We start from the raw sequence: 41,914 nt of genomic DNA, 5'->3' as shown, positions 1-41,914 counted from the left end.
CATTTTGAACTCGGTTGAAAACGAACGACGCTGTTTTGCCATTGAACACCTCTTCTTCGGCGGTGACTTTACCACCTTAAGTTGGTGTCCGGGATCATTAGGCCACTACAACCTTGACCCTGGTGCTGCAGTTTCTAAGCTGCCTGAGCGGCAGTGAACGAGGGTCGAAAGTAGTGATAAGTTGTTCAATCTTTCTAAGCTGCCTGAGCGGCAGTGAACACACGTTGATCGCTTTACTCACAGTTTCTACATTTCTAAGCTGCCTGAGCGGCAGTGAACTGTGTTGATACCCAGCCATCGCACCGTGATAATTTCTAAGCTGCCTGAGCGGCAGTGAACGCTGCAGTGATGCACATTGCAGAGCAGTGGCATTTCTAAGCTGCCTGAGCGGCAGTGAACACGATGTTGATATGTGCAACTGGAAGCATATCTTTCTAAGCTGCCTGAGCGGCAGTGAACTTTTGGATATGGCGACGGCATGGGCACCACTTTTTCTAAGCTGCCTGAGCGGCAGTGAACCTTTCCCCCCGTATTACTAAACGGGGGGGACTTTTCTAAGCTGCCTGAGCGGCAGTGAACTCTCCTTCTGAGTGTGACGACGATACTGGTCATTTCTAAGCTGCCTGAGCGGCAGTGAACTTTCAACCACGCCATAACTCTTACCAGAGCCATTTCTAAGCTGCCTGAGCGGCAGTGAACTTGCTGAGCATCGGCATCAAGTTGATCCATCTTTTCTAAGCTGCCTGAGCGGCAGTGAACTTTATCAGTCTGCAACTAAATCTCAAAAATCTTTTCTAAGCTGCCTGAGCGGCAGTGAACGAACGTCAGGAACTGATTCAACAGTTTTGCCTTTTCTAAGCTGCCTGAGCGGCAGTGAACTTTAGAATCAATTATCATGCGATAGTCGCCATTTTCTAAGCTGCCTGAGCGGCAGTGAACTGTCACCACCGCCAGTATCACCACCTCCGGTTTTTCTAAGCTGCCTGAGCGGCAGTGAACTGTCCATGTTTTTGATGAAGTCTGGCGGGTATTTTCTAAGCTGCCTGAGCGGCAGTGAACTGCATCTGGTTCGTCACGCTCAAGTTGCATACTTTCTAAGCTGCCTGAGCGGCAGTGAACAAAAAGGCAGAATTCACAGAGAAGGAAGGGCATTTCTAAGCTGCCTGAGCGGCAGTGAACATTAGTACCTAAAGGCAAGATCACCGCGTTCATTTCTAAGCTGCCTGAGCGGCAGTGAACAATAAAAATGTACCACAAAGAACAGCTACAACAAGGAGTTAAATAAAAATATCAAAAAATACCTTTATTTCGCTCCAGGTTGTAACTGCCTGTTTTAATTACATATTTTTAAAGAGCCATTTTTTAGGTTAAAAATGAGGGACTGTAGCGACCTCTTCGCCCCGGGCCACGCTAAGGCCGTAGCAGTTAAACATTCCATCATGTGCTTGCTCTGCGACTACCTTTTGAATAAACAACGGGAAGCGGGCAGAGTGCTCTGGATTGCTGGCTTTAGTTTGCTGGCTTTGCATCCAGATAAACGGTGCCTTGGACTCCCCTTTTGGTTTCGTCTTTTCCAGTTGCTGCAGGCATTCTTCAAGACTTTGGCCAGATTTCTCTGACCAGAGCTGCGCTTTGGCCTGCATATCTTTTGCGATACGGGCCTGGCCTTTTACCTGCTGGCGAACAAAGGCGACCGGGACGGTATCCTCCGGTACTGGCTGGATCGATTTAAGATGGGTGTAATCTTCAAACCGGGTCAGAAAACCAGCCAGATTTAATTTTTCCAGCTGTGTTTTCTCTTTAGCTAATACGCGCAGTTTATTGCCCAGCGGAAAGCCTTTGCTGCCATAGCCCGGAAAGCTGACCGCGATGGCACTGTGCTGGGCATCCACCTTTTGTTCAACCAGGGCGATATGCACCTGCTGGTAGATTTTCTGCCACAGGAAGCCCAGCGCAATATCAGCATCCGGTAGCAGAGTAATATCTTGGTAGTAGTTCATAGAGGACTCCTACTTGTCACTCTCGCCGAAGACGCCGCCGCGAACCAAGATAGCCATCACATAGTGCTCATCTTCTACTCGTGGCAAAGCCTCTCCCCGCGCCCACTTATCAAAGTGGGTATAAAAATCCTGTTTCTCTTTCGGTGTACGAAAGGCGGTGCCCAAATTGGTTACCGCACCATAGGGTTCAATGGCAATAGGTCCGGCAGTGGTTGCCTCATCATCAAAGGCTGGGTACCAGGTGTCGATGGAACGCAGGGCATTGCCGATTTTCTGCGAGTGCATGGCGGCATGGCCCTGTACCTGATATAGCACTTTGCTCTTTTTGCTTTTGCCTTTATCCAGTACCAGTTCTTCCGATGGATACACTTCCTGAGCCTTACCCAACTGAGCATAGGTGGTGATCTCCAACATCAAACAGCCATCAGACGTTGCCAAGGCATGGGCGATTTTTTCGCTCAGTTGGTTGATCTGGCTATCGCCGTAATCAAAGTGGCGCGTACTGTACTGGGTGGCATCAAAATTCCAGCTGGCTTGCTGGCCTTGATTCAACACCTTTACCTGCACCTCGATCTGCTCCACACCAACACGGTTGCGCCACAAAAAGCGTGCGTTAGCGATATTCACCGCATAGCGACGGGCCAGCTCTTTAAAGCCCTCATTTACGATATAGGCCTTTGCCGCCTGCTGATAACTGGCTTTAAACGCTGCGTTGTTACAGGCGGACGGGGTTTCAACACCACCCAGTATTTTCAGGGTGAAAAAGTGTTTCAGGGTATCCTGCTCGGTACCCAGTGCGCAGGCATCAACGGTTTGCAGGTTAGGTTTTTCAACTTCCGCATCCAGTTTAGCCGGATCATTTTTCACTGCTGCTTTCAGGCGGTTAGAGATGGTGCCACGTACTGACTTTTCCTGCAGCGCCAACGGCGTAGACTCTGCTTTGTTGGCCCAGGTGGTGCCATAAAAATAACCATCCGACGGTACCAGTTTTTTCTCGAAGGCCAGTACCGATGCTGTATCTTTTGCTTTAGCCATGTTGTTTCTCCGTTTCTTCCTTAATCCGGCTTAGTAGAAGCCATCGTTATCATTTTCTGTGGTTTGGTTTTGCACCTGCTGACACAGATAAAGATTTTTGTCCGGGTCGGTATGGTAGTGCCACAAGACTTCGTCCAACTGTTTAATCCGGTGTGCCATTCTGAACTCCCCCAGGGTGACAACACTCTCGGCAAAGCGGTGCGGAGTTTCCGGGTCGCGCTGGTTTTTAGCTTCTCCCAACTCGCTAATGCCCTGAAAACCGGTAGCGATAGGCACAATCCAACCAGGCCGGTTGCCGTCGGCGTTCGTTTTACGTTGGCTTTTCCAGCTGACGTTGCCATCACCATCCTGTGTGCAGGTGTGGTGCACGGTCAGGTAATCCAGCAGAGCATCCAAAGCATCCTGCCCGGCCTCCATCGCCTGTTGCATCAACTCACGCCGTTCAATCAGGGCAAAGCCCGGCATCAGTGAGCGCATCAACTTAGCCTGGCCCTGCTCATCGCTGTCGTCTAACACCGGTAATACCGGTGTTTTAAAGCCCTGCAGATCACCACCTGCAACCCTCATTCGCATCAGATGCTGGCTAACAACATCAGGAAAATCAGGCAGTAAAACCGCATCTTCTGTCGCCTCGTCTGCCTGATATTCAATCAGCAGCGATACATCCAGATGACAGCGGGCTTCTTCGATAAAGGCTGAGCGATTACCATCTTTATCCAGTGGGTTAGCCGTGCCGATAATCGAATGCACAAAATCTCCTGGCCCTTGATAGGTTTGCAGGTCACACTGGTGACTCATCACTCCGGTGCCGACAAACTTAAGCTCGGGGTAACCGTTGGCATTTAACTTACGCTGCAGAGCATGGATAAAACCCAGCCATGCGGTCATCGCGGGAAAGCCGATGGTAAACGGGCTGGAAAGCGCATTGGCGTTATGCACTTTCAGATGTGGCAGTACCAGCAAACGACGAACACTCATAACAACGCCTCCCTGTTCTGTTCAATTACCCCGGTAACACGCTGGATAAGGTCATCCCCCAACATAAAGGCTGAGCTTCCCAGAACCTTTTTGTAGCTGGCGTTAAAGTGGCGGGCAGCTTCCCGAATCAGGTCATCAAGCCAAGGTGCGTTCTCCCGGCGTTCGGCTTCATACTCCGGCAAAAGCCAAAACTTCTGATAGGCAGGCAGTGCCTCAGGACGGGTATATGTTTGTTCGGCAAAGCCCTGACGTACCTGCCACATTTTCAGGATCAAATGATCAAGATATTCCTGGGCACGGTAATCCAATCCGTTACGGATATTGGCATTATTATGGTCTGCGCTGACTAAACGATGGAACGCCTGAAAGGTGTCCTGCAGTGGTTTGGCATATAGCACATCAGTAAAGAAATTCTGTGTCGGCAAACGGGTATGCCGGGGTGCAAGCTCGGGGGGAATAGATAACAGCAGATGTGCTTTACCGGCATTTTGATTATTCAACACACTGATATTTTGTGGCTTGGTGCCGCCGTATCCTATGGTGGTCAGGTTGTAGATTTCCTGGTAGCCGGTTTCTGAATAGTGGTTGTTTTTTCTCAGCTCCCGTTTGGTTTTTGTCTCTTCTGAAAAGCGCAACCAGTCCAGCCGTTTACGCATCTCGAAGAGGTGGCCGGAATGACTGAGCAATGAAAGCAGGTGATAACCTTCTGCCTCTTCCTCAACCGGAAAATAAACCTGCTTTATTTTTGAACTGGTAATGGCTTCACCATTAGCTGCTACCATCGCCAGAAACCCCTCTTTCAACAGGGCAGGATCATCTCCAACATCTAATAGCTGTTTTGCTAACTCGCTGTCTTTTTGTAGGTGGTACAGTAGGGTATTGCCGTCCTGCATCATCAAAGTCAGAAATTTATACACATCCAGAGCGGCAGCGTTACCCAAGGCATCCGGCTCTGTTTGCACATTACCGGTACGCAAAAAACCATCAGCTCTGAAATCCGCTTTAGCGATAACAGAACTGGCATAACCGTTTTTATTTTTGCGCGCACTTGGGTGACTGAAGGTCACGGGATGTGTTGATAACGAGATCTGCCCTGCCCGCTTTGCCGCATTGGGCAGCCAGTTTTTCAGTGCGAAAATCTCCTCACACTCCAGTGTTTTATCCCTGACCTCTTCCTCTGTCATGCTGGCGTTGAGATTTTTCTTTAGCCAGGATTCTTTGCGCTCTGCAAAGAAGGCTTCTATTGCCGGATCTGTCATTATGTTCTCCTAACGTTCCTTATCCTTTAATCGACTTTGACCAATCCCAGCTGATCGTTATAGCGATAGCGGTTGCCGTCCTGATAAAAACTCAAACTCAACTCTCCAAGTCGCTGTGATGTGCGCTCTGGATCTTCATTTCTGATTTTGCTCTGCTCTGCAACCAGCCCCCCGTAATCCCGCGCCAGCCATAAACGCTTACTGTGCTGAGCGTCCAGTTGCTGTACCTGTATTCCTAATTCATCTTCAACGGGGACCCAGCATCTATTTCGGCGGTCATAAATTTTGAATACAGCGCCCTTCCGGTCATCAAGAACCCGATAAAGGCTGAGGCCGGGGGCACTGTTACGAAAGCGATTAAACTGCTGCGGCAAAGCGGTCATCCACCAATAATCATCGGTATACCCCCAAAGGTTTTTGGGGCTATTTGCCGGATAACTAGGTTCGGCCTTTCCTTTCAGATAATGACAACTTAATGTTTGGCCAATAGCAAAATGCTCTAATGCTGCCAATTGAAAGCTGGAATCTTTGGCTACACGCGGAGCAGCATCAATTCTTTGTTCTATTGATTTAACATCAACCAGATCACGCAAGTCTCTTGAAAATAGCTGCCATGTTTCATTCTTACTACCTTTACGCTGCTCATAACCCGGTCGGCTAAAAACACTATCCGCCTGCGGATTACGATAGCCTTTCAGGTTGTATTGCAGCAGTGCCATATTGGGGCTTTCATTATCCAGTGCGCCCCTATGTCGGCGCACCCTGCCCGCCAGCTGAATAATTGAGCGGTAGGAAGAGGGCTCTACCACCGCCCAGTCAAAATCATGGTCGCGCCCGACTTCTTCAACCGGGGTCGCCACCAGAATAAAGATCAGATTTTTTGTGCCGCAGGTGTCCAGATGTTGCCGGATACCAGACTGATAAAAAGCTCCGTCTTTCGGGTCATTCACCGGATATTTGCGTTTCAACACCTTGTCCAGATGCTTCTCCTGGGCATGGCGCAGCAGCAGTACCTGTTGGCTGTGGTAAGCCATCACCCGTACCTCGGTATCTTGCGGCCAATCTGCCGCCAACAGGTATTCAGTAAGATCAATACAGGGTTTGATATTGGCGCAGCGCACGACACCAAAAGAGACTTGGCAGCCGGTTTTATCATCCCGAGTAAAGTGCTGCTGATGTTTGTTCAGAACCCCCTTCTGCACAGTACTGAAAAACAGGTTATCGGCGGAGTCGGTATCGTTTTTTTCCGGCAGGGTTAAAATCTCAGCCCGCCGTTTAACCGGCTCCTGTTTCAGTTTACTAATACGCTTAGCAACAAAGTTTTCATGGCCGGCCTGATAATGTGAAACATCGTTCTCTCCCTGACTGATGGTCACCAGCTCGGTTTTAAATTCATCCGTCCAGCCTGCAGCCACCTGACTATTATGCTGTCGGCTGGCGGCAAACAGCGCCCAACCTTTTTGATAAGCGGTAAAATAGCCCAGTGCCAGATCCGGCGGGATTGTCGCTGACGAGATCATTACCTTGCGGCCCAGCATCCCTGCCAGGTGGATCAAACGGCCAATGGCGACTAAATCTTCGCCGGTAAAATCATCAACCTCATCGATTACCAGATCGGACGACATCAAGCGCAGACTGGGCAGAATATAACGGCCACCCCGAACGGTTTCGGTCGCGCCCATAATATGGTCGATGGTGCAGGCCAAGACTGGTGCGTACAGCAGCGCCCGCTCTTTGGTACCGGTCAGCACGGTGGTCAGCTCTTCTTCCGGCAACAGGTTTTGCCAGTGCTCATCCCCTTGGCACCAGTCAATCTGTTCATCTGTCTCCAAAAGAGATTCTGCAGACTCAGATCCCTGCTCTGCTGCGTCGGGCTCCTGTTCCTCTTTTTCCTGTGGCACCTGATCGCCCTGATGCAGTTCCAGAATCGCTTTCGAGCCGATCAGCACCGCCAGCTCATCCTCTTTCAGGTCGATTCGGTCACGGTATTCATCACCGGTCTGAAGGGTCAGGGTTCTAAGGCCCAGAGCCAGAACAAAGCGCAGGCTTTGCTGATCTTGTGACAGCGCCTGCATAATTTTGGCGTTGGCTAGGGTTTTACCCCGCCCGGTACTGGCCATATTGACGATGAAATAACCGCTGACTTTATCATCGGTTTCCTTTCGGTAATCCTTGAGTACTGTTACCGCTTTATCTTGCCAGCCAAACTGCTTTTTAAGCTCGGGTGCCAGGTCTTTTTTAGGGGCTAACGCGGTTACGTCCTGCGCCACCGGAGGCTGATTTTCAAAATCCGGCAGGTAACCACTGGCTCTAACTGCGGCTGCAGCCACGTTTACCAGATGCTCATCCAGCTTCTGTTTCAGTTGGCGTTGATTATCCTGATCCAGTCCCGTATTGGCATACAGAGCAACGGAGGACTCCCAGGTTTTATCGTTCTCTTTTGAGGAATAATAGTGATCGCCCAGCATAAGACAGAGACGCGCATGGTGGGCAATCGTACGCCAACTGCCATCTTTAACCGCCGCCGAAAATAATGGTAACTGCTCGCTCAGTTGACGGGCACGATGACTCAGCTCGGTGCACCACTTAGATGATTCACTGAGTAAGCCCTGCGGAAAAACAAAACAGTCCGGCAGGCGCTTCTGAAATTCATCATCTTCAAAACGGTTTTCATAGCCCCACTGTGCGCTGATCCGCGCCAGCAAACTCTGCGGCGTCTCATTCGTTCGTTCTGCACAATTGGCTTTATCCCGGTCTTGTGCTTTTGGCAGCCGGTGATGTGACAACACTAACCAGAGCACCAGACTTGCCGCATCCGGCAAGTCCGCAAAGGGCCGAGAAAGCTCTGCCTGTACAGACAAAGCACTCTGCAACTGAGTTTCATCCAAGTCTTTTTCGATCAAAGGAGCCAGCCAGCTTTGATCCTGCGTCGGGTTGTCACCGGAACGGATCAGCGACATCAGCAGTAAACTGGAGATCCATTCATGGCGCAGCGGGTCGCCTTTAAACGTATTTTTTGACTGGGGGTTCAACTTATCCTGAAACAGTTTGGTGGCTTTACCCCAGTCATGCAGCAGGGCTGCCAGCCCGGTAAAGGTTTTGATTAAGGGTAAATAACGCCAGTTATCTGCCACATCGCTACTGGGTAGATCCTGTTCCGTTCGGTTTACCGGCACAACTCCTTCACTGTTAAATTTTCGTTTATTGCCCACTACCCACAACAACTGGCTGCGGGATCGGGAGCGTATCCAGTGGCAACTGACAGCGGTGCTTTTACTGGCAGTTTGGCGCAGCATTTTCTTGACGGTAAGCAAGCCATCTTCGGTGATGAGGGTTTGCCAGGTGTTGTCACCGATGCGGTTGGCGAAGGCGTCCAGCACGCGACGGGTTCTGGGCAGTGCTTTTTTCTCACACTGGGAGACGAAGGTGACCATCATAGTTGCTGCGCCTCTATCGCCTCTGGTGTGAATTCCTGCAGGGCGATGGCCTTGACGGTATCAAACATAAAATCCAGTGACTTATGGTCGGTGAAGGCTTGTAGTACCTGCTGGCGGAACTCTTGCTCGGTGGCGTTTTCCTTCGCGCAAATAAAAGCCCAGGGCAGTACGATGGCATCTTTAATCAGATCAGCCACATCAAACACCAAAGCGCCCCGACGGGTTTTTCCGTGCATGACCGCAAACCCATGAGGTATGCCAAGCACCCATAAGCAGCTGGCGGCCAGGCCATAGGCAAGGTAATTACCGTGGTTTAAGAAGTCGTTGGCCTTGTCCTGAGATTGGTGCTGGCGGGTAAAGTTACTCAACTGGGTATTGTTGGCGGCGTATTTGTACAGCACCTTAGTGAGCTGGGCTTCGGTTAGCAGCAGCTCGGATGATGCTGTAGCGACATCTGTGCGGCTATGAAAGGTGGTCAGCGCTTTTTGGATCGGGCTATCGTTAACGTCAAAACCTTCCAGTTTGAGGTCTCGGTCTTTTTGCCAGACGCTTTGCAGGTATTGAATGCGAGCCTGTTGAAAGTGCTTGGCAGCGGTGAGTCGTTTTTCATCCTCAAACCAGAATTGCATCCAGCCGTGTAGATATTCGGTAGGACGATATTCGCTTTGTGGGGTGAGCCATTCCACTTCGCAGGCCATATAGAGCGGGGTGCCACCGCCACCACAAAAGCCGACCAGGACACCGGCCTGTGCCAACATGCGCATGGCGGCTTGGGTAATGGAAGTGCCATTACCTAATAGCAACACCGTGGTATTGGCGATGGGGATATTGAAGTAGAGGTTTTCTTTACTGGCTTCGGTGAGATAAAGCACGCGGCCATCTTTCTGCATGACGCGGCAGTATTCCAGGTAGAACAAGTTGGCTCGCTTGGAGTGCAAGATGGTTTTGAGGTCTGAAGGTGAAAAGTCGTCCATGTCCCTATCCTTTAACTCGCCTTTACACGTTGCTGATACTGAGCTTGAGCATCAGGGGTATTACGCTTTTGTATCCCTTCATCATCGTGGCCTCAACACTGTACAAAACTACCTGTCGTCTAACGCGACAGGTTCAAAACAGCCAGCGCCGCACATCGTCAAGATTGGCCAATATCAACTGCTGGGCGTCCGGGTTGCCATCCAGTATTTTGTGGTTGATATGCATCTCCTGCAGTAGATACTGAGCCAAGGCGGCACGGGTCTTAAGCCTAAGCTCTCCATCCTGCATGGAGTAGTCATGGACCAGTACCGTCCGTTTGTTCTCCGCAAGACGGGGATCTGGCTTCAGCACTAGCGTTACCTCGGTGTTCCAGGCTTCGTCATGACCTGCCCCGTTGGGCGACACGTCCAACAATGAAGCGTCCGGCCTGAATCGACTCAGCACAAAATCACGATAGGCCTGTGCCTTTTCACACCAGGCTCTGAGGTGCCAGCGCAGGCCTGTATTCACAAAGGTGTGGGGTACGATGACACGGCCATCGTGATCGGGATTGGTCAAAGAGACATAGTCCACTTCGATACGGCGCTGTTCTCGAATACTGCGCACCAGTTTGCGCATCAATTCAGCAGGGACATTACGTGACGGGTGCTGCAGGCATTGGCAGGGAATATGTACATCCACAAACGCGGAGGCATGTTTGCCACTCACCCAGCTCAGATACTCGGCTACATCGCCGCTGATCCAGTGGTATTGAAAGTCTTGTGTCGGCAGGTAGGTTTTGAGCGATGAGTTGTAATACAAGTTATCAGGACGCTGCAACCTATAACCCTTGAGGTCAGCTGTCGCCTGCTGTCGACCGATGTTACAGATGCGGGCAAGCCGAGTAGCATTCAGGCTGCCTTCCCAGTAACTGACTAACTCAATTAGCCAGTAACGCCACACCTGCTCCGGCTTATAAACGACAATCTCATCCGTAATATCAGGCATAAACGCTCGTCCTCCTTGGACTCCTGTACTGTAGAACCTACATGCTACCCCGTCTCTCATCTGCGCCATAGTCAACAAAAGCTCAAGCTGGTGGTCAGTCCGCCGATACAGTTCCAACACCCGACAAATCCCAAGTGCCGAGATTGCCATGAAAGTTCTGGTTTCCACCCCACAGATCCATTCACCCCGCCCTCAGAATGACATCAACGGATCAAACAACCGGTCCGCTGGTTCGCAAGATGCTACCCAGGTGTTGTTGGGCAAACTGGCCGACAAGATCCCGGGCATGACCGCAGATAAGTTGTCGGGGTTGGATGCCGAGAATTTCACGCCCGACAAGGTGGCGGGGCGGATCAGTGATTTTGTGGCCAAGGGGCTGGATGCGGCGCGGTCACGGGGCGCGTCCGATGAGCGTCTGAACGAGATGTACAACGCGGCGGTAAAAGGCGTTGAGAAGGGGTTTAAGGAAGCGCGCGAAGTACTGGACAGCCTCAATGTGCTCAACGGCAGCATCGCGGCACAGGTGGATGAAACTGAAAAACTGACTTTCGACGCGCTGGCCGAAATTGCGCCCGGTAGCCGCGAGGCAACGGCGCAGGCGGTCATCGGCGGAGCCGAGCGTTACCGCAACGCCGAGGACATGTCGCTGACGGTGAAAACGCAGGATGGCGATGAAGTCTCCATCCGCTTCAGCCGTAATCAGAGCTATGATGCCAGCTACGGTGCCGGAGTCGATAACCAGGGCAATTCGGCGGCCTGGATGGATGTCAGCCGCAGCGAAAGCAGCCAGTATCAGTTCAGCGTAAAGGGTGAACTGGACGAAGGCGAACTCGATGCTCTGCAGCAGATGATCCGTGATATTGCGGGTGTGGCTGACGAGTTTTTCAACGGCGACGTACAGAAGGCGTTTGAACAGAGTGCCGATATCAGCTTTGACCCCAACGAGCTGCAATCGATGCAGCTGGACATGAGTTACAGCCGCAGCTGGGCGCAGGCCAGTACCTATGAGCAGGTCGGCGGGCTGGATCAGCCGGTGGACAAGCCCGGATTGCGCCTGGGGCAGTTGATGAAGGACCTGGCCGAAAGTGCGGGTGCGCCGTCGCTGGGCTTCCTGCAATCACCGGCACAGGCAGGACGCGAGTTGCTCGGTGGCATGATCGAGCAGGACAGCCGTTTCCAGGATGCCTTCGAAGCCCTCAAGGACAGCTACCGCGACAACCTGAAGCTGTTGGTGGATACGGTGCTGCCGCTGCCTGAAGCCGATGACACTGAAGCGGCCGAAACAGACGCCTGATTCAACAGCCGTGCCGGCACTGAATCAGACGCCGAAAAACCGATAAAACCGCTGCAGTTCCAGCTGCGCTTCATGTAACGGCATGGGCTCAAAGCGGATATCCGTATGCGGTTGCCGCTGCGCCAGCATGAACGCGTCCAGCGCAAACACCGTGCCCAGTTTGGGATACCCACCGATAGTCTGACGATCTTTTAGCAAGATGATCGGCTGGCCATCCTTGGGCACCTGGATGGCCCCAAAACTGATCCCTTCCGAGATAATACCGTCAGCCAGCGGGTGCAGTTCCGGGCCAGACAGGCGTACACCCATACGGTCGCTTTGCGGGCTGATCTCATACGCCTCGCTGTAAAAACGCGCCAGCATCTCTGCCGGAAATAATGCACATTGATGCCCTTCAATCACCCTCAGCGTGAGCGGCTGAGTGTAATCGGGGATGTAACCGGTGGTGACCCTGAAATGCCGCGCTGGGTCTGCCCCGAAACACGGCAGCAGGTCTCCGACTTTCAGCTTGCCGCCACAGCCATCCAGCCCACCGATCTGTTCACGCATCACGGTAGCCACCGAACCATAGACCGGCTTGATCTGCAGCCCGCCCTGCACCGCCAGATAAGCGCGTACACCGGTTTTCGGGTAACCGAACGCCAGTTGATCACCCGGCACCAGGTTCAGGGTTTGCCACGGGCTCACCGGCTGGCCGTTGAGGGTCAGCTGCAGATCTGCCCCAGTGACCGCCACTCGCGTCGCCACCTCGGCTTCGAGTTTAAGTCCCCCGTAACAGACCTCCACCGCTGCGGCCCCCGGTACATTGCCCAGCAAACGGTTGGCCCAGAGGTAGGCATGTTCATCCGCCGCACCGCCTGTGGATAACCCCAGCTGTTGATAACCGAAACGGCCCAGATCTTGTACCAGTGCCAGAATGCCGGGGTTAAGTACGCGTAATCCGCTCGTCGGTTCCCGCATCAGAGCATACCCCCCGCTGCCAGAAACGCCGCCCGCGAGATCGGCACGAAACGCACCCGATCACCGGTCGCCACCGGGCACAAATCTGCCCGTTCTGGATCAAACATTTTGACCGGTGTCCGCCCCAATATATTCCATCCCCCTGGCGAAACCACCGGGTAAACCGCGGTCTGCTGGTCCGCCAGTGCAACAGACCCTACGGGTACCTGAGTACGCGGGGTCTCCAGACGCGGGGTTCGCAACGCCGGATCGACTTCGCCCATATAGGCAAAACCGGGGGCGAAACCGATGGCGAATACATGATAATCCCGCGCCGTGTGCAAGCGGATGACATCATCGATGCTGATGTTGTGCAGCTGCGCCACCCGCTCCAGGTCAGGGCCCACCTCGATGCCGTAGTACACCGGTATCTCGACCAGATGCCCGACCTCGGCCGAGGTCACTTCCAGGTGTGCCAGCAAACTGTTGATCCGCTGCACCAAATGGGCAAAGTCGATCTGCACCGGGTCATACACCAGCATCAACGTGGTATATGAGGGCACCAGATCACGCACTATTGGCCCCAGCGCCTGTGCCAACTGGTCTGAGACCGCCCGAATCACCGGCACTAATGCGGTATCGATCTGCTGGCCAAAACGGATCAGCAACGCATCCGGACCGGCGTTGTCGATGCTCCAGTGAATCATGCGTCGGTGCCGCTGTAGAGCTGATCCAGTGCCGCGCGGATGTGCTGCACCGCCTGCACCGACTCCGCATTGTCACCGTGGACACACAGGGTATCCGCTGCCAGCGCAACCGTGGTGCCATCCAGCGTCTCGACCACGCCCTCTCGCGCCAGCCGTAATGACTGCTCAACAATGCGTGCTTCGTCATGGTAGACCGAGCCGACCACGCTACGCGGCACCAGAAAGCCGCGTTCGTCATAGGCACGGTCGGCAAACGCCTCGAACATCAGCAGCGCACCGAACTCTTCGGCAATGCTCGAAACGACGGTGTTATCGGCGGTGGCCATCAGCATCAGCGGCAAGCTGCGGTCATAGCGGGTCACGCCTTCCAGAACCGCCCGGAGCATGTCGTGATCCTGCATCATGTCGTTATACAGAGCCCCGTGCGGCTTGATGTAACTGACCTTCACGTCATGAGCACGGGCGATGCCGTCCAGCGCACCAAGCTGGTACTGGATCATCGACACCACTTCCTGCGGGTGGCATTGCATGCTGCGCCGACCAAAGCCGACCAGATCAGGATAGCTCGGGTGGGCACCGATCCGAGTCCCCGCATGTTTGGCCAGCAGTACGGTGCGGGTCATGGTCACCGGATCAGACGCGTGGAAGCCACAGGCGATGTTCGCCATGTCCACCAGCGGCATGACCTGTTCATCCAGCCCCATGTTCCAGAGGCCGAAGCTCTCGCCCATGTCACAGTTGAGCAGCAGTTTCCTGTCCATCACATGCACCGCCCTCTCCAAGGGTTCAGTCATTAAGCTGGCAGATCAGATCCACCAGTGCTTCCATCGAGTTGATGCGGGTACGGTCCATGATCAGTTCACGGCCCAGATGCAGGGCCATGGCCTCCGCCTGGGCCCGCTGGGTCGCGTCTTCGATCGATTCCAGATCGGCCACATGCGCCAGGCCGATGGTGCGACGGATCATTTCGGTACCGGCAAAGCCAAGACTGTCATGCCAGATCTGCAGCAAACGGCGCTGCTGCCAGTGTTCGTTCTGCAGGCTGAGGTCGGTCGTCTCGTCGCGCATCAGGCGGCTGAACTCACGACTGAAGTGATGCCAGAGTTGCTCCAGCTGCACCAACAGCCAATCACGCCAGGCTTCGCGCTCACCCGCCTCACCCGCCAACTGATGCTGACCGCACCAGTTGAGCAGCAGGTTGCCGATCAGACTGCCGATATCGAACCCGATCGGGCCAAAGTAGGCAAATTCGGGATCAATCACCTGAGTGCTGGTTTCAGTGACAAAAATGGAACCGGAATGCAGGTCACCGTGCAGCAGTGCCTCGGCACGGTTAAGGAAGGCATACTTCAGTTCGGCCACTTCCACCTTGAGCAGATCATCCCGCCACAGGGCTTCAACCGCCGGGCGCAGCGGCGGGTTGATCGCATTGCGCTCGTGATCGCAGAAGGGATCGAGGAAAAACAGATCTTCGGTGATTTTGCACAGGTCCGGATTGATGAATCGCTTCACCAGATCCTTTTTCTGGTGCGCATCCAGGTGCATATCGCTGCTGTAGAACAGGGTCCGCGCCATGAACAGACCCAGATGTTCGGCCAGCTGCGGCAGGTTACGACGGGCAATCAGCGCATGACGCAAATTCTGATGGTCACCCACGTCTTCCATGATGATCGCGGCCAGCGGCTGTTCATAGTGATAGACCTCCGGCACCCACTCACCGGCATGCTCCGCTTCCAGCACCAGCGCCTCGGCCTCGATGCGGTTGCGGTCCAGCGACAGCGGCCAGGCCTCGCCAATAATGCGCACATAGGGCAGCGCCTGTTTGACGATCACACTGGCACCGCCCGGCTCGGCCACGCGGTAAACGAAGTTGATGTTGCCATCCCCGATCTCGCTGACTATCAGTTCAGCGTCATCGGTAAACAGGCGAGTGTGGCGGCGGACAAACGCGATGATCGCCGCATCGTCGGCAAATTTATGTTCAATCATTGTTGTTCTGTTCTTGAATGAGGATAGCTTCATTCTGACAAAAAACCGGCCATCTGTAAGCGCCCCTGTTAAGACGCTTTTCACATCGACCTATAACCACTAAGCTCTGCGCTTTCCCATCAGACCCTTTTCACGAGAGCCGGGCCGACCATGAAAGAGCTGATTTCCACCGCATTGCGCTACCGCCACAACCGCCTTGAACTGCTGGACCAGCACCAGCTTCCGGACCGTGAACTCTGGCTGCACTGCGATTCCGTGGAGGCGATGGTAGCGATGATCCGCAAGCTGCAGATCCGTGGCGCGCCGCTGATCGGCATCGGCGCAGCCCTGCTGCTGGCACATCTGGCCGAACAGGGCTGGCGCGAAACACAGTTGCGTGATGCCGCCGCAACTCTGCGTGATGCCCGCCCTACAGCGGTCAACCTGATGAACTGCCTCGACCGCATGCTGGCGGTCATTGATCAGGGCCCTGCCGCGCTGGTCGCCTGTGCAGAAGCACTGTTCGAGGAAGATGTGGCCCTGTGTCAGCGCATGTCCGCGTTCGGTGCCGAGCTGTTGCCCGAGGGCGCGCGGGTGCTGACTCACTGCAATACCGGCAGCCTGGCCACTGCTGGCTCAGGTACTGCCATCGGCGTGATTGCCGAAGCCTCCCGTCGCGGCAAGCTGAGACATGTCTGGGTCGATGAAACTCGCCCGCTGCTGCAGGGTGGCCGTCTGACGGCCTGGGAGATGAACCGTCTCGGTATCCCGCACCAGATCCAGTGCGACAGCATGGCCGCCATCTTGATGCGTGACGGCCTGGTCGATGCCATTCTGGTCGGTTCCGACCGTATTGCGGCGAACGGTGACTTCGCCAACAAGGTCGGCACCTACAACCTGGCGGTGAACGCCCACTTCCACGCGATACCTTTTTACGTCGTGGCACCCTGGACCACCGTGGACCCACACTGCCCTAACGGCCAGGCGATCCCCATCGAACAGCGCAGTGCCGAAGAGATCAAAGGCGTCAGCGGCAGCTTTGGTGAAGTACGCTGGAGTCCGATGGAATCGGATGTATTCAACCCGGCGTTCGACGTGACGCCCGCCGAACTGGTGACAGGCTGGGTGCTGGATACAGGCGTGTATGACCGCGACGGAATCGTCACGGCCATTGAGCAGGTCAGAGCCGGCGGTTAAACCGCCGGTTCAAAGCGCGGGTGGCGGTCGGCTATGTCGCTGCCCGTGTAATTCGCGACCCAACCTTCCGGGTTGTTGAACAGACGAATCGCGGTGAAGCGCGGTGCCGGGCCCATATCGAACCAGTGTGTGGTGTTGGCAGGTACCGAGATCAGGTCGTTCTTGCAGCAATGCACCTGATAGACCTTGCCCTCCACATGCAGGTAGAACATGCCTTCGCCGTCGACAAAGAAACGAACTTCATCTTCCGCGTGCGTGTGTTCACTGAGGAACTTCTCACGCAGAGCGACACGGTCGGGATGGTCCGGCTGCAGGCTGATCACATCAACAGTGACGTAACCTTCCTCGTTTTTCAGCCGTTCGATCTCCTGGCCATAGGCTTCAAGAATCGTCTCATTTGCCATCCCGGGCGTGATTTCGCGGTCCGCTTCCCAACGCTCAAAGCGTACGCCGATGCCGTTCAGGATCTGCTGGATGTCATTAAAATCGGTGCTGCTGCCAATCAGTTGGGCATCTTGCTCAGCCAGAATCTGGATCGCGCTCATTGTGTCCCGTCCTCAATCAAGTTCAATCAGGTCAAAGTTATCCACAGCCGTATGACGCTCGGCCCCTGCTGGCCGTTCGCCCCGCACCAGCAGGCAGGTCTGCATGCCCGCCTCTGCGGCTGCGTCCAGCTCTTCAACCACATCGGACAGGAACAGGATTTCAGCCGCTGGCAGGCCGATCGCAGCCGTGATCCGCGTGTAGGCAACCGGTTCACGTTTGGCACCGGTAGTGGTGTCAAAATAGCCGCTGAACAAGGGGTTCAGGTCACCAAAATCGCTGTAGCCGTACAGCAGTTTCTGCGCCTTTACCGAGCCGGAGGAAAAAATGTGCAGCTGCTTGCCCGCCGCATGCCAGCGCTGGAGGCCTGCATGAGCATCCGGGTAGAGATGGCCGGTAAAATCGCCCTGCGTGTAGCCCTGCACCCAGATCAGCCCCTGCAGCGCCTTGAGTGAGGTTTCCTTTTTGTCCTGATCAATCCAGCCGATCAAACCGTTGGCGATGGCATCCAGGTCATCTGCTGCCACGCCCAGTGCCTGTGCCGCTTCGGCCACGGCCGGTTCGTTCGGGTGGTGGTGGACAAAATCCACCATTCGCTCGCGGGCGTAGGGAAACAGCGTCTTGTGGACAAAATCGATATCGGTCGTGGTACCTTCGATATCGGTGAGAATTGCATTGATGCCTGTGAACACACTCATACATTGGCTCCCAATCGTCGCATCTCCAGTTCGCAGGCGAAGAGGAACTCCAGCCCTTCCAGATGACGGCGCGCCTCGCTCATGTCGTGGCCCCAGGTATAGAGGCCGTGACCGCGCACCAGAAAACCCCAGGCCAATGGCTCATGTTGCCAGCGCTGGCTCAGCTCATCGGCCAGTGCCTGCATGTCCTGAGCATTGTCGAGAATGGCGATACGGATGCTGGCGTCATGGGTGTGATTGCCACTGAGTGACTTTTGCATCTCGTAGCCACTGATATCGAGCCATTCATGCGTTTCCAGCCGCGACAATACGGTCGAGGCCACCGAGTGCGTGTGCAACACGGCTCCCACCTGATCACTCAGTTGGTACAGACAGGTGTGCAGCAGGGTTTCGGCAGATGGTTTGAGCAGACTGGCCTGTGGCTGCCCGGCCAGATCCACCTGGAGCAGCTGTTCCGCACTCAGGTAACCCTTATGGCAGCCGGACGCCGTGATCAGCGCATTCTCCGCTCCCAGGCGCACCGAGAAGTTGCCACCGGTGGCCGGACACCAGCCCTGAGCATCAATCCAGCGGCCAGCATCAATGATCTGTTGGGCAGCGGTATCGATCATGGCTGTGTCTCGTCCATGTCCGACAGGGTAAACGCATCCGCGTCCTGCCAGACCGGGAAGTTGTGGCGAAACTGTTTCAGGTCTTCACCATTGAGCAGGCCGGTTTTGATGAACGGCTCACGTGCGGGGCCATCCAGCAACGCCTGTCCCTTGAAGTCGACCAGCAAACTGTCGCCACTGTATTCCAGGCCCTTGCCATCTTCACCGACACGATTGACCCCGACCACGTAGCACTGATTCTCGATCGCCCGCGCCAGCAACAGGGTACGCCAGGGCATGCGCCGTGGCGAAGGCCAGTTGGCGACACAGAGCAAGACATCATAGTCATCGCGGTTGCGGCACCAGACCGGAAAGCGCAGGTCGTAGCAAACCTGCGGCAGGATGCGCCAACCCTTGTATTCAATAATGCTGCGGCGGGTACCGGCGGCATAATATTCATGTTCGTTGGCCATGCGGAACAGGTGATGCTTGTCGTAATACTCCACCTCGCCTTCCGGAGTCACGAACAGCAGGCGGTTACGATACCCTGCATCCTCGATCACTACACTGCCGCAGATAGCCGCGCCCAGAAGACGGGCTTGTGCCTGCATCCACGCCAGCGTCGGCCCCTGCATGGGTTCGGCCACTTCATTGGGGGACATGGTGAAACCGGTAGTAAACATCTCGGGCAACACTATCAGATCGGTCTGACCTTCCAATGGTGCCAGTAACGCGGTCAACCGTTCACGGTTGGCGTCCGGCTGCTGCCAGTCCAGATGCGTCTGGACCAGACTGATTCTCAGATTTTGCATAGTTGTTCCGCGGCTTGATCAAGGGTGGTTTCATGTTTGGCAAAACAAAAGCGTATCAGTTTCATTTCCGGGGGCTGCTGGCAGAACACCGACAACGGGATCGCAGCCACACCGGCGTGCTCAATCAACCAGAGGACGAACTCGGTGTCCGGAAGATCACTGATCGCACTGTAATCCATCACCTGAAAATAGGTACCTGCCGCCGGGGTGAAGCTGAACCGGCTCTGAGCCATACGCGCATTAAAGCGGTCGCGCTTGGCCTGATAGAACGCTGGCAGCGCCTGGTCATGTGCAGGATCGGTGGTCAGATAATCGGCCAGCGCCAGCTGCAGCGGCGTACTCGTACTGAAGGTCAGATACTGATGCACCTTGCGCAGCTCGGCACTCAAGGGTGCCGGTGCCACGCAATAACCGATCTTCCAGCCGGTGGTGTGGTAGGTCTTGCCGAACGACGACACCACGAAGCTGCGCTCTGCCAGTGCCGGGTAGCGGTTGATGCTCTGGTGTTCGGCACCATCAAAGACGATATGTTCATACACCTCGTCGGCCAGCAGCAGAATATCAGTGCCGGCGACCAGCGCCTGTAATGCCTGCATGTCTGCTGCGCTCAGCGTCTGACCGGTCGGGTTATGCGGTGTATTGAGGATGATCATTCGTGTTTTCGGCGTGATCGCCTGCGCCACCGTATCCCAGTTGATCGCAAAACCGGGAGGCTGCAGCTGCAGGTGCACGGCACAGCCGCCATTAAGGCTGATCGCCGGGTCATAGCTGTCGTAGGCCGGATCAAAGACGATGACTTCGTCACCCGGCCGTACCACCGCTGAAATCGCCGCAAACAATGCTTCGGTGGCACCGGAGGTGACCGTCACCTCGGCCGCCGCATCCAGCGAACGCCCGTAACAGCGTTCCACCTTGGCGGCGATGGCCGCGCACAATGTCGGCATACCGGTCATCGGTGCATACTGGTTGGCCCCCTGGCGGATATAATGATCGACCCGAGCCAACAGCGCCTCAGGGCCATCAAAATCGGGAAAGCCCTGCGACAGGTTAATCGCCTGATGGGCTTGCGCCAGTGCGGACATCTGCGTGAAGATCGTGGTGCCAACGTGAGGCAACTTGGTTTCAGGGTATTGCATGGCAGACTCGACGACTGATGAAGATCAAATAGTACCGGAGACAGCCGGGGCTGCTCAACAAATGCTCTGGTTTAAGCCCCGCTGACAGGTAGAATACGTGCATGCTGGATTGGATACTGGAACACAACGGCTTCATTATCGAAGCAGTCATTTTGGCGCTGGTCGTAGTGTATATAGGGTTAAAAATAAAATAAGGACACTGTCCGGAGACACGATGCCTCATTACCGAGACCTGTTATGGTTAGCTCCATTCTACGCACTGAACCTGGGCGGTTCATTGGCCTATGGTGATGAAAGTGCTTACCTGAGCGAGCAGGATTTTCTGACCGATATTCCCGAAATCACTTCGGCAACACGGCTGTCGCAGCGCCTGACCGAAGCACCTGCCTCTATCAGTATCATTAACCGCGAGATGATCCGCGCCTCCGGCGCTCGTAATATCCCGGACCTGATGCGTCTGGTTCCCGGTTTTCAAACCATGCATGTCAGTGCCAACAAATTTGCCACTACCTACCACGGGGCCAGTGACAATTTCCCACGCCGGCTGGAAGTCATGATCGACGGCCGTTCAGTTTATCTACCCCTGCTGGCAACGGTCGATTGGACCTCGCTGGGGCTGAATCTGGATGAGATTGAACAGATCGAAGTCGTACGCGGCTCCAACGTTCCGACCCAAGGTTCAAATGCTTTCATGGGGTCGATCAACATCATCACGCGAGAGCCGGCCGCCGCACAGGGTGGTTATGTCAGCGCCAGCGGTGGCAGCCTGGATACCCGTGACCTGCATTTTGGTCATGCCGATAACCTGGGCTTGTGGAGTTATCGCCTTTCCGGTGGACATGAACAGAACGACGGCACCGATCTGTACGGTGACCGTCTGAGTCGCAACTATCTGCGCCTCAGTGGCAGTTACACGCCAACCCTGACCGACACACTATGGCTGCAGGCCGGGGTTGATCGGGGCTATACCTACGTGGGGCAGTCAGACCAAATTGACGAAACCTTTTCACGCCGCGATCACCAGTCCAATTATCAATATCTGCGCTACCAGAACCTGTACTCGGATAGCGGCACCCTGCAACTGACGGCCTATCATAATTATCTGAATCTGGGGACGTCGCTCACCGACTTTGCCACCGTAGATGCGTTTCTCGAAGAGGCCCTGGGGTCACCGCTTCCCCCATCACTCGTCAATGAATTCATGGCCCTGAACAGACCCAGAGACGACGCTGAACACGGGATAACTCACACCTACGATACCGAACTGCAACTGACTGACCGGCTGGGCTCATTCAATGTGGTTGGCGGCTTGGGATATCGCTATGAGTCTGCGGAAAGCGATATGCTCTTGCAGAGCGGCAAAGTTACCGAGGAACGCTGGCGTCTGTTCAGTAACCTGAATTGGGCGTTCGCGCCGTCATGGAGTTTGAACAGTGGTTTCATGTTTGAGAACAGCTCTGAACAGACGGATACTCTGTCCTATCGACACGCCCTTATTCACACCCTGAACACTCAGAGCAGTGTGCGCCTCGGATACTCCATCAGCGAGCGCCTGCCATCCCTGCTTGAACGTTTTGCGAACAACAATATTTATGCGCCCGCTGCACTGTCGCCAGATGGTGAAGTGTTCGTGTACGACTACGATAAAGCCGCGAACCCCAGCCTTGGCACGGAGCGCATCAAGACCCATGAACTGGGTTACTATCAGTCCTTCAAACACAATCAGGGATATGTTGATCTGAGAGTGTTCCAGGAACGTCTGACGTCCATGATAAGCAACTATTATGTAGAAGCCGATGAACCCAATAGCCCCTCCCGGGTCAGCATCAACCGCAATGGCTTCGGCTGGGAGAATCGGGGAGCCGAGTTACAGCTGAAACGTCGTATCGGTGATAACGCTTTCGCACTGCTGAACTATACCTATACCAATACCCGCACTGACCCTTGGGTTCATAATAAGGATCTGCAAGGCGCGGCTGTCATGTTTGAAGACTCGACGACCCCTGAGCACACCGCCTCACTCATGCTCAATTGGAAGCCAACGCCTGATCTGAACCTCAGCCTGATGCACTACTATATGGACAGCGTCGACTGGTTTGAGGGCGATGATCGCGACAGTTACCAGCGTACCGACCTGCGTGCCGCGCAGCGCTGGGCACTGGGAACCGGCAGCGAACTGGAAGCGGCCGTGACAGTACAAAATGCGTTTGGCCCAACGTACCAGGAATTTTATGAGCACAACCTGTTTGACCGACGGATCTGGCTGCAGCTGATGCTCAGGTATCATTAACACGGAGTTTGGATGATTTCAGGGATGCAATCGATAAACAGAGTCACCCGATACTTGTCCACTCGACTGGTGGCAGGCATATTGCTTTGCCTATTACCCATCGCCGTCCGAGCCGACAACGCGCTTTTGGTACTGAGCGATTTCAGTCCCAGTTATAATCAGGTTCAGGACGCGATCCAGACAACAGCCCAAAAGCCGCCGCGTGTCGCTACCCTCGACACGCTGACCGTCGCCGACAGCCGGACCCCCATTATACTTGCTGTCGGCAGCCGTGCCTGTGAACAGATGCTCAGCCGTTACCACCCGGATACACGGCTGCTCTGCAGCTTTTTGCCCTCCACCGCATTTCAGCGCATGCAGGAACAACTGCTGCCCGAACAGCGCCATGCCAATATCAGTGCCATCTTTATCGACCAGCCACTGCGCCGGCAGATCCAGCTGGCACGGCTGATCAAGCCGGAAGCGAAAACACTGGGCTCAGCATTGGGCAACAATAGCCGTTCACTGCACACCGAGCTGGAAGCCGGCAGTCTTGGCCAAGGGTTTGACCTGCAGCTGGCCTACCTATCGGCACTGGATAACCCCGTAGAGCTACTGACCCCCGTCATCGCCAATAGTGATATTTTCCTGGTAATTCCGGACAGCTCGGTATTCAACCGGGCCATTTCCAAATGGCTACTCTACCTGTCCCTGCGCCACCAAGTGCCGGTCGTCGGGTTCTCCGCCAGTTATACCAATGCCGGGGCGACCGCTTCAGTACACTCGTCGGCTACCCAGATCGGCCTGCAGACCGGCGAATGGCTGAACCGGCTGTATGCCAACGAGCCGCTGCCACCACCAAGTTACCCTGCCTATTACGACGTCAGCATCAACCCCGTCGCGGCCCGTACACTGAAACTGGTATTGCCTTCACCCGAAGCTCTGGAACAACAGTTGTTGCAGATCGAGGCCGGCTATTAATGCCCGGGATCGGTAGTCGCCTCAGTATTCGTAGCCGTGTGCTGCTGCTATCACTGATCCCAATGCTCACGCTGGCCGGTATTCTGGGGACATACTTCACGTACAGTCGGCTGGCCGACAATACCGAAAAGCTGCTTGAACGCGGCCATCTATTGGTTGAACTGTTGGCCTCTGCCGCCGAATTTGGCGTCATCAGTGGCAACCGTTACCAGCTACGCATACTCAGCCAGAAAACGCGGCAAAATCATCCGGAAGTGCGCGACATCCTGTTCTATGATGCCAATTTCAACCTGTTGCATCGATCAGGGCAATTTGACGTCGAGCTGAGTCCCACCAGTCCCAGACACCAGCAGGCAGGCCCGTTCTGGCTGTTCATGGACCCCATCTCGACCAGCGCTCTGTTGTTGGAAAACAATCCCGAGCTGGCCTTTGATGTCATCCAGCCCAACCAGACCGGCTGGGTGGCCGTCGTGCTGTCGCCTGACAACAATGCCAGTACCCGCCGTGAGATGCTGCTCAGCAGTCTGCTGCTGATTCTGGTCGGCCTATTGGTAACCACCGTTGTCGCCAGCCGCTTCGGCCTCCGGATTACTCGACCAATACAGGCCCTGGGCGCAGTCATTGAACGTCTCGAAGCCGGCCAACTTGATACACGTGCGGCCACGACTCAAGCTTCTGGCGAGCTTGGATTGCTGGCCCGAGGCATCAACCGCATGGCTGCCCGCATTCAGGCCTCCAGTCGCGAGCAGTCCGATCAGATCAGCAAAGCTACCCGCCAGTTGACCACCACCTTGCGGCATCTGGAACGGCAGAACGAGGAACTCATACAGGCACGTCGCCAGGCGGATGAAGCCAACCATGCCAAGGACGAGTTTCTGGCCCGCATGAGCCATGAACTCAGAACCCCACTAACCTCGGTATTGGGGTTTTCCGAACTGTTGCAACGAACCCAACTCACGCCGGAGCAGCAACAGTACTGTCAGATCATTGACCAGACTTCCACGTTACTACTGACGATTATCGACGATATTCTCGACTTTTCCCGTCTGCAATCGGATGCGATCGAGCTGGAACAGCTGGTCTTCAACCCCCGCCAATGTCTACTCAACCTGCTGGCGATGCAGGCCCCCATGGCGCAGCACAAGGGCCTGACGCTGATCGAGGAACTGTCACCCGAGTTGCCGGATGCACTGGTGGGCGACCCAACACGTCTGTCCCAGGTGCTGACCAACCTGCTCAGCAATGCCATCAAGTTTACCGCCGTCGGCGATGTCCGTCTCTGTGCCCGCGCCATCCGTGCCGGACGCCACTGCAAGTTGATTTTGAGTGTCAGCGATACCGGCATCGGTATTTCGGCGGAACGACAACACCACCTGTTTCAGGCGTTTGCCCAGGCCGACAACACCATCAGCCGACGCTACGGTGGCTCAGGGCTGGGGCTGGTCATCGCTCATCGTTTGACCCAAATGATGGGTGGCACCCTGGAACTGGAAAGCCAGGCAGGCATTGGCACGCATGTATGCCTGACCCTGACCTTGCCGCTGGCTGATTCGGTACCCGCCCCCTCACCCTCTTCACACGATGGCGCATACGTACCTGGATTCACCTTGGGTTGTCCGCTCAAGGTTCTGCTGGCAGAAGATAACGATTTCAACCGGCTGTTGATCTACAAGGTGCTGACTCAGGCCGGTGCCGAGGTGATCACGGCAACCACGGGCGCACTGGCCGTGGAACAGTTCCGCAATACATTGCCTGATCTGGTGCTGATGGATGTACACATGCCGCACATGGATGGCATTGAGGCCACCCGTGCCATTCGCCAGTTGAACACGGCAACTCCCATTATTGCATTGACGGCCAATGTGATGCCGCATGAACACAAGGCTCTGATGCAGGCCGGAGCCAATGCCATCATGCTGAAACCGGTCAAGTTACCGGACCTGTTTTCCTTGCTCGATCAGCTGTGCCGTAGGGAAGCGGCCAAAACCGGCCATGAAGAGGGAGCACTGCTGAGTCATATTGACCCAGAGGCACTGCACCGGGAACTGGAGCAGCAACTGAATGCACTCTGTCCGGCGGTAGAAGCGGGCCAGCTGGAGATTGTGCGCTCGCATGCACATCAGTTGCTGGGACTGGCAGGGCTGTATCAGTTACCGGAACTGGAAGCGGTGGTTGCCGAGCTGCATCAAGCGGCACTGGTCGGTGATATCCCGCGCTGCTGGCGCCGTTGCTTCCGCCTGCGCCGATTGATCGAGCATCATCAGTATCATTGATCAGAAGCTACGAAAAAACGGCTCGTCACGAATCAGCTGCTCCAGATCTGCCTGGACCGCAACCAGACGCTGACGCGCAGCCCGGTCATACAAATAGGGTGCCAAGCCGTCGGCGGCCGGCGGATGGGTTTCATCCCCTTCATGGATTTCGACACAGCGACGACGGATCGCTTCCAGTTCCGGGTCGTGCAATAGCGGCAGGCCGACAAACATCTCCCATTCTTCTCGGCGCGCCTCGCCAGCCTGCAGCCGCTGCATCATATCCAATACCTTGCGCCGATCCGGGCGCCAGGTCGGTGCTCGCCCGAAGGCCAGCGCCAGCACCAGGCCACCGATCAGCAATAAGGATACGACAAAGGCGATCAGGAACTCTGCCATGCCGGGTTATTTCAGCGGCTCGCCGCTGCTAAGCTCACGCGCAACTACCTGTAGCGCGGCTTCGTACTGTTGCTCCAACGCCTGCATCTCCTGCTGATAACTGTGCTTGAGTTTCTTGGGCAGCGCCTGCCACTCCTCCTTTATCGGCATGTGACTGGTCTTGTCATACACTTCGCTGATCACCGCATAGGTCTCCTGCTGCAGCAGTTGCGGACGATAGTTTTCCAGCAGCACCTTGAGGCGAATGCAGCCCTCGGTCAGCGTCATTTTTTCGTCGTGCAAAATAGCACCGGCTACCAGGCGGATGCTTTCTTCCAAATACTGATGATGTGCCTCGAAGTGGGCAATTGCCTCCGCTTCTCGTGCAGCTTGCTGCTCACGCTGGATACGCGCGCGCTGCACTTGCCGGTAAATCAAGGCGGACAGTGTCAGGATGGCCAGCAATCCGGCGGCGGTCAAACTGTAGATCAAAGTGGTACTCATGCTTACCTCTTGTGCTGTGAGCGGCACGGGCATTATGCCAGACGTATACCTGCACTCACTACGCAATCGGCATGCCAGAGGATCGATGAAAGGAGAATAAACGGCGGAGCCAGCCCCGCCGCTGATGCCGGGTGGGTTATTCGAAGGTACGCGGTTTGAGGTTGCTCGGCTTGAGAAATGGCTTCTCGCCGGTATTGTCGTGCTGCCCCAACACCTTGCCGTTGACGTCGGTGCCGTAGCGGGTGTGCTTGTGGAAGTCGATAAACTGCTCACGAGTGGCACGGGCATCACCGGTGTAGCGCGGATCCTGTGGCCGCTCCTGGCTGTTGATATACCAGGCTACCTGCCAGGCATCGTTATCACTCAGCGATCCGGGTTTGCTCAACGGCATGTTGTTCTTGATGAACGATGCCGCCGTGAATACACGGGTCAGACCAGCACCCCAGTTATAGGCGCCATCGCCCCACAATGGCGGAAACACAACCTTGCCATCTTTCTTCTGGCCTGCACCGTCGTTGCCGTGGCAAATGGCACAGTTGGCTGCGTACACCGCTTCACCCTTGGCATAACTGATATCGTCGGGAATCTGTTTGCCCAAGTGGCTGAAGCCACGCCCCGATATGTTTTTCTCATACACCGGAGCGCTTTTGGCCAGCCACTGATGGTAGGCCGTCAGCGCCAGCATGTCGTCGCTGCCATATGCCGGTGGCTGACCGTTCATGGAGTAGGCAAAGCAGCCCGCGATACGCTCTTCCAGTGAGTTGACGTGCTTGTTCTTGCCACGATAGTCGGGCAACGTGGTCGCCGCCGGCCACACCGGACCTGACCAGTTCATCCGCCCTTCCCCCATGTGGCAGGTTTTGCAGCTCATGTCGTTGAACACATACTCGCCACGCAGCTGCTGGGTGTTCATGAACAGATCGTAACCCTTCAAAATCACCTTGCGCAGTTCGGGATGGACCGATTCATCAGCCATCAGGTCATCGATAGTCGGGGCCTGATGAACATACTGTCCGGGCTTGCTCTCGGGAAGATTGACCGGCACCTTGGCATCACTGGCCACGACCTGTGTACTCATGACAGCCGATACCACTGTCAGCAGCATAAAATTATGTTTCATATTATTGCTCTCCCTCGGCGGCCACGGCCTGACGACTGCCCAAATATGCGGCAACCGCTTCAATCTGCTGCTCGGTCAAACGTTCGGCAACCCCGGTCATCAACTGGTTGGGATCATTGTGGCGCGCACCGCTGCGCCAAGCGTGCAACTGCTGTCGGATATAATTGCCGTGCTGGCCGGCAATACCGGGGAAAGTTGAGCCCACGCCCTGATTATCCGGACCGTGGCAGCTTTCACAGGCCGGTATGTACTGGTCCCAGTCACCCCGGTTGGCAAGTTTTTCGCCCAACGCCAGCAACTCTTCATTGCCGGTAGCCGCTTGTGCAGCGGGTACCGCCTGCTCTGCATAGTACGCGGCGACGTCAAGGATCTGCTGTTCACTCAAATTATCCACATTAGGCTGCATGATCGCGCTGATACGGGTACCGGCGTTGTAGTCACGCATCTGTTTGGCAATATAATCGGCATCCAGACCCGCCAGACGCGGAAAGCTGGCCGCATTATTGCCGGCCCCATCCATGCCGTGGCACGCCATGCAGGGGGCACCGCTGCCATCACCCTGCATCACTACCTGTCGACCATCGGCAGCCACTCCCTGTGCCTGTAGCGCACTGCTGAATAACAGCGCACCGACCAGTGTCAGCCGCCCATTTCGTTGCAACATGGCACTCTCCTTTGCGTGAGGTATGTCTAATAAAGAATATACTTAAAAGTTATTATTCTATTCCATTTAAACCATACCGCAACCGCCCGGCTCTCACCGCATCAATACCGTTGATCCTGCTCAGGTCAAACGCCTGCGCAAGCCACTGGCACGACGCACCCGAGTACGCACCGCATCATCCAGACGACCACGGTGTCCAAGCAGTAGCGTGAACCACCGGCTGGCACGGGTGATGCCGGTGTAGACCAACTCACGCGTCAATACAGGGTTGGCGGTCGCAGGCAGCAGCAGTGCCGTGTGCGCAAATTCCGAACCCTGTGACTTGTGGACCGTCATGGCGAACACTGTCTCGATCGCCTGCAGGCGACTGGGCAGTACCCATTTCAAACTGCCATCAGCCAGCGGAAACACCACCCGCAACTGCAGCTCATCCGTTGCACCTGGCAGTGCCAACGTCATGCCGATATCGCCATTCATCAGCCCCAGCGCATAGTCGTTGCGGGTTACCAGTACGGGACGACCCTCATACCACCCTTCGGTGCGCGTAATCAGACCGTCCCGCGCCAGCACTTCTGCAATCCGCTGATTAAGGCCCTCGACGCCCCAGGGACCGCGTCGTAACGCACACAGCAACTGGAATTCACCAAAGGCATGCAATACGCCCCGCGCCCAGCTGTCCAGTGCATCCGCGTCCCCGTTCACGGGCCGACCAGCATGCAGACAACGCAAGTAATGACGATAACCTTGAGGCCCTCCCGCATCACCCGCCGGTTGCGGTCCGCCTTTCAATACCAGTCGCTGCACCGCCGTATCGTCGGCGCCTGTCAGCGTGATCAATCCCAAATCGGCAAAACCGGCCGCCAACACCTGCTTGACCGCTGTCGGTGAGCCACTGTTGACCGCCCGCGCCAATGAGCCGATACCGCTATCAGCCCCGAAGCGGTGACTGTGCCGGAGCATGGCGATCGACTGTGCCAGCGGCTGCGTTGACGCAGCTCCTTCTGCGGCTTGCCAGGCGGCCACATCCAACCCGGTCTGGCGCTGCAGCGCCGCCAGCGTGGCGGCATCGTATCCGCCGGCATCGGCCTCTGCACACAAATCACCCAGTACCGACCCGGCTTCTACCGAGGCCAGCTGGTCCTTGTCGCCCAGCAGGATCAGACGGGCCTGAGGCGGCAGTGCCGCCAGCAGCTGGTGCATCATTTCAAGGTCGATCATCGACGCTTCATCCACCACCACCAGATCCGCATGCAACGGGTTATCCAGGTGATGAACGAACCGCCGTGTCCCCGGGCGAGCACCCAGCAAACGGTGCAAGGTCGTCACTTCATGCGGGATGCCCTGCTGCAATGCCGGAGACAATTGGCCCACGGCCCCGCTGATCGATTCGGTCAGCCGCGCAGCGGCCTTGCCGGTTGGAGCCGCCAGGCGGATACGCAGTGTGCGACCCTCGTCACGGGCCAGGCTCTGCAGCAACGCCAGCAGACGCACGACGGTAGTGGTCTTGCCGGTACCGGGTCCGCCGGTGATGATGCCGAAGCGGCGGCCGGCCACCAACGCACAAGCCAGCTGTTGCCAGTCCAGTCGTGTCGGCAGTGGGTCGAACAGGTCTTTCAGCCGTTGCTGCATACGCATTTCGTCCACCGCGACGGGCACCAACCGTGCCTGCACGCGCGCGGCGACTTCGACTTCATACCCCCATTGCCGATACAGATAGAGGCGCGTGGTCTTGGCTTCAAGTACCAGAGGACTCGGTACCTCACCCGCCGTGACCAGGGCCGTGGTGGCCAATGCCTGCTGCCATTGGGACAGGCCCAAACCGTGCAACAGCTCTTCCGGGCGGTCCGGCAAGGCTTCTCCGAACTCACCGTCCGGCGGCAGCGACAGCGCGGCATCCGGCGTTGCCAACAGCATTTCAAGGTCTACACAGATATGCCCCCGCCCCAGCTGATGGCTGGTCAATACGCCGGCAAGCAGCACCAGCGGCGAGGCCTGCGGGTCCAGCTCATGCAGGAAACGGCCCAGCGCCAGATCCAGTGCCCGAATCCAGCCCCGCGCCTGCCAGCGCTGTAACAGGCTTTCCAGCATGCACCACTGTTCCAGCGCCGGATGCAGCGGGGCGGCGGGTGCACTGTCGAACAGATCCAGGGTGTCAGACATCGGAGACCTCCTTGCCCGCCAGCAGACGGTCCAGTGTTTCAATCAGCTCTGCGCTTGGTCGATCGATACAGCAACCGTGTTCATTTGCATCGATTCCACGCAGGAACAGGTAGAGTGCCCCGCCCATATACTGTTCGTAACCTGCCAGCGGGTCATCGGCATAGCCCGGTAACCGTGCCTTGAGCAGGCGGTGCAATGCCAGTAGATACAGGACGTACTGGACGTCATAGCGCTTGTCCAAAACGGCCTTTTGCATCGCGGCCAGGCTGTAGTGAGTATTATCCGGCCCCAGCCAGTTGGATTTGTAGTCCACGACCCAATACCGGCCCTGATGTTCGAACACCAGATCGATGAAGCCTTTCAGCATCCCGCCCAGCATCTGCGGCGCCAGAGCCGGACGTGGCTGGCCCGGCAACACATGGCGGGTGATCAGGCGGTCCAGCTGTTCAACCCGTACCTCGCCGACCTCAACCCAGAACTCAAGCTCGGCCTGATACTGGGCCAGCTCGGCCAACGCAACCGGGGTGTCATCCACCAACGGCAATCGCGTCTGCAACAGCTGTACCAGCCAGCGGTCCAGTACCGGCAACCAGGGCTGCCATTCACGGCGCTGACACCGCGGAGCCAGAAACGCCAGGCGCTGCGGCGCATCATCCACAACGCGGGCAAAGCCCTGCTCTGCGGCCCACTCCAATATGCCATGCAGGAACGTACCGGCCTGAGGCCCCTTCCAGAAGTGATGCGGATCGTAGGCAAACTCGACCACCGCTGAAGCGGCGACCGCTTCGTCACGGTGCTCGCGCGTGGTTTCTTCACGAGCCGTTTCAGCAGGTTCAGGTTCCGCCGGTGCGCGTCCCTGCAACTGACTGATGGCGCTGTAACTGGCAATCCACCAGCGCTCTCGGCCCACCGGTCGGGCACAGCTGCGGGCCGGAGCCAGTTGCGCCGCCGTGGTCGGGGCCATCAACAGCTGCCGGGTAACCGGCGGTGGTGACGCCACGTCCATTACGCCCGGCTGAGCCAACGGGTGCAATACTGCGCTCAGGGCTGCGCTATCGGTTTTGCCACGGCAACCCAGCAACTGCCCGAATGCACTTTTGTGCAGACTCAAGGCTCGGTTGCGCTTGATCGCGGCGACACCCAGCCAGCAGGCGTGTACCGGCCGGGTCAGGGCAACATAGAGCAGGCGCAGGTCTTCCTGCAGGCGTTCAGCATCCGCCGCCGCCTTGGCCTGCTGGTCGCCGGTATCCAGCTCCAGCACACTGCCGCTTTCGCCCTGATAGCGGTAACTGCCATTATCGGCGCTGACTTCGCGGTAACTGCAGATAAAGGGCAGGAAGACCAGCGGATATTCCAGCCCCTTGGATTTGTGAATGGTCACCACTTGTACTAGGTCGGCATCACTCTCCAGACGCATGATGTGTTCATCACCGGCACCGCTGCTGTCAAGAATCTGCTCCTGCAGGTAACGGATCAACGCCAGCTCACCTTCCAGCTGGGTGCTGGCTGTCTGTAGCAGCTCGGCCAGGTGCAACAGGTTGGTCAGTACTCGCTCACCACCCGATTTACGCAACAAACGCGATGGCAATTCAAAGCCATCCAACAGGTGACGCACCATCGGCAACACGCCCTGGCGTTGCCACAATGTACGCAGTTCCCGGAAGCGCTCAACTTCGTGTTCCCAGTGCTGCTCATCACGTGCCAAGTGTTCCAGCTGTGTGTAATCAAGATCCAAAGTCACGGTGGCCAGCGCGCCATGCAGCCGCTCGGCCTGTTCAGGCTCGGCACAGGCACGCAACCAGCGCCACAGGTCTTCGGCTTCACGGCTGGCAAACACCGATGCCTGGTCCGACAGATACACACTGCGCACCGCCCGCTGCTCCAATGCTTCACGGATCAGGCGTGCTTCACTGCCGCTGCGTACCAGAATGGCAATATCACCGGGTTTAAGGGCCTGCAGCGTGCCCGATGTCTGGCGAAAACCGGCCTGCTGCTGCAGTCCAAGCTGCAACAGCCGCTGAATTTCGCTGGCGCAGTGTTCGGCCATCTGTTGGCGATAATCACCAATGGCAATGCCATCGTCGTCATCACTGTCGAGCAGCCAATGATTCAGCGCCGCCGGCGCGACACCTTCGACCTCGAAGACGTCCTTGCGTCCATTGGCTGCAACCGGAATAAACGGCAGCGGGTTATCGTCGGCGCGGGCGAAGCGAAAAGCACCTTCGCTTTGTTGCGTTTCCGCATGGTTGAACAGGTGGTTGACCGCTTCGACCAGAGCCGTCGAGGAACGGTAATTGCGCCCCAGGGTATAGTGACGTCCCGCGGTGTCTGTACGCGCCTGCAGGTAGGTATGGATATCGGCACCCCGAAAGGCATAGATCGCCTGTTTGGGATCACCGATCATGAACAGTGAGGTGCCGTCCGCGTTCTCGGCATACACGCGCCGGAAGATACGGTACTGCAGCGGGTCGGTATCCTGAAACTCATCAATCAGGGCAACGGGGTATTGCTGGCGAATCGTATCGGCCAAATGGCTGCCACCTTCCGCCTGCAGTGACGCATCGAGTCGGCTGAGCATGTCGTTGAATCCCAATGCAGCGGCCCGTTCCCGTGAGCGGGTAAAGCGGTGCTGAATCCAATCGGCGGCATGCAGCTGCACGGGCTGTACCGGCGGCTGGGTTTCCAGGTAATCGACCAGTGTTTGCAACTGTTCAAACACGCCATGGTCGGGCGTTTGCCCCTGTTTGCTCTTGGCGGTTTTGCTGTGCAATTTGGCGGCGGCAAAGTGCGCCAACGCATCGGCTTCGAGCGTGTCGCCCTCGGCCCAGGCAGCCATCTCGGCAAGCTTGCCGGCCATTGAGGCGGGGCGGTAACTGTTGTTGTTTAGTACCTTCGACTGCACCGCCTTCAGCAGCTGCTCTTCGACGGTGTCACGCGCCGTGCGCCAGCTATCGCGGGCCTGTTGCTCCAGCCGTTGTTTGTGCGGCAGCCATGCATCCAGCACCGCGGCATAATCGGCAGGCGATTGCCGTGCCGTCAGCGGACTGCCCTGAAAGTTGACCTGATGGTCACCCGGCTGCAACAGGGGTTTGACCGCACGTAACAGCGCATCAGGGTCAGCCGCCAGCGTGCTCAGGGCTTCGGCCGCCGTCGGTGACAGTGCATAACACCAGCTACGCCAGTAGTCGCGCGCCATTTCAACCATGAGTTCGTTGTCGTCCTGCTCCAGTTGCTGCTGGAACAGGCTGCCGGTATCGAAGGCATGCTGGGTGAGCATGCGTTGGCACCAGCTGTGGATGGTGTAAACCGCCGCTTCATCCATCCATTCGGCCGCCTGTTCCAGCTTGCGTGCCGCCTGTGCCCGTTGCTGGGTGTCGGCATAGTCCAGCTCGGCCAGCAAATGGGTCAGAAAGGGGTCCGCGGCCGCCTGCCCCCGAAACACCCGTGCAGCGTCGGCCAAACGGCTGCGGATACGGTCACGCAGTTCGCGGGTGGCCGCGTTGGTAAAGGTCACCACCAGAATTTCCGGTGGCAGCAACGGACGGCCAAAGCCTGCGTCAGCACCGCCGTGTCCCAATACCAGACGCACATAGAGGGCGGCAATCGTAAAGGTCTTGCCGGTACCGGCGCTGGCTTCGATCAGGCGCTGCCCCTGCAGGGGAAACGTCAGCGGATCAAGTGCCTGAGGCACCGTAGAGGGGGTCGATACGGTCATGATGCCTCCCGTGGCAGCAGTTCGCCCTGTGCAATCAAGGGCTGGTAAAGCGCGTGGGTCCATGTATCCAGCCCGGCCACCAACAGTGCGTCAAAGTCGGGCCAGGCACGTTGCAGATAGCGATCGGTGGTGCCTTCACCGGGAAAACGGCTGTTGCCGGTATAAGCGGCATGCGCCATATCGACCGGGTCCTTGCCCTCGGCCGCCGTCAACAGCGCCAGTCCGCTTCTGCACGCCAAAGGTGCCGGACGCTCAAGCGCCTGCAGGTAGTATTCCAGCACGACGTTGAGATGGGCTTGTGCCTGATCCGCAGCCAGAGGCCGTAGCCGTGCCGTGTTATCAGGCCCCACCAGAAAGGTCGTAAGTGAGTAACCACTTGCGCTGACGGCAAGATGATCTATCCAGGCACGCACCAGACGATGCCAGCGCGGCGTACCCTGCTCGCTGATCGCCTGCGGCGACGATTGTATCAACGCCAATTCACCACCATCCCCGTGGCGATACAGCCCGCCAATCCAGTCTTCCAGCAGCAGAGTATGGCCATGAGCACTGAGCGCCAACTGTAGCTCCAGCGGTTCCGCCACTGGCTGCCACTGCTCCAACAGAGCGTCCAGGTGGCGCAGGGTCGCCGCAGCGGGGCTGATGATTCCCCGCATCGCCCGTTCACCGTAAGGGCCCAGCGGCAGCTCACCCGCTCGCTGCCAGCGCGCCAGCTGGGCACGGATACCCGCCTCGGCATCATCGGCTTTCAACCCGGCACGGATCAGGTCCGAGCCCAGACGGTACTGGTCAAGGCGGTTGAAACTGAACGGTTCGTGTTCTTCCTGTACCTCTTCCAGAGTCTCGAACCAGACGTTCAGCCGCTGGTTGAAGAAAGTCTGTACCGGGTGGCGCAGAAAGCGTTGCAGCGTTTTCAGGTTGATACTGTCTGGATAGGTCGGCATTGCCAGCGTGGCGGGCGCGCTGTCGATGACAGGATCATGGATTTCACGCCATTCACGGGCATAGGTAAACAGGCGCGCATCACCCGCAGGCGCGAAATAGCCGGTGCTGAACGGCTGCAACGGATGCTCGGTCGTCAGTTGTGTCAGCAGTTCATCCTCTTCCGGTGCCTGCCAGCCCTGGTCAAGGTGGTCACGCAGCTGCGCCACGAGTACCGAAGGGGGCTGCTCGGCGTTGTCACGTACGCTACGACCGATCCAGCTGATATACAGCGTATCGCGTGCCGACAGCAGAGCTTCCAGAAACAGGTAACGATCATCTTCGCGGCGGGAACGATCCCCGGGACGGTAGCGCCCGGCCATGAGGTCGAAATCCATCGGCGGCTGTACACGGGGATAATCGCCATCATTCATGCCCAGCAGGCACACCATGCGGAATGGAATCGCACGCATCGGCATCAGGGTGGAGATATTGACCGCACCGGCAAGAAAGCGCTGTGACAGGCTCTGTTCATCAATGCCGTCGAGCCAGCTTTCGCGCACCACTTCCAGAGGCAGGTCTTTATCGAGTGCCGCATCGGTGCAGGCTTCCTGCCATTGTTGTACGCGCAGGATCAGGGTATCCATCAACACCAGATCCTGGTCGCTGACCGGCTGCAGGAAGGTTTCCAGCAGATCATTCAGCACCAGGGCCCATTCTTGCTGGGGTTTTGGAGTGAGTAAAGACTCACGCAGGCGCAAGAGTGCACTCACCAGCTCCGCCAGCGGCCCCACTCGTGCCGCTTCCAGCCCCGCCACCTCGGCATAGGTTTCAATCCCGGCAAAGGTCTGCTCCTCGCCCATGATGTATCCCAGCAGCATGCGACGCAGACCGAACAACCAAGTGTTCTGTTCCAGCCCCGCCGGCAGATCCAGTCCGGCACGCTGGGCGCCATCAAGCCCCCAACGAATACCGGATTCACGTATCCAGTGCTGCAACGGCGGAAGATCATGTTCCTGCATGCCGAACCGTTCGCGCAGCGCCGGTACTTCCAGCAGGTCAAACAGCTGACTGATACCAAAGCGCTCCTGTGGCAACTGCAGCAGCAGCTCCAGCGCAATCAGCAACGGTGCCTGGCCACGGTTCTGCTGGTCGTTCAGGGTAAAGGGTATATAGCGAGGATCGCTGCGCTCAAGACGCCCGAAGACGGCACGGATATGGGGCGCGTACTGGTTCACGTCCGGCACCATGACGATGATGTCTCGCGGCTTGAGTGTTGGTTCTTCCTGGAATCGTTGCAGCAGTTGATCGTGCAGTATCTCAACTTCACGCTGACGGCTGTGCGCGACTTGAAAGGTCAGTGAGTGGTCACTTTTTTGCCATTGCCGCGGCGTCTCCGTCAGTGGTTCAAGTTCCAGAATATCCTGCTGAATCTGGCGCAGCAGTGAAAGTTGTTCCACGTCTGCCTGCGGCTCATCAAACAGGTCAATACGCTCGAACCAGTCACGGTACCGGCTGGTATCGTCAAATTCATCCAGTAAGCGAATGTAGTCCCTGCCCTGCTTGCCCCAGGCCGCCAATAACGGCTGTGCATGCAGATGCTGGTCTGCAGCACTCAGTTCCGTCGGCATGCCCGCCTTGTGCGTCTGGCGGCGACGGGTACTGCGCAGCAGCTCTTTGCCATCAATGATATCGGCCCAGTAGTGCCGACAGGGGTTGTGTACACAGAGCAGAACCTGGGTGTGTTGCGCCATCGCGGCAAGGGCCTCGATAAACTGCTGCGGCAACGCCGAGATGCCAAAGATAATGACGCGTCGTGGCAAGCTGGCAGGCCGCTGCTTCAGCTGGCGACAGGCCGCAAGAAAATGCTGGTGCAGGTCGGCACGGCTCAAATCCCGTTGTGTAACATCAAGATCGGCTCGGATCGCCCGCCACAGTACCGGCTGCCAACGCTGATCCTCGGGTAATACCTGCGGCTGGCCGTTCGCGTCCAGTAGATGGTCATGTCCCTCGGCCCAGGCTTCAAGCCAGTCGGCCCGATATACCTGATATTGGTCAAACAGGTCGGCCAGACGTTCAGCCAACTGGTACTCCTTGCGAGCGGTCAGGTCATCCGCCAGAAAACGGCGCAGCAGCGTACACTCGGGGTGCTCGATCAACTCAGGCAGCAAGCGTAACAGACGCCAGGTCAGGCGAGACTTGTCATAGGGAGAGGTCAACGGCACCTGATCCGCACCCAGCACTGCGCGATACGCTTGCCACAAAAAGGCCGATGGCAGCTGTATATCCAGCGCCGCAGCAATGCCGCAGCCAGGTTGTTCGGCATCATCAGGTGCCCGCGCCAAGGCCAACTGCAACCATTGGGCAATACCGTTGCTCTGCACCAGAATGGTTTCGTTTTCCAATACGCGCAGAGGATTACGCTGCATCCAGTACACCAGCACTTCGCGCAGAGTCTCCAGACGGTTGCCGTGAATAATGGCCAATCCGCTGGGTAAGGCATCCCTGTTCTGCTCACTCATTATCCTGTCCTCTGCACGCTATCTGAACGCGCAAGCATACTACTCGAACTGCTGGATTGCATGAGATCACTCGCTTCGTTCTACGCACCAAAAGTCGTACAACTGTCGTAATAAGTTGACAGGTATCAACCATACCCGAAGTGACTGCAGATCACTCCGGCACGCCCCAGTACAATGACGGCACAATAATTACAATGGCTTGAACCTCATGACTCATCGCGTGCCGTCCATCCGCGGCTATCTGCTCAACCGTACCCTGCTGTTTTCCGCCATCGGTTTCATTATTCTGCTGCTGGTCTGCCGACAGGCTTATCAATCCAGTGTCCGCGACAATGCAGACGAGGTTGCACGTGCGGTGGCAGAAAGTACCTTTAATGCCATGTATCTGGTTATGAGTCAGGGCTGGACACGGCAGCAACTGGAACAGTTTATTCAGCAGCTGGCGCAGCCGGAGCACGAGGTTTCCAGCCTGCGTGTCAGCCTGTTCCGTGGCCAAAAGGTGAGTGAACGTTTCGGGAGCATCGAACAGCCAGAGCTCGATCCCCAAATGCGTGACGCGATGCAGCGCGGTACTACCATGGAAATCACTGACGGCCAGCAGCAGCGTTTTCTGTACCCGCTGCAAGCGCGAGAGGCGTGTTTGAGCTGTCATACCAATGCTCGTATCGGTGATAATCTGGGATTAATTGAGGTCCGTCAGGACCTGAGCCGTCAGCTCAATAGCGCCAACCGCACACTGCTCTACTATCTCCTGTTGCTCTCCCCCCTGCCCGCTCTGTTCGGATTCTGGGCCGTACGCAAGGTCTCGCTGCGGGTCAATCAATCGGTCGAGGATCTCAGCCGCGGTATTGCCCGAGTAAATTCGTTGCAGGATTTGAATCAGTTATCCGACTATCGTCAGGCACTCGGCTTTCGCGAAATTGATCATATCTTTACCCAGGTCGAAAGCCTCGCCGAGCGACTGCATACCATCGCTGTGGACAAGGATCTGCTGGAGTTTGAAATCCGTTTGCTGGAAAAGTTTGTCATCACCTCGGAAGTCGTGCGCGATTGGCGCGAATACGTCAACTTGCTGATGCTGGACATCAATCAGGTTATCCAGATTTACACCATGTTTTCGATCTTCAAGGTTGATGATGAGCTGTTCGATCTGGAAATCTTCTGGCTGCGTCCGCCTGCCGCTACCACCAAAATGATGATGGAACAGGCGGTAATGAAACGGCTGAGAGCCGATGACAGTTTTTCCCTGCCGGGTGAAGTCGTGATCCACCACAACGCCGTGCAAAGTGGTGAGGCGTTAACGCTGGAAGCCAAAGAGATCGAGCTGCAAACCAAGACACTGCTGGTCGAAACGCCCAAGATCGGCGGTATTGTCGGCATTGGCGTGCATGCCGACATGGTCAAGGACAATACCCGCGTGCTGGTGCTGGAGAGCATCTTGTCCACGCTGCTCAATGTCGTCGGCTCAGTAAAAGCGATCTACAAGTACACCCGGGACCTGGAGTATTACGCCACTCGGGATCCACTGACGCATCTTTATAACCAGCGCATGTTCTGGGAATTACTCGACTATGAACTCGACCGGAGTCAGCGGCACGGTTATCAGGTCGCACTGATGCTGATTGATCTGGATAACTTCAAAGCAGTGAATGACGGCTATGGCCACGCTACCGGCGACACCTTGCTGCAGCAGTTGGCAGTGGCCATGCAGGCTGTGCTCGAAACCGGTGATGTACTGGCACGCTATGGCGGTGATGAGTTTGTCATCATCCTTCCGGAAACATCCGCAGAGCAAACCGAAGTCATCGCGGAACGGCTGCTGCATTGTCTGCAGTCGTTTGTCCTCTCAACCGAAACGGGTGCAGCTATTCGCATCACCGGTTCTATTGGCGTCGGCCTGTTTCCGGATCACGCTGACAACCATAAAGACCTGTTCATGTTCGTCGACACCCTGATGTATCGAGCCAAACATCAGGGCAAGAACCGCATCAGCTTGCCACACCAGGATGATGTCGCTGATATCTTCAACGATATCAATCAGAAAATGCTACTGGTCAATGAGGCTATCGAACAACGCAGTATCGTACCGGTTTTCCAACCGATACAGCCCCTGGGGGATAACCAGCCCGCAGTCGAAGTACTGAGCCGTATTCGTTTGCCTAATCAGGAGCTGATGTCTGCCAGCGAGTTCATCGAGATTGCCGAGTCTATGGGCAAGGTCCATTTGCTAGACTACATCGTGATGGAAAAAGCGTTTGAACAGGTAACGGCAACGGGTTATCAAGGCCTCCTGTTCATCAACCTGTCACCACGCGCCATTCTGGTACGAGACTTTCTGCAGACATTGCATGCCCTGACTCAACAGCATGGCATGCAGCCCGAACGGATCGTGTTCGAGATTACCGAGCGTGACACAGTCAAGAACATCTCTGTATTGGAGCATTTTGTACGCAGCCTCAAGGAGTCAGGTTACCTGTTAGCCATTGATGATTTTGGTTCAGGCTTTTCATCTTTCCATTACCTGAAATATCTGCCAATCGACTTCGTTAAAATTGAAGGCGAATTTATTGCCAATATGGCCAACAACCCCAAAGACTTGGCGTTTGTCACCAGTATTACGGAGCTGGCAAAAAAACTGAATCTGAAAACCGTTGCCGAGTTCGTTGAAACAGAAGAGGTGCTTCAACTGGTTAAGGATACGGGCATCGATTATGCTCAGGGCTACCATATAGGTCGTCCACAGACGACGTTGCCAACTAGCAGTGTCCAATGAATAAATAATTAATAAGGATCCCTCACAGGGATCCTTATCGCTTCATCTACCGGTCACACAGTAACGCCATTATTGTTGCTGCATTCAATACCAAGGAAAACCATGATAGATCTGACAGGAAAGCGCGGTGTCATCTTCGGCATCGCCAATCGACACAGTATTGCCTATGGCTGTGCCGAAGTATTGGCATCTCTGGGCGCAGAGCTTTGTGTCACCTACCTGAACGAAAAAGCCAAGCCCTATGTAGACCCGCTCGCCAAACAGTTAGGGACTGACATGCTCCTTCCCTGTGACGTGGCAGAACCTGGGCAGCTGGAGCAGCTTTTTCAGCACTTGGAACAAACGTGGGGAACCATCGACTTTGTCATTCACTCGATTGCCTGGTCCCCGCTTGAAGAGCTGCATGGACAGTTAGTCGACTCCAGCGCTGAAGGTTTTGCCAAAGCAATGGATATTTCCTGTCACTCATTTATCCGAATGGCAAAGCATGCACGCCCGCTGATGCCCAACGGCGGCACACTGCTTACCATGAGCTATCACGGAGCAGAAAGAGTCGTTGAGCACTACAACCTGATGGGGCCCATAAAAGCCGCTCTGGAAAGTTCTGCTCGTTACTTGGCTGCCGAGCTGGGCAAGGATGCTATCAGGGTACATTCACTGTCGCCCGGTCCCATGCCGACACGCGCAGCCAGTGGTATCAATGCATTTGACGAATTAATGGATGACGCTGTCGCCCGCTCCCCATTGCACCGACTCGGCACACCTGAAGATGTAGGCAAGATGGCAGCCTTTCTGGTCAGTGACCATGCTTCCGCCCTGACCGGCAATCTCATTCATATAGATGCCGGACACCACCTGATGGCATGATACAAGTAGCACAGCCAGGCCACCTGTTCGGGCCTGGCTATGTGTTCTGAATCGGTCATGGAGGCTGACATGGGGCGGGGAAATACGGAGGATGCGCACGTGTTTGTGTACCTGCGCCCCACAAGCAAAAACCCCGGTCTCAACGAGACCGGGGTTTTCATATTAAGTGCCTGGCGATGACCTACTCTCACATGGGGAAACCCCACACTACCATCGGCGATGACGCGTTTCAC

At 56.3% G+C, this 41,914-nt stretch carries 30 protein-coding genes and 1 CRISPR repeat array; of the genes, 7 read left to right on the top strand and 23 right to left on the bottom strand.

Annotation, left to right across the window (positions count from 1 at the left end):
* Positions 1-131: 131 nt before the first annotated feature.
* Positions 132-1,239: a CRISPR direct-repeat array (repeat unit 28 nt; unit sequence TTTCTAAGCTGCCTGAGCGGCAGTGAAC).
* 128 nt (positions 1,240-1,367) lie between these two features.
* From cas6f to CLV44_RS16490, 7 genes are all read right to left on the bottom strand, one after another.
* Positions 1,368-2,000 carry a type I-F CRISPR-associated endoribonuclease Cas6/Csy4 gene (cas6f, locus tag CLV44_RS16520; RefSeq protein ID WP_106593227.1) on the bottom strand — a complete coding sequence of 211 codons (633 nt, stop codon included), beginning with the start codon at positions 1,998-2,000 and terminating at the stop codon, positions 1,368-1,370.
* A gap of 9 nt (positions 2,001-2,009) precedes the next feature.
* Positions 2,010-3,035 carry a type I-F CRISPR-associated protein Csy3 gene (csy3, locus tag CLV44_RS16515; protein WP_106593226.1) on the bottom strand — a complete coding sequence of 342 codons (1,026 nt, stop codon included), beginning with the start codon at positions 3,033-3,035 and terminating at the stop codon, positions 2,010-2,012.
* Between the two features lie 30 nt (positions 3,036-3,065).
* Entirely contained in the window at positions 3,066-4,013 is a 948-nt protein-coding gene (csy2, locus tag CLV44_RS16510; RefSeq protein ID WP_106593225.1) for a type I-F CRISPR-associated protein Csy2, read from the bottom strand.
* Positions 4,010-5,272, bottom strand: coding sequence for a type I-F CRISPR-associated protein Csy1 (locus CLV44_RS16505; RefSeq protein WP_106593224.1), 1,263 nt, complete (start codon positions 5,270-5,272; stop codon positions 4,010-4,012). Before CLV44_RS16505 ends, csy2 begins: the two co-directional genes overlap by 4 nt.
* Positions 5,273-5,298: 26 nt before the next feature.
* A complete protein-coding gene (gene cas3f / locus CLV44_RS16500; protein WP_106593223.1) occupies positions 5,299-8,709 on the bottom strand; it encodes a type I-F CRISPR-associated helicase Cas3f in 3,411 nt (1,136 codons plus the stop codon).
* Complete coding sequence (gene cas1f, locus CLV44_RS16495; protein WP_106593222.1) at positions 8,706-9,683, bottom strand: type I-F CRISPR-associated endonuclease Cas1f; 978 nt, start codon at positions 9,681-9,683, stop codon at positions 8,706-8,708. The genes cas3f and cas1f overlap by 4 nt, the downstream gene beginning before the upstream one ends.
* 133 nt (positions 9,684-9,816) lie before the next feature.
* Positions 9,817-10,671: a WYL domain-containing protein gene (locus CLV44_RS16490; protein ID WP_106593221.1), complete on the bottom strand. Its 855-nt coding sequence runs from the start codon at positions 10,669-10,671 to the stop codon at positions 9,817-9,819.
* A 148-nt stretch (positions 10,672-10,819) separates the two neighbouring features.
* On the opposite strand from CLV44_RS16490, the gene CLV44_RS16485 reads away from it, so the two are divergent.
* A complete protein-coding gene (locus tag CLV44_RS16485; RefSeq protein WP_106593220.1) occupies positions 10,820-11,965 on the top strand; it encodes a DUF5610 domain-containing protein in 1,146 nt (381 codons plus the stop codon).
* 24 nt (positions 11,966-11,989) lie between these two features.
* Here the strand turns inward: CLV44_RS16485 and CLV44_RS16480 are convergent, their stop codons facing one another.
* From CLV44_RS16480 to mtnK, 4 genes are read right to left on the bottom strand one after another with little or no spacing between them, the layout of a single operon-like run.
* Positions 11,990-12,925, bottom strand: coding sequence for a 5-oxoprolinase subunit C family protein (locus CLV44_RS16480; RefSeq protein WP_106593219.1), 936 nt, complete (start codon positions 12,923-12,925; stop codon positions 11,990-11,992).
* The gene (gene pxpB / locus CLV44_RS16475; protein ID WP_106593218.1) at positions 12,925-13,611 is read right to left on the bottom strand and encodes a 5-oxoprolinase subunit PxpB; all 687 of its coding nucleotides are present in this window, start codon (positions 13,609-13,611) and stop codon (positions 12,925-12,927) included. Before pxpB ends, CLV44_RS16480 begins: the two co-directional genes overlap by 1 nt.
* The gene (locus CLV44_RS16470; RefSeq protein ID WP_106593229.1) at positions 13,608-14,372 is read right to left on the bottom strand and encodes a 5-oxoprolinase subunit PxpA; all 765 of its coding nucleotides are present in this window, start codon (positions 14,370-14,372) and stop codon (positions 13,608-13,610) included. Before CLV44_RS16470 ends, pxpB begins: the two co-directional genes overlap by 4 nt.
* A gap of 25 nt (positions 14,373-14,397) precedes the next feature.
* Entirely contained in the window at positions 14,398-15,600 is a 1,203-nt protein-coding gene (gene mtnK / locus CLV44_RS16465) for an S-methyl-5-thioribose kinase (RefSeq protein ID WP_106593217.1), read from the bottom strand.
* A gap of 150 nt (positions 15,601-15,750) precedes the next feature.
* On the opposite strand from mtnK, the gene mtnA reads away from it, so the two are divergent.
* Positions 15,751-16,776, top strand: coding sequence for an S-methyl-5-thioribose-1-phosphate isomerase (gene mtnA, locus CLV44_RS16460; protein WP_106593216.1), 1,026 nt, complete (start codon positions 15,751-15,753; stop codon positions 16,774-16,776).
* Here the strand turns inward: mtnA and CLV44_RS16455 are convergent.
* Genes CLV44_RS16455 through CLV44_RS16435 form a run of 5 tightly spaced genes read right to left on the bottom strand, consistent with a single transcriptional unit; the run spans position 16,773 to position 20,555 of the window.
* On the bottom strand, positions 16,773-17,321 hold the full coding sequence (locus tag CLV44_RS16455) for a 1,2-dihydroxy-3-keto-5-methylthiopentene dioxygenase (RefSeq protein ID WP_106593215.1): 549 nt from the start codon (positions 17,319-17,321) through the stop codon (positions 16,773-16,775). The genes mtnA and CLV44_RS16455 overlap by 4 nt on opposite strands.
* A 12-nt stretch (positions 17,322-17,333) precedes the next feature.
* The gene (gene mtnC / locus CLV44_RS16450) at positions 17,334-18,017 is read right to left on the bottom strand and encodes an acireductone synthase (RefSeq protein ID WP_106593214.1); all 684 of its coding nucleotides are present in this window, start codon (positions 18,015-18,017) and stop codon (positions 17,334-17,336) included.
* Positions 18,014-18,628: a methylthioribulose 1-phosphate dehydratase gene (locus tag CLV44_RS16445; protein ID WP_106593213.1), complete on the bottom strand. Its 615-nt coding sequence runs from the start codon at positions 18,626-18,628 to the stop codon at positions 18,014-18,016. Before CLV44_RS16445 ends, mtnC begins: the two co-directional genes overlap by 4 nt.
* Positions 18,625-19,419 (bottom strand): amidohydrolase, encoded by a 795-nt coding sequence (locus CLV44_RS16440; RefSeq protein ID WP_106593212.1) that lies wholly within the window; start codon positions 19,417-19,419, stop codon positions 18,625-18,627. Before CLV44_RS16440 ends, CLV44_RS16445 begins: the two co-directional genes overlap by 4 nt.
* Complete coding sequence (locus tag CLV44_RS16435; RefSeq protein ID WP_106593211.1) at positions 19,407-20,555, bottom strand: pyridoxal phosphate-dependent aminotransferase; 1,149 nt, start codon at positions 20,553-20,555, stop codon at positions 19,407-19,409. The genes CLV44_RS16440 and CLV44_RS16435 overlap by 13 nt, the downstream gene beginning before the upstream one ends.
* Positions 20,556-20,769: 214 nt before the next feature.
* Here CLV44_RS16435 and CLV44_RS16430 point away from each other — a divergent pair, with 214 nt between their 5' ends.
* The 3 genes from CLV44_RS16430 to CLV44_RS16420 are packed head-to-tail and all read left to right on the top strand — an operon-like array spanning position 20,770 to position 26,078.
* Complete coding sequence (locus CLV44_RS16430) at positions 20,770-22,845, top strand: TonB-dependent receptor plug domain-containing protein (protein WP_106593210.1); 2,076 nt, start codon at positions 20,770-20,772, stop codon at positions 22,843-22,845.
* Positions 22,846-22,899: 54 nt separating this feature from the next.
* Positions 22,900-23,805 carry an ABC transporter substrate-binding protein gene (locus CLV44_RS16425; protein ID WP_170069375.1) on the top strand — a complete coding sequence of 302 codons (906 nt, stop codon included), beginning with the start codon at positions 22,900-22,902 and terminating at the stop codon, positions 23,803-23,805.
* On the top strand, positions 23,805-26,078 hold the full coding sequence (locus CLV44_RS16420; protein ID WP_170069374.1) for an ATP-binding protein: 2,274 nt from the start codon (positions 23,805-23,807) through the stop codon (positions 26,076-26,078). The genes CLV44_RS16425 and CLV44_RS16420 overlap by 1 nt, the downstream gene beginning before the upstream one ends.
* On the opposite strand, the gene CLV44_RS16415 is transcribed toward CLV44_RS16420, so the two are convergent.
* The 7 genes from CLV44_RS16415 to recC all read right to left on the bottom strand — a co-directional run bounded on the left by CLV44_RS16415 (position 26,079) and on the right by recC (position 38,041).
* Positions 26,079-26,456 carry a hypothetical protein gene (locus CLV44_RS16415; protein WP_106593207.1) on the bottom strand — a complete coding sequence of 126 codons (378 nt, stop codon included), beginning with the start codon at positions 26,454-26,456 and terminating at the stop codon, positions 26,079-26,081.
* A 6-nt stretch (positions 26,457-26,462) separates the two neighbouring features.
* On the bottom strand, positions 26,463-26,939 hold the full coding sequence (locus CLV44_RS16410) for a DUF2489 domain-containing protein (RefSeq protein WP_170069373.1): 477 nt from the start codon (positions 26,937-26,939) through the stop codon (positions 26,463-26,465).
* Positions 26,940-27,075: 136 nt separating this feature from the next.
* Complete coding sequence (locus CLV44_RS16405) at positions 27,076-28,059, bottom strand: c-type cytochrome (RefSeq protein ID WP_106593205.1); 984 nt, start codon at positions 28,057-28,059, stop codon at positions 27,076-27,078.
* 1 nt (position 28,060) lies between these two features.
* Positions 28,061-28,723, bottom strand: coding sequence for a c-type cytochrome (locus CLV44_RS16400; RefSeq protein WP_106593204.1), 663 nt, complete (start codon positions 28,721-28,723; stop codon positions 28,061-28,063).
* A 120-nt stretch (positions 28,724-28,843) separates the two neighbouring features.
* Positions 28,844-30,883, bottom strand: a complete 2,040-nt coding sequence (gene recD / locus CLV44_RS16395) for an exodeoxyribonuclease V subunit alpha (protein WP_106593203.1) — start codon at positions 30,881-30,883, stop codon at positions 28,844-28,846.
* Positions 30,876-34,598, bottom strand: coding sequence for an exodeoxyribonuclease V subunit beta (gene recB / locus CLV44_RS16390; protein ID WP_106593202.1), 3,723 nt, complete (start codon positions 34,596-34,598; stop codon positions 30,876-30,878). Before recB ends, recD begins: the two co-directional genes overlap by 8 nt.
* On the bottom strand, positions 34,595-38,041 hold the full coding sequence (recC, locus tag CLV44_RS16385; protein WP_106593201.1) for an exodeoxyribonuclease V subunit gamma: 3,447 nt from the start codon (positions 38,039-38,041) through the stop codon (positions 34,595-34,597). The genes recB and recC overlap by 4 nt, the downstream gene beginning before the upstream one ends.
* A 208-nt stretch (positions 38,042-38,249) precedes the next feature.
* Between recC and CLV44_RS16380 the strand changes: the two genes are divergently transcribed.
* On the top strand, positions 38,250-40,814 hold the full coding sequence (locus CLV44_RS16380; RefSeq protein WP_106593200.1) for a putative bifunctional diguanylate cyclase/phosphodiesterase: 2,565 nt from the start codon (positions 38,250-38,252) through the stop codon (positions 40,812-40,814).
* A 102-nt stretch (positions 40,815-40,916) separates the two neighbouring features.
* A complete protein-coding gene (gene fabI / locus CLV44_RS16375; RefSeq protein ID WP_211298173.1) occupies positions 40,917-41,681 on the top strand; it encodes an enoyl-ACP reductase FabI in 765 nt (254 codons plus the stop codon).
* Positions 41,682-41,914 lie beyond the last annotated feature (233 nt).

Origin of the sequence: Marinobacterium halophilum, assembly GCF_003014615.1 — a bacterium.
Classification (GTDB): domain Bacteria; phylum Pseudomonadota; class Gammaproteobacteria; order Pseudomonadales; family Balneatricaceae; genus Marinobacterium; species Marinobacterium halophilum.
The sequence above is the reverse complement of the archived record's forward strand: the minus strand, read 5'-3'. Positions and strand labels throughout refer to the sequence as shown.

Bases quoted from the DNA above. Each gene is read 5' to 3' on its own strand.
- cas6f (WP_106593227.1), bottom strand. From the start codon at position 2,000: ATGAACTACTACCAAGATATTACTCTGCTACCGGATGCTGATATTGCG.
- csy3 (WP_106593226.1), bottom strand. From the start codon at position 3,035: ATGGCTAAAGCAAAAGATACAGCATCGGTACTGGCCTTCGAGAAAAAA.
- csy2 (WP_106593225.1), bottom strand. From the start codon at position 4,013: ATGAGTGTTCGTCGTTTGCTGGTACTGCCACATCTGAAAGTGCATAAC.
- CLV44_RS16505 (WP_106593224.1), bottom strand. From the start codon at position 5,272: ATGACAGATCCGGCAATAGAAGCCTTCTTTGCAGAGCGCAAAGAATCC.
- cas3f (WP_106593223.1), bottom strand. From the start codon at position 8,709: ATGATGGTCACCTTCGTCTCCCAGTGTGAGAAAAAAGCACTGCCCAGA.
- cas1f (WP_106593222.1), bottom strand. From the start codon at position 9,683: ATGGACGACTTTTCACCTTCAGACCTCAAAACCATCTTGCACTCCAAG.
- CLV44_RS16490 (WP_106593221.1), bottom strand. From the start codon at position 10,671: ATGCCTGATATTACGGATGAGATTGTCGTTTATAAGCCGGAGCAGGTG.
- CLV44_RS16485 (WP_106593220.1), top strand. From the start codon at position 10,820: ATGAAAGTTCTGGTTTCCACCCCACAGATCCATTCACCCCGCCCTCAG.
- CLV44_RS16480 (WP_106593219.1), bottom strand. From the start codon at position 12,925: ATGCGGGAACCGACGAGCGGATTACGCGTACTTAACCCCGGCATTCTG.
- pxpB (WP_106593218.1), bottom strand. From the start codon at position 13,611: ATGATTCACTGGAGCATCGACAACGCCGGTCCGGATGCGTTGCTGATC.
- CLV44_RS16470 (WP_106593229.1), bottom strand. From the start codon at position 14,372: ATGGACAGGAAACTGCTGCTCAACTGTGACATGGGCGAGAGCTTCGGC.
- mtnK (WP_106593217.1), bottom strand. From the start codon at position 15,600: ATGATTGAACATAAATTTGCCGACGATGCGGCGATCATCGCGTTTGTC.
- mtnA (WP_106593216.1), top strand. From the start codon at position 15,751: ATGAAAGAGCTGATTTCCACCGCATTGCGCTACCGCCACAACCGCCTT.
- CLV44_RS16455 (WP_106593215.1), bottom strand. From the start codon at position 17,321: ATGAGCGCGATCCAGATTCTGGCTGAGCAAGATGCCCAACTGATTGGC.
- mtnC (WP_106593214.1), bottom strand. From the start codon at position 18,017: ATGAGTGTGTTCACAGGCATCAATGCAATTCTCACCGATATCGAAGGT.
- CLV44_RS16445 (WP_106593213.1), bottom strand. From the start codon at position 18,628: ATGATCGATACCGCTGCCCAACAGATCATTGATGCTGGCCGCTGGATT.
- CLV44_RS16440 (WP_106593212.1), bottom strand. From the start codon at position 19,419: ATGCAAAATCTGAGAATCAGTCTGGTCCAGACGCATCTGGACTGGCAG.
- CLV44_RS16435 (WP_106593211.1), bottom strand. From the start codon at position 20,555: ATGCAATACCCTGAAACCAAGTTGCCTCACGTTGGCACCACGATCTTC.
- CLV44_RS16430 (WP_106593210.1), top strand. From the start codon at position 20,770: ATGCCTCATTACCGAGACCTGTTATGGTTAGCTCCATTCTACGCACTG.
- CLV44_RS16420 (WP_170069374.1), top strand. From the start codon at position 23,805: ATGCCCGGGATCGGTAGTCGCCTCAGTATTCGTAGCCGTGTGCTGCTG.
- CLV44_RS16415 (WP_106593207.1), bottom strand. From the start codon at position 26,456: ATGGCAGAGTTCCTGATCGCCTTTGTCGTATCCTTATTGCTGATCGGT.
- CLV44_RS16410 (WP_170069373.1), bottom strand. From the start codon at position 26,939: ATGAGTACCACTTTGATCTACAGTTTGACCGCCGCCGGATTGCTGGCC.
- CLV44_RS16405 (WP_106593205.1), bottom strand. From the start codon at position 28,059: ATGAAACATAATTTTATGCTGCTGACAGTGGTATCGGCTGTCATGAGT.
- CLV44_RS16400 (WP_106593204.1), bottom strand. From the start codon at position 28,723: ATGTTGCAACGAAATGGGCGGCTGACACTGGTCGGTGCGCTGTTATTC.
- recD (WP_106593203.1), bottom strand. From the start codon at position 30,883: ATGTCTGACACCCTGGATCTGTTCGACAGTGCACCCGCCGCCCCGCTG.
- recB (WP_106593202.1), bottom strand. From the start codon at position 34,598: ATGACCGTATCGACCCCCTCTACGGTGCCTCAGGCACTTGATCCGCTG.
- recC (WP_106593201.1), bottom strand. From the start codon at position 38,041: ATGAGTGAGCAGAACAGGGATGCCTTACCCAGCGGATTGGCCATTATT.
- CLV44_RS16380 (WP_106593200.1), top strand. From the start codon at position 38,250: ATGACTCATCGCGTGCCGTCCATCCGCGGCTATCTGCTCAACCGTACC.
- fabI (WP_211298173.1), top strand. From the start codon at position 40,917: ATGATAGATCTGACAGGAAAGCGCGGTGTCATCTTCGGCATCGCCAAT.